Origin of the sequence: Parachitinimonas caeni, from assembly GCF_030129945.1 — a bacterium.
Classification (GTDB): domain Bacteria; phylum Pseudomonadota; class Gammaproteobacteria; order Burkholderiales; family Chitinimonadaceae; genus Parachitinimonas; species Parachitinimonas caeni.
In genome coordinates, this window is sequence record NZ_JARRAF010000007.1 from 57,672 (window position 1) to 115,018 (window position 57,347).

61 protein-coding genes and 1 tRNA gene (2 of these 62 cut by a window edge) are annotated in these 57,347 nt (G+C 53.6%); 22 read left to right on the forward strand and 40 right to left on the reverse strand.

Annotated elements, in window-relative coordinates; genetic code table 11:
- Together PZA18_RS07915 and clpB are read right to left on the reverse strand one after the other, a co-directional pair.
- A protein-coding gene (locus PZA18_RS07915) for a methyl-accepting chemotaxis protein (RefSeq protein ID WP_284100280.1) crosses the window boundary here: on the reverse strand, positions 1-1,024 show its 5' portion. The gene continues 599 nt to the left of window position 1, outside the view; 1,024 of the gene's 1,623 nt are visible here — the first part of the coding sequence; it begins with the start codon at positions 1,022-1,024; the stop codon falls past the left edge of the window.
- A gap of 234 nt (positions 1,025-1,258) precedes the next feature.
- Complete coding sequence (gene clpB, locus PZA18_RS07920; protein WP_284100281.1) at positions 1,259-3,847, reverse strand: ATP-dependent chaperone ClpB; 2,589 nt, start codon at positions 3,845-3,847, stop codon at positions 1,259-1,261.
- Between the two features lie 413 nt (positions 3,848-4,260).
- On the opposite strand from clpB, the gene PZA18_RS07925 reads away from it, so the two are divergent.
- The 5 genes from PZA18_RS07925 to PZA18_RS07945 all read left to right on the forward strand — a co-directional run bounded on the left by PZA18_RS07925 (position 4,261) and on the right by PZA18_RS07945 (position 7,451).
- Positions 4,261-4,470 carry a hypothetical protein gene (locus PZA18_RS07925; RefSeq protein ID WP_284100282.1) on the forward strand — a complete coding sequence of 70 codons (210 nt, stop codon included), beginning with the start codon at positions 4,261-4,263 and terminating at the stop codon, positions 4,468-4,470.
- Positions 4,467-4,751, forward strand: coding sequence for a (2Fe-2S) ferredoxin domain-containing protein (locus PZA18_RS07930; protein WP_284100283.1), 285 nt, complete (start codon positions 4,467-4,469; stop codon positions 4,749-4,751). The genes PZA18_RS07925 and PZA18_RS07930 overlap by 4 nt, the downstream gene beginning before the upstream one ends.
- A gap of 53 nt (positions 4,752-4,804) precedes the next feature.
- Positions 4,805-6,025, forward strand: a complete 1,221-nt coding sequence (locus tag PZA18_RS07935) for a sensor histidine kinase (RefSeq protein WP_284100284.1) — start codon at positions 4,805-4,807, stop codon at positions 6,023-6,025.
- A gap of 82 nt (positions 6,026-6,107) precedes the next feature.
- On the forward strand, positions 6,108-6,857 hold the full coding sequence (locus PZA18_RS07940) for a LytR/AlgR family response regulator transcription factor (protein ID WP_284100285.1): 750 nt from the start codon (positions 6,108-6,110) through the stop codon (positions 6,855-6,857).
- A 21-nt stretch (positions 6,858-6,878) separates the two neighbouring features.
- Entirely contained in the window at positions 6,879-7,451 is a 573-nt protein-coding gene (locus PZA18_RS07945; protein WP_284100286.1) for an acyl carrier protein phosphodiesterase, read from the forward strand.
- 614 nt (positions 7,452-8,065) lie between these two features.
- Here the strand turns inward: PZA18_RS07945 and PZA18_RS07955 are convergent.
- Complete coding sequence (locus PZA18_RS07955) at positions 8,066-9,139, reverse strand: Hpt domain-containing protein (protein ID WP_284100287.1); 1,074 nt, start codon at positions 9,137-9,139, stop codon at positions 8,066-8,068.
- Between the two features lie 104 nt (positions 9,140-9,243).
- On the reverse strand, positions 9,244-10,164 hold the full coding sequence (locus PZA18_RS07960; protein ID WP_284100288.1) for a LysR family transcriptional regulator: 921 nt from the start codon (positions 10,162-10,164) through the stop codon (positions 9,244-9,246).
- 104 nt (positions 10,165-10,268) lie between these two features.
- Between PZA18_RS07960 and PZA18_RS07965 the strand changes: the two genes are divergently transcribed.
- The 6 genes from PZA18_RS07965 to PZA18_RS07990 all read left to right on the forward strand — a co-directional run bounded on the left by PZA18_RS07965 (position 10,269) and on the right by PZA18_RS07990 (position 15,178).
- Positions 10,269-10,868 (forward strand): short chain dehydrogenase, encoded by a 600-nt coding sequence (locus PZA18_RS07965; protein ID WP_284100289.1) that lies wholly within the window; start codon positions 10,269-10,271, stop codon positions 10,866-10,868.
- Between the two features lie 349 nt (positions 10,869-11,217).
- Entirely contained in the window at positions 11,218-12,288 is a 1,071-nt protein-coding gene (gene rsgA / locus PZA18_RS07970; protein ID WP_284100290.1) for a ribosome small subunit-dependent GTPase A, read from the forward strand.
- Between the two features lie 425 nt (positions 12,289-12,713).
- A complete protein-coding gene (locus PZA18_RS07975) occupies positions 12,714-12,956 on the forward strand; it encodes a hypothetical protein (RefSeq protein WP_284100291.1) in 243 nt (80 codons plus the stop codon).
- A gap of 314 nt (positions 12,957-13,270) precedes the next feature.
- Complete coding sequence (locus PZA18_RS07980) at positions 13,271-13,714, forward strand: nitrogen fixation protein (RefSeq protein WP_284100292.1); 444 nt, start codon at positions 13,271-13,273, stop codon at positions 13,712-13,714.
- 327 nt (positions 13,715-14,041) lie between these two features.
- Positions 14,042-14,242, forward strand: a complete 201-nt coding sequence (locus tag PZA18_RS07985; protein WP_284100293.1) for a hypothetical protein — start codon at positions 14,042-14,044, stop codon at positions 14,240-14,242.
- A gap of 483 nt (positions 14,243-14,725) precedes the next feature.
- Positions 14,726-15,178: a nitrogen fixation protein gene (locus tag PZA18_RS07990; protein WP_284100294.1), complete on the forward strand. Its 453-nt coding sequence runs from the start codon at positions 14,726-14,728 to the stop codon at positions 15,176-15,178.
- Between the two features lie 321 nt (positions 15,179-15,499).
- Here the strand turns inward: PZA18_RS07990 and PZA18_RS07995 are convergent, their stop codons facing one another.
- The 5 genes from PZA18_RS07995 to PZA18_RS08015 all read right to left on the reverse strand — a co-directional run bounded on the left by PZA18_RS07995 (position 15,500) and on the right by PZA18_RS08015 (position 21,498).
- Positions 15,500-17,086: an ABC transporter substrate-binding protein gene (locus tag PZA18_RS07995; RefSeq protein ID WP_284100295.1), complete on the reverse strand. Its 1,587-nt coding sequence runs from the start codon at positions 17,084-17,086 to the stop codon at positions 15,500-15,502.
- 120 nt (positions 17,087-17,206) lie between these two features.
- A complete protein-coding gene (locus PZA18_RS08000) occupies positions 17,207-18,805 on the reverse strand; it encodes an ABC transporter substrate-binding protein (RefSeq protein ID WP_308447348.1) in 1,599 nt (532 codons plus the stop codon).
- 154 nt (positions 18,806-18,959) lie between these two features.
- Entirely contained in the window at positions 18,960-20,081 is a 1,122-nt protein-coding gene (locus PZA18_RS08005) for a beta-ketoacyl-ACP synthase III (RefSeq protein WP_284100296.1), read from the reverse strand.
- Between the two features lie 201 nt (positions 20,082-20,282).
- A tRNA-Thr gene (locus tag PZA18_RS08010) sits at positions 20,283-20,358 on the reverse strand.
- 120 nt (positions 20,359-20,478) lie between these two features.
- Positions 20,479-21,498 (reverse strand): CDP-6-deoxy-delta-3,4-glucoseen reductase, encoded by a 1,020-nt coding sequence (locus tag PZA18_RS08015; protein WP_284100297.1) that lies wholly within the window; start codon positions 21,496-21,498, stop codon positions 20,479-20,481.
- A 243-nt stretch (positions 21,499-21,741) separates the two neighbouring features.
- Between PZA18_RS08015 and PZA18_RS08020 the strand changes: the two genes are divergently transcribed.
- Complete coding sequence (locus PZA18_RS08020; protein WP_308447349.1) at positions 21,742-22,470, forward strand: NAD-dependent epimerase/dehydratase family protein; 729 nt, start codon at positions 21,742-21,744, stop codon at positions 22,468-22,470.
- Here the strand turns inward: PZA18_RS08020 and PZA18_RS08025 are convergent.
- The 6 genes from PZA18_RS08025 to PZA18_RS08050 are packed head-to-tail and all read right to left on the reverse strand — an operon-like array spanning position 22,424 to position 27,079.
- Complete coding sequence (locus PZA18_RS08025; RefSeq protein WP_284100299.1) at positions 22,424-23,188, reverse strand: flagellar brake protein; 765 nt, start codon at positions 23,186-23,188, stop codon at positions 22,424-22,426. The genes PZA18_RS08020 and PZA18_RS08025 overlap by 47 nt on opposite strands.
- Positions 23,189-23,232: 44 nt before the next feature.
- The gene (locus tag PZA18_RS08030) at positions 23,233-23,820 is read right to left on the reverse strand and encodes an SCO family protein (protein ID WP_284100300.1); all 588 of its coding nucleotides are present in this window, start codon (positions 23,818-23,820) and stop codon (positions 23,233-23,235) included.
- 52 nt (positions 23,821-23,872) lie between these two features.
- Positions 23,873-24,787: a heme o synthase gene (gene cyoE / locus PZA18_RS08035; RefSeq protein ID WP_284100301.1), complete on the reverse strand. Its 915-nt coding sequence runs from the start codon at positions 24,785-24,787 to the stop codon at positions 23,873-23,875.
- A gap of 13 nt (positions 24,788-24,800) precedes the next feature.
- Positions 24,801-25,796, reverse strand: a complete 996-nt coding sequence (locus PZA18_RS08040; RefSeq protein WP_284100302.1) for a COX15/CtaA family protein — start codon at positions 25,794-25,796, stop codon at positions 24,801-24,803.
- On the reverse strand, positions 25,796-26,380 hold the full coding sequence (locus tag PZA18_RS08045) for a cytochrome C oxidase subunit I (protein WP_284100303.1): 585 nt from the start codon (positions 26,378-26,380) through the stop codon (positions 25,796-25,798). Before PZA18_RS08045 ends, PZA18_RS08040 begins: the two co-directional genes overlap by 1 nt.
- A gap of 3 nt (positions 26,381-26,383) precedes the next feature.
- Positions 26,384-27,079 carry an SURF1 family protein gene (locus PZA18_RS08050; protein ID WP_284100304.1) on the reverse strand — a complete coding sequence of 232 codons (696 nt, stop codon included), beginning with the start codon at positions 27,077-27,079 and terminating at the stop codon, positions 26,384-26,386.
- 68 nt (positions 27,080-27,147) lie between these two features.
- Between PZA18_RS08050 and PZA18_RS08055 the strand changes: the two genes are divergently transcribed.
- On the forward strand, positions 27,148-27,351 hold the full coding sequence (locus PZA18_RS08055; protein ID WP_284100305.1) for a DUF2909 domain-containing protein: 204 nt from the start codon (positions 27,148-27,150) through the stop codon (positions 27,349-27,351).
- Positions 27,352-27,420: 69 nt separating this feature from the next.
- On the opposite strand, the gene PZA18_RS08060 is transcribed toward PZA18_RS08055, so the two are convergent.
- The 15 genes from PZA18_RS08060 to queA all read right to left on the reverse strand — a co-directional run bounded on the left by PZA18_RS08060 (position 27,421) and on the right by queA (position 41,200).
- The gene (locus tag PZA18_RS08060; RefSeq protein ID WP_308447350.1) at positions 27,421-28,275 is read right to left on the reverse strand and encodes a cytochrome c oxidase subunit 3; all 855 of its coding nucleotides are present in this window, start codon (positions 28,273-28,275) and stop codon (positions 27,421-27,423) included.
- 25 nt (positions 28,276-28,300) lie between these two features.
- Complete coding sequence (locus PZA18_RS24965; RefSeq protein ID WP_308447351.1) at positions 28,301-28,492, reverse strand: DUF2970 domain-containing protein; 192 nt, start codon at positions 28,490-28,492, stop codon at positions 28,301-28,303.
- Positions 28,493-29,032 carry a cytochrome c oxidase assembly protein gene (locus tag PZA18_RS08065; protein WP_284100306.1) on the reverse strand — a complete coding sequence of 180 codons (540 nt, stop codon included), beginning with the start codon at positions 29,030-29,032 and terminating at the stop codon, positions 28,493-28,495.
- A gap of 3 nt (positions 29,033-29,035) precedes the next feature.
- The gene (locus PZA18_RS25455; RefSeq protein WP_284100307.1) at positions 29,036-29,131 is read right to left on the reverse strand and encodes a cytochrome oxidase small assembly protein; all 96 of its coding nucleotides are present in this window, start codon (positions 29,129-29,131) and stop codon (positions 29,036-29,038) included.
- Positions 29,132-29,152: 21 nt separating this feature from the next.
- Positions 29,153-30,775, reverse strand: coding sequence for a cytochrome c oxidase subunit I (ctaD, locus tag PZA18_RS08075; RefSeq protein WP_284100308.1), 1,623 nt, complete (start codon positions 30,773-30,775; stop codon positions 29,153-29,155).
- 18 nt (positions 30,776-30,793) lie between these two features.
- Positions 30,794-32,014, reverse strand: a complete 1,221-nt coding sequence (gene coxB / locus PZA18_RS08080) for a cytochrome c oxidase subunit II (RefSeq protein WP_308447352.1) — start codon at positions 32,012-32,014, stop codon at positions 30,794-30,796.
- 215 nt (positions 32,015-32,229) lie between these two features.
- Complete coding sequence (gene bioD, locus PZA18_RS08085; RefSeq protein ID WP_284100309.1) at positions 32,230-32,910, reverse strand: dethiobiotin synthase; 681 nt, start codon at positions 32,908-32,910, stop codon at positions 32,230-32,232.
- Between the two features lie 10 nt (positions 32,911-32,920).
- Positions 32,921-33,814, reverse strand: coding sequence for a malonyl-ACP O-methyltransferase BioC (gene bioC, locus PZA18_RS08090; protein ID WP_284100310.1), 894 nt, complete (start codon positions 33,812-33,814; stop codon positions 32,921-32,923).
- A gap of 5 nt (positions 33,815-33,819) precedes the next feature.
- The gene (locus tag PZA18_RS08095) at positions 33,820-34,452 is read right to left on the reverse strand and encodes a DedA family protein (RefSeq protein WP_284100311.1); all 633 of its coding nucleotides are present in this window, start codon (positions 34,450-34,452) and stop codon (positions 33,820-33,822) included.
- A gap of 60 nt (positions 34,453-34,512) precedes the next feature.
- Positions 34,513-35,544, reverse strand: a complete 1,032-nt coding sequence (gene secF, locus PZA18_RS08100; protein WP_284100312.1) for a protein translocase subunit SecF — start codon at positions 35,542-35,544, stop codon at positions 34,513-34,515.
- An 18-nt stretch (positions 35,545-35,562) separates the two neighbouring features.
- Positions 35,563-37,389 (reverse strand): protein translocase subunit SecD, encoded by a 1,827-nt coding sequence (gene secD / locus PZA18_RS08105; protein ID WP_284100313.1) that lies wholly within the window; start codon positions 37,387-37,389, stop codon positions 35,563-35,565.
- A 62-nt stretch (positions 37,390-37,451) separates the two neighbouring features.
- On the reverse strand, positions 37,452-37,721 hold the full coding sequence (gene yajC, locus PZA18_RS08110; protein ID WP_308447353.1) for a preprotein translocase subunit YajC: 270 nt from the start codon (positions 37,719-37,721) through the stop codon (positions 37,452-37,454).
- Positions 37,722-38,049: 328 nt separating this feature from the next.
- The gene (gene tgt, locus PZA18_RS08115; protein WP_284100315.1) at positions 38,050-39,168 is read right to left on the reverse strand and encodes a tRNA guanosine(34) transglycosylase Tgt; all 1,119 of its coding nucleotides are present in this window, start codon (positions 39,166-39,168) and stop codon (positions 38,050-38,052) included.
- Positions 39,169-39,213: 45 nt separating this feature from the next.
- Positions 39,214-40,023, reverse strand: coding sequence for a metallophosphoesterase (locus PZA18_RS08120; protein WP_284100316.1), 810 nt, complete (start codon positions 40,021-40,023; stop codon positions 39,214-39,216).
- Positions 40,024-40,183: 160 nt separating this feature from the next.
- Positions 40,184-41,200 carry a tRNA preQ1(34) S-adenosylmethionine ribosyltransferase-isomerase QueA gene (gene queA, locus PZA18_RS08125; RefSeq protein ID WP_284100317.1) on the reverse strand — a complete coding sequence of 339 codons (1,017 nt, stop codon included), beginning with the start codon at positions 41,198-41,200 and terminating at the stop codon, positions 40,184-40,186.
- A gap of 415 nt (positions 41,201-41,615) precedes the next feature.
- Between queA and aroQ the strand changes: the two genes are divergently transcribed.
- From aroQ to tpx (PZA18_RS08160), 7 genes are all read left to right on the forward strand, one after another.
- On the forward strand, positions 41,616-42,104 hold the full coding sequence (gene aroQ, locus PZA18_RS08130; RefSeq protein WP_284100429.1) for a type II 3-dehydroquinate dehydratase: 489 nt from the start codon (positions 41,616-41,618) through the stop codon (positions 42,102-42,104).
- 29 nt (positions 42,105-42,133) lie between these two features.
- Positions 42,134-42,589 (forward strand): acetyl-CoA carboxylase biotin carboxyl carrier protein, encoded by a 456-nt coding sequence (accB, locus tag PZA18_RS08135; protein ID WP_284100318.1) that lies wholly within the window; start codon positions 42,134-42,136, stop codon positions 42,587-42,589.
- Positions 42,590-42,677: 88 nt separating this feature from the next.
- The gene (accC, locus tag PZA18_RS08140; RefSeq protein WP_284100319.1) at positions 42,678-44,033 is read left to right on the forward strand and encodes an acetyl-CoA carboxylase biotin carboxylase subunit; all 1,356 of its coding nucleotides are present in this window, start codon (positions 42,678-42,680) and stop codon (positions 44,031-44,033) included.
- Between the two features lie 144 nt (positions 44,034-44,177).
- Positions 44,178-45,065: a 50S ribosomal protein L11 methyltransferase gene (gene prmA / locus PZA18_RS08145; RefSeq protein ID WP_284100320.1), complete on the forward strand. Its 888-nt coding sequence runs from the start codon at positions 44,178-44,180 to the stop codon at positions 45,063-45,065.
- 422 nt (positions 45,066-45,487) lie between these two features.
- A complete protein-coding gene (locus PZA18_RS08150) occupies positions 45,488-46,663 on the forward strand; it encodes a DUF3426 domain-containing protein (RefSeq protein WP_284100321.1) in 1,176 nt (391 codons plus the stop codon).
- Between the two features lie 151 nt (positions 46,664-46,814).
- A complete protein-coding gene (gene tpx / locus PZA18_RS08155) occupies positions 46,815-47,330 on the forward strand; it encodes a thiol peroxidase (protein WP_284100322.1) in 516 nt (171 codons plus the stop codon).
- A 451-nt stretch (positions 47,331-47,781) separates the two neighbouring features.
- Positions 47,782-48,282: a thiol peroxidase gene (gene tpx, locus PZA18_RS08160; RefSeq protein ID WP_284100323.1), complete on the forward strand. Its 501-nt coding sequence runs from the start codon at positions 47,782-47,784 to the stop codon at positions 48,280-48,282.
- A gap of 90 nt (positions 48,283-48,372) precedes the next feature.
- Here tpx (PZA18_RS08160) and mnmA read toward each other — a convergent pair whose 3' ends face one another.
- From mnmA to PZA18_RS08180, 4 genes are all read right to left on the reverse strand, one after another.
- Positions 48,373-49,446 (reverse strand): tRNA 2-thiouridine(34) synthase MnmA, encoded by a 1,074-nt coding sequence (gene mnmA, locus PZA18_RS08165; protein ID WP_284100324.1) that lies wholly within the window; start codon positions 49,444-49,446, stop codon positions 48,373-48,375.
- A complete protein-coding gene (locus PZA18_RS08170; protein WP_284100325.1) occupies positions 49,439-49,945 on the reverse strand; it encodes an NUDIX hydrolase in 507 nt (168 codons plus the stop codon). Before PZA18_RS08170 ends, mnmA begins: the two co-directional genes overlap by 8 nt.
- Before the next feature lie 241 nt (positions 49,946-50,186).
- A complete protein-coding gene (locus PZA18_RS08175; protein WP_284100326.1) occupies positions 50,187-50,435 on the reverse strand; it encodes a hypothetical protein in 249 nt (82 codons plus the stop codon).
- A gap of 111 nt (positions 50,436-50,546) precedes the next feature.
- A complete protein-coding gene (locus PZA18_RS08180) occupies positions 50,547-51,107 on the reverse strand; it encodes an rRNA large subunit pseudouridine synthase E (protein WP_284100327.1) in 561 nt (186 codons plus the stop codon).
- A 181-nt stretch (positions 51,108-51,288) separates the two neighbouring features.
- Here PZA18_RS08180 and icd point away from each other — a divergent pair, with 181 nt between their 5' ends.
- Positions 51,289-52,518 (forward strand): NADP-dependent isocitrate dehydrogenase, encoded by a 1,230-nt coding sequence (gene icd, locus PZA18_RS08185; RefSeq protein WP_284100328.1) that lies wholly within the window; start codon positions 51,289-51,291, stop codon positions 52,516-52,518.
- Between the two features lie 93 nt (positions 52,519-52,611).
- The gene (locus tag PZA18_RS08190; RefSeq protein ID WP_284100329.1) at positions 52,612-53,433 is read left to right on the forward strand and encodes a symmetrical bis(5'-nucleosyl)-tetraphosphatase; all 822 of its coding nucleotides are present in this window, start codon (positions 52,612-52,614) and stop codon (positions 53,431-53,433) included.
- On the opposite strand, the gene PZA18_RS08195 is transcribed toward PZA18_RS08190, so the two are convergent.
- From PZA18_RS08195 to PZA18_RS08220, 6 genes are all read right to left on the reverse strand, one after another.
- Entirely contained in the window at positions 53,360-54,187 is an 828-nt protein-coding gene (locus tag PZA18_RS08195) for a lysophospholipid acyltransferase family protein (protein ID WP_284100330.1), read from the reverse strand. The two genes, PZA18_RS08190 and PZA18_RS08195, sit on opposite strands and share 74 nt — an antisense overlap.
- 78 nt (positions 54,188-54,265) lie before the next feature.
- Entirely contained in the window at positions 54,266-55,021 is a 756-nt protein-coding gene (locus tag PZA18_RS08200; protein WP_284100331.1) for a GNAT family N-acetyltransferase, read from the reverse strand.
- Between the two features lie 103 nt (positions 55,022-55,124).
- Entirely contained in the window at positions 55,125-55,298 is a 174-nt protein-coding gene (gene yacG / locus PZA18_RS08205; protein ID WP_284100430.1) for a DNA gyrase inhibitor YacG, read from the reverse strand.
- A 17-nt stretch (positions 55,299-55,315) separates the two neighbouring features.
- Positions 55,316-56,074, reverse strand: coding sequence for a cell division protein ZapD (gene zapD / locus PZA18_RS08210; RefSeq protein WP_284100332.1), 759 nt, complete (start codon positions 56,072-56,074; stop codon positions 55,316-55,318).
- A gap of 62 nt (positions 56,075-56,136) precedes the next feature.
- Positions 56,137-56,745, reverse strand: coding sequence for a dephospho-CoA kinase (coaE, locus tag PZA18_RS08215; RefSeq protein WP_284100333.1), 609 nt, complete (start codon positions 56,743-56,745; stop codon positions 56,137-56,139).
- Positions 56,742-57,347 carry the 3' portion of a prepilin peptidase gene (locus PZA18_RS08220; protein ID WP_284100334.1) on the reverse strand. Its footprint extends 264 nt past the window's final position, so only the last 606 of its 870 coding nucleotides appear in the window; the start codon falls outside the window, past its right edge — the gene reads right to left on this strand; it ends in the stop codon at positions 56,742-56,744. The genes coaE and PZA18_RS08220 overlap by 4 nt, the downstream gene beginning before the upstream one ends.

The following is a 57,347-nucleotide window of genomic DNA, read 5'->3' on the forward strand; positions in this document are numbered from 1 at the left end:
TCAACTGGCTGGCCTTGCCGGCACCGGCATTGCACGATCGCAAGCTCTCCTCCGACATCGCCGCCATCTCCCGCGCCGAATCGGTCATGGTGGAAATACTCTGCGCCAAGGAGCCCGCATCAGCAGTGGTCTGCGCGGCTTCGCTGGTCTGTTCACGAGAGGTGGAAGTTACCACCTGCGCGGCATGGGCCAAGCCCTTGGCCGACCCCAGCACGGCGTCCGCCCCTTCATGCACTTGCCGTACGGTTTGAGTCAGGCCCGATACCATTTCCTGCACCACCCGTTGCAAACGCCCGATCTCATTCTGCCGATCAACCTCGATCCGCACGCTGAGATTGCCGGCCGCAACCGCCTCCGCCACGTCCGTCACTTGCTTGAGGGGATGAGTAATGCTGCGGGCAATCAACACCCCCGCGACTACCGAGGCGCCAATCGCCACCACACTTACCAGCGAGACGACGACGGTAATCGCCGATACCGAATGCCAGATGGTGTCCGTTGCCTGCTTAATCTGGCTGCCATGAAACTTCACCAGTTTTTCCAGTTCGGTCTGGATAGCCTGCATATCCGCCGTACTCGCCAATACCGTATTGGATGCCTCCATCCGGTCGAACTTCAGCGCTAGATCAATGGCTTTCTCTACCACTGGTTTGATTTTGGCCGAAAGCGCCTTGATCGTGGTCACGCTAGCGCGCGTCTGCGCATCGTCAGCCGCTTTTTCGAGTGCTGCGATGCCCGATTCAAATTGCTGTTGCCGGCTTCGCAAAGCGGCAATCTCTGCTTCCAGCTGCTTTTGCTCATCAATCATCAGCAAATTGCGAACACCGATGCCAATAGCCATTCCATCCGCCTGCACTGCCACCACCCGCTGATTCTGGGGCACGACTTCATCCTTCAGCGCATCGACGCCACTTTTGATCCGCCCCCCGTTGGCAATGGCTGTCAACGCAACAATCAGCAGGCTGACAATGGCCGTGCCAAAGCCAATACCCAGACTAGTACCAATAGAAAATGACCTGAGCATTGAAGATTCCTCCGTATGACTACTTATATATAACGCAGTCCATTAGGTTCTGTTGGGTCTTGCGGACATGACATTCACCAATCCCCCGTAAATCCGCCCTAATTAGTCACAGAACGCTATCGGTTGCCCCCACGGCGAGTCACGGCAAGGGCATTGGCAAAAATAAAAAAGGACCGCCCTATCTGGGACAGTCCTTGCAAATTGGTATTGAACCGAGGTTCACGTAGCGGGTGGTTAGTCCCCGCTAGCCTTCCCAAACCGGATCACCCCTTCCTGGCTATCCACCTTGATGGTATCGCCCGGTGCATAGCGGCCTTCGAGGATGCACTTGGCCAGCGGGTTTTCGATTTCGGCCTGAATGGCGCGCTTGAGTGGGCGGGCCCCATACACCGGGTCGAAACCAGCTTCGGCGATCTGCGCCAACGCGGCTTCGGTCACTTCCAGCCCCATTTCCATACCACGCAGACGTTGCTCCAGCCGTTTGAGCTGGATACGGGCGATGCCGGCAATGTTCTTGTCGGACAGTGCATGGAACACCACCACATCGTCGATCCGGTTGATGAACTCGGGCCGGAAGTAGCTCTTGACCTCTGCCAATACCGCCAGCTTGACCACCTGATAGTCATCATCGGCCATGGTCTGGATATGCTGGCTGCCCAGATTGGAGGTCATCACCACCACGGTGTTTTTGAAATCCACCGTGCGCCCCTGCCCATCGGTCAGGCGGCCGTCGTCGAGCACCTGCAGCAGTACGTTGAAAACATCGGGGTGGGCTTTTTCCACTTCATCCAGCAGGATCACCGAGTAAGGCTTGCGGCGCACGGCTTCGGTCAGATAGCCGCCTTCTTCGTAACCCACATAGCCGGGTGGCGCACCAATCAGGCGGGCCACGCTGTGCTTCTCCATAAACTCACTCATGTCGATACGGATCAGGTGCTCTTCCGAGTCAAACAGGAAGTTGGCCAGCGCCTTGCACAGCTCGGTTTTACCCACGCCAGTCGGCCCCAGGAACAGGAAAGAACCATAAGGCTTGTTGGGGTCGGCCAGCCCGGAACGCGACCGACGGATGGCGTCGGAGACCAAGCGCACCGCTTCATCTTGGCCAATCACACGGCGGTGCAATTCGTCTTCCATCCGCAACAGCTTGTCGCGCTCACCTTGCATCATCTTGCTGACGGGGATACCTGTGGCGCGGCTGACAACTTCGGCAATTTCCTCGGCGCCCACCTGCGTCCGCAGCAGGCGGTTGGGTGATTTGCTGCCTTCAGTCGCTTCAGCCGCTTTCAGCTTGCTTTCCAGTTCAGGCAACTTGCCGTACTGCAGCTCACTCATCTTCTGCCAGTCACCCTTGCGACGGGCGTCTTCCATGGCCTGCTTGAGCTTGTCGATTTCTTCTTTGATGGCCTGCGACCCCAGCACAGCGGCTTTTTCGGCTTTCCAGACCTCTTCCAGATCGGCGTATTCGCGTTCGAGCTTGGCCATCTCCTCTTCCAGCAGCGCCAGCCGCTTCTGCGAGGCATCGTCCTTCTCACGCTTGACGGCTTCGCGCTCGATCTTGAGCTGGATCACCCGCCGTTCCAGCTTGTCCATGCTCTCGGGCTTGGAGTCGATTTCCATCTTGATGCGGGCGGCCGCCTCGTCGATCAGATCAATCGCCTTATCAGGCAGGAAGCGATCCGTGATGTAGCGGTGGCTCAGCTCGGCGGCAGCCACAATGGCCGGATCGGTAATTTCCACCCCGTGGTGGATTTCATATTTTTCCTGCAGGCCGCGCAGGATGGCGATGGTGTCTTCAACGCTCGGCTCATCAACCAGCACCTTCTGGAAGCGGCGTTCCAGCGCCGCATCTTTCTCAATGTATTTGCGGTACTCATCCAGCGTGGTGGCACCGATGCAATGCATTTCGCCCCGTGCCAGCGCCGGCTTGAGCATATTGCCGGCATCAATCGCGCCTTCGGCCTTGCCGGCGCCCACCAGCGTGTGGATTTCATCGATGAACACGATGATCTGGCCTTCATCCTTGGCGATTTCGTTCAGCACCGCCTTCAGCCGCTCTTCAAACTCGCCACGGTACTTGGCACCGGCCAGCAAGGCAGCCAAATCCAGCACCAGCAGACGCTTGGATTTGAGCGATTCGGGCACCTCGCCATTGACGATGCGCTGGGCCAGACCTTCGACGATGGCGGTCTTGCCAACACCCGGCTCGCCAATCAGCACCGGGTTATTCTTGGTGCGACGCTGCAGCACCTGAATCGCCCTGCGGATTTCATCATCGCGGCCGATTACCGGATCGAGCTTGCCTTGGCGCGCCCGCTCGGTCAGATCCAGGCAATACTTGGCCAGCGCTTCGCGCTTTTGCTCGACATCCTGCGAATTGACCGCCTCCCCCCCACGCACGGCCGTAATCGCTGCGTCTAGCGCGTCTTTCTTGCCGCCATATTCCTTGAGCAGACGGCCGGCCTCACCTTTGTCATCCGCCAACGCCAGCAGGAACAGATCAGACGAAATAAACTGGTCCCCCCGCTTGCTGGCGGCTTTGTCGGTAAGGTTGATCAGATTCGTCAGCTCTTTGGATAGGGTGATCTCGCCCCCGGTGCCTTGCACCTGCGGCAAGCGCTTGATGGCCTGATCGAGTGCTGTGCGCAACGGGTTGACGTTGACCCCGGCCCGCGCCAGCAACGAGGCGGTACCGGAGTCTGCATCGGCCAGCAAGGCCATCAGCAGATGAACCGGTTCGATATAGGGGTTGTCATTGGCCAGGGCCAGGGATTGCGCCTCGGCAAATGCCTGCTGGAATTTGGTAGTGAGTTTGTCGAATCGCATGGCGCGTCCTCCGCTAGATGTCGTGTATGCAGCTTAGTTGGGGCAACGATCCGGGCATTTCAAGCCGGGGAGACTTCGTGTTGAACAGTGTAGAGCGGTCATCTGCATGGTTTTTGAGCCAACGCAAATTCCGGCCAGCCTTCGGCCCGGTTAACCGTCTTTCGTCTCCTTCTTTTCGTCATTGGTCGCAACCGAACTGGGCAGACGGCATCTGCTGCGGCATGCTCACTTCAAGCACCACAAGGAAAGAGGCGCCGAAAGACAAACGCTGGCCGGGGTTATCCTGGCCAGATGGGGCAGATAGCACCCTGCGCCATACAATCGTTTGAAATCAAAACAAATACCGTCTGGGAGACGTCATGAAGCCATCGCAAAGCAGCGGGAATACCGCTTTCAGAATCCGGAGAGTCTGCTTGTCCTTTATGTTGGCCTTGGGGTCTGTCGGAATTTCCCGACACGTGCTGTCCTGGCTACAGGTAGCCGGTGCCTCGTTCGAGCTGGCGGCGGCGTTGTCGCTGTTGGTCCAGCTAGTAAGCGGCTTGCTGGTTGTAGGGTTACTGCGCCCATTATTGCAACGCCCAACCACCCGGCATCGGCACACCGACGAGAATACCCCAGCATGAAAATCTTGCTTGTGTGCACCAAACAGCGCTTTGGCAACAAGCCTTCCTGCGGAGGCCGTGGCAGTGAGGTACTGGCCGATACGCTGGCGCATCAGATCACCATGCGGGGACTGGCGGACCGGCTGGTTGTGCAGCGCTTTCCCTGCCTGGGTAGCTGCGAAGAGGGGCCGAATGTGCGGATTACAGGTGGTGCGCTGTTCCACCATGTCTGCACCGAGCAGCTTGAGCAGATCCTCCGATGCGCGCTCGACGATGCCGCATCAGAACAACAAGATGACTGATCCGCACTGATGAAGTTTGAAGAACACCCATTGCCCAGATCAAAAGGAGACCCATGATGTTAAGAAGATTGATCAACGGCTATCAGCGCTATGAACTGGAATTGCTGGCCGCCATTGAAGGGCGCGTGCCAGCCGGAGACTGGCAGCAGGTCGGCAACCGTACTCGCCATGCTTTCGCCGACCTCAGCCAGATTGAGCGACAACAGCTGTCATCTCTGGTCAGGCGTTATCAGGGCTGGCAAGGGGTATGGTTCCTGATCCGGCTGATCGCGGCTGCGAGCCTGATCGGCCTGTGTATTCACCTGGGATGGCCCCAGCTGTTTGGATTGCTGGAGGCGATTGCCATTGCCAACGCCTTTGCCCTGGTCACAGGCATGGCATTGCTGGTGGGCTGGGTGGACTATCGGCGGATCATGGCGTATCGCTCCCGTCGATTGGTGCTACTAGGCATTCTCTGGGCGGCCGGTGTGCTGGCTGGCGCCACCGGGGTTCTGCTGCTTCTGGGCAAATCGCCATCAATCCTGTTTGGATTGGTTGGCCGGGTTGTACTGATCGGCGGAACAATAGGCGGCCTGGCTTACATTGGCCTGACCATGCTGGTCAGCATGTTGCGCAACCGCGAGTATCAAGCCTTGAGCGAGCAGCTGCGTGCAGAAGCCGAACACGAGCGGCTGGAACGCCAGCTCAGCGACTCGCGCCTGAAGCTGTTACTGGCCCAGATTGAGCCGCACTTTCTGTTTAATACGCTGGGTGCCGTACAACAGCTGGCCGAGCACGGAGCGCCACGCGCTGCCGCGCTGACGGCAGACCTGATCGTATTCCTGCGCAGCAGCATGACCCAGCTACGCGCAGACAAAGTCAGCCTGGCCGACGACTTCAAGCAGGCCGAAGCCTACTTGCGAGTCATGCAGGTGCGGCTGGGTAACCGGCTACGGTTCGAACTCCACTTGCCTGAAACGCTGGCATCGCATCAGATTCCATCCATGCTATTACTGACACTGGTTGAAAATGCCATCAAACACGGCATTGAACCCGCCTTGCGTGGGGGAGCGGTGATCATCACAGCCAGCCAGCAGGATGCGTGCCTGATCCTGCGCGTTGAAGATACTGGCGTAGGCCTGAAGGACAAGATCAGCGAAAGCGGGGTTGGCCTTGCGAATATTCGCGAACGGCTCCATCTCGTATATGACAGCAGCGCCGACCTGACCTTGGCAGCAGGTGAAGAAGCAGGAGCCATTGCCACGCTGAGCCTGCCTCTCCATCACACAGCCTAGGTTCTGTTAGCGTTTAAACATGAAGCAAGGCGCCAATTAATCGAACCAGCCGAACTGAAACCAAGCGGCTAACGGAGTCTGCATGAACCCGAAAATTCTGATCGCAGAAGATGAACCGCTGATGCGCGAGCGATTGTCAGCGATGCTGCGCGAGCTGTGGCCGGAAGCGCAGATTGTGGTCGAGGCCGAAAACGGCAACGACGCCTGGGATGGCTTTCTGGAGCACGAGCCGGATGTGGTGTTTCTGGATATCCGCATGCCAGGGCTCTCCGGGCTGGAAGTGGCAGAGCGGATCGGCACCAACGCCCATCAGGTCTTTGTCACCGCTTATGACCAATATGCTGTCGATGCCTTTGATACCGGCGCCGTGGACTACCTGCTCAAACCCGTGCAGGTAGAGCGGCTGGAAAAAACCATTGAGCGCATCAAGCAGAAGCTGACAGCACCGCCGGATGATCTGGCGCAGATTCTCAGCCAGCTCAAGGCCGTTGTACCCCAGACCCGACCCGAGAAACTCACCTGGATCAAGGCCAGCGTCGGCAAGCAGATCAAGCTGATCCACGTTGATGACATCCTGTTCTTCCAGTCGGACACCAAATACACCCGCATCGTGCTGACCGACTTCGAAGCGCTGGTGCGCACACCCCTCAAAGACATGCTGGAGGGACTGGACCCGGATCTGTTCTGGCAGATTCATCGCGGCACGGTCGTCAATGCCCGGCAGATTGCGGCTGCCGAGCGACTGGATGCGGAGCGTATGCAGGTGTTGCTGAAAAACCACCCGGAAAAGCTGCCCGTCAGCCGGGCGTTTACGCATTTATTCAAAGACTGACGCCGCCACGAAACGGCCCGCATGAACTACCTCGCCCATCTGTATCTCTCCGAGCCGACACCGGCTTTCCGCGTCGGCAGCCTGCTGCCGGATGTACTCTCGCTGGCACAGTTGCAGCAGTTGCCTGATGCCTTTCATGCCGGCATTGCCCGCCATCGCCAGATTGATGCGTATACCGATGCCCACCCGCTGGTCAGGCAAAGCATCCGCCGCATCAGCCCTGACTATCGGCGGTTTGCGCCGGTACTCATCGATATTTACTACGACCATCTGCTCGCGCAGGCCTGGCAGCGTTATGCGCAACAACCGCTTGAGCAGTTTGCGACCGAGGTCTACGCCGCGTTCGAGCGGCATCTGCACGAACTACCGACATTCTTGCATGAACGATTTGAGGTCATGGCCGCAGAGGACTGGCTGTGCCATTACCGCGAGCCAGCCGGCATCCAGCAAACCCTGGTCCGCATTGGCAACCGGCTGCGCCGACCCGTTGATCTAGGCGGCGCCTTTACCGCGCTTGATCAGCAACGCGAGCGGCTTAGCAGCGACTTCGCCGAATTTTTCCCGCAGCTGGTCGCCCATATCCAGGCACGCTGAGCTGCCTGCACATCGAGGCAGGTCAGCGTCACGTCACACCCGATCGGTCATTGCATTATCAGAAGCGACTGGTGGGCGAGAGGGGGAAATAACGGGATGCGAAAGTACACTTGCCCCCTCAGCAGCGAAGCCCCCGAAGGCCAGGCATGCCGGACATTGCAGCGATTGGGAGATCGGGCGGTTGAGCTGAAACACGAGGAATCCCTCTCTGATATGTGACAGTACGTTGGGCAAAAAACGCTCTGTAACCATGGAAGAGGGTTGGCAGGGTGATTCCGCCGGAGAAGCATGCGGAGTTTGTGGCGTGCGTGGAAAAGGTACTGGATGTTTCACTCAATACGCACACGCCCGTTGCATTGTACGAAGCCTTCGAGCCCGCTACGACCAAGGCCTTATGGGGTGGATTTGAGTTTGTCTCGACGCCCAAGCATCGAAGTTGCAGAGACTGAGCTGAATGTACTGATTACACAGTGCCTGAACCGTCGTATTGGCGACTTCGAGACCCTGTGTAGCGAGGTCGCTGCTTGGCAACTTCATCATGACCGGCAACAGCGCCCGCTTGGAGTGTACGGGGTCGGCAGGAGAAATTCGATTCGTGTTGGGTGCCGGCAGGCTTACGGAGAGGTCAATTCCCTCGCCGTTGCTTCGAAGGCATTGATCAGCGCAGCATCGAAGCGAGTGTCGAGGCCGCCATTGACGTCGAAAACCGTACGCAGGACACCTCTTCGATAGGCATCGCCGGTCTGGCCCGCCACATGCTCGAATAGCAGGTCGGCACAGGCCAGCATCTGAGCACCGGGATGCGGCGGGAGGCTGTAGTCCGGCGCGGGAATCCCGGCGCCATTCGCCCAGAGATGATGCTGGCGAATAATCTGCGCCGCCTCGGCACAGTCGGGCGAGACCGCCAGCAGCCAGCTGGCGGCGGTTTGTGGATGCTCAGCCCAAACAGGCCAATCATCGGTCTTGGGCTTGGGAGGGGTGAGCAATAGCCGGTCTGGCAAAGCCAGCAGCCCGACATCATGCCAACTGACGGCAATCGACAGCAGGTCCGGGTTGCATGGCTGCAGGTAGCGCTGGTTCAAGGCCAGCACCAGCGCCCGCTGGCTGGCTAGCCGCCCCTGCCAGGCAGGCATGCGTCGCTCCAGGGCATCGGCCAGTTGATCACCCACCGACAGGGCACGGGCCAGACTGCCCGGATCAGCTTCCGGAGTATCAGCCCCCTCATCGCCCTGCCAGGCACTGTGCGCCGCCATCAGGATGTGCCGTGATAGCTCATCGGCCTGTTCCTGATCGTTGGCCTGCGATAGCTGCTGGATCAGCCGGGTCAGGGCATCGCGGGGTTTTGTATCGAACTGGTGGGTCTGTACCAGCACCATCATCATTTCCTGCACCTGATCCATGCTTTGCAGCAACGCTTCGGCAACCAGGGCCGAACACAGAAAGGTGCGGTCGCGCAGCTTCTGCATGACATCTTCGAGATGGTGAACAAACTGCATGATGGGGATGGCATTGCAGTAGCCAAAGTCCCCCTTGATGGTATGCATGCGCCGAAAGGCACTCGATAGCAGCTCGACCGAGTGCGGTGCCTGAACCAGGCGGTGCAGATCGCTTTCCAGCAGCGGCAGGTGGTCTTGTACCTCAACCACCACATCTGGCAGTAATCCGAAATCGACATCGGCAGCGTGCATGGTCCACCCAACTGAGTTGAAATCCGCCGCACCAGGCCAGCCAGCATCCATGGCTACCGGATAGGGTCAACCTTCAATATAGCTGACAGATGAAGGCACCGGTTTCATAACCGCACCTGCACACGCTCCTGCCCTGCAAACCACTCGCTGGCAAAATCGATCAGCGCCCGCACCTTGGCGGGTTGTGGCTGGCGATAGGGGTATACGAGGTAGATGGGGAAGTACGGCAGATCGTAGTCCGGCATCACCCGCTGCAGCCGTCCGGCCTGGACATCGGGCTCGACTCGATAACGCGGCAGGCAAGCAAAGCCGGCACCTTGCAGGCAGAGCTTCTGAATCAGCTGGTAATCGTTGATCTTCAACCAGCTACAGACCTCGACACTGGTGGACGCATCTGCCAGAAAAAACAACCAGCGCTCTGCATCACGAAAATGGCCATTGACGATACACGGCAAGGTCGCCAACTGCTCCGGCCGGGTGGGCGCCCCCACCTGCGCAATCAGTGCCGGCGATGCCACCAGCCAATCCCGCCGCACGCCTACCGGCTTGGCAATCAGCCGATCGCTCTGGCCTGGGCTTGAGCGTATTCCCAAGTCAAACCCATCGGCTTCGAGATCGCGAAAGTTGAGGCTCAGATCAACATCCACCTTGATCGCGGGGTAACGCTGCTTGAAGGCAAGCAGAAAGTCCGCCAGGAAGACTTCTCCGAACGTGGTTGGTGCAGTGATGCGCAGCAGACCACTCACTTCCTGCCGCACATTGGTCACCGCGCGACCAGCCGCTTCGAGCGTCTCGCGCAGCTGCTGGCAATAGCCAAGATAAATCTGCCCTGCTTCGGTTACCGTCAGCCGCCGGGTTGTTCTATAGAGGAGTTGCACCCCCAGCGCGCTTTCAAGCTGAGCAACCTGTTTGGACACATGCGCCTTGGAACAGCCCAGCTGTTCTGCCGCCCGCGTGAATCCTCCGGCTTCAGCCACGCACAGATAGGCCATGGCCCAGTCGATATGAGAAGCAATTGTTTCCATATAGTTGACGATAATTCCAGTTTCACCCCGATTATCCCAGCCGGGCAAAGCGCTAAGATGCATCCATCAACTGTTCACCATCACTCGACACCAAGGAGCAAGTCATGAAGATCATCGTTATCGGCGCTAACGGCACAATCGGCAAAAGCATTGTAAATGAACTCTCTTCCCGCCATGAGATTATCAAGGTTGGCAAATCCAGCGGCGACTTTCAGGTTGATATCACCGACATCAACAGCGTTCGTGCCTTGTTTGAAAAGGTCGGAAAAGTCGATGCGATTGTTTCTGCTGCAGGTAATGTTCACTTCGGACCACTATCCGATATCACTCCTGAGCAATACGGCATTGGTCTGCAGGACAAATTGATGGGCCAGGTAAATCTGGCGCTGGTCGGTCAGCACTTTTTGAACGATGGCGGCTCGATTACGCTGACTAGCGGGATTCTCACCCGCAACCCGATCCGCTACGGCAGCAGTGCCTCGATGGTCAACGGCGCGCTCGAAGCCTTTGCCGTCGCCGCAGCCATCGAACTGCCACGCGGCATACGCATCAATGTTGTCAGCCCGAACGTTTTGCAGGAGTCCATGGATGCCTACGGCCCCTACTTCCGTGGCTTTGAGGCCGTGCCTGCCGCCCGGGTGGCCCTGGCCTTCTCACGTAGCGTGGAAGGTGCGCAGACCGGCCAGGTTTACGAGGTTTTCTAAGTTCAGATTCAGTAATCTGCCCCATTTTCCTCGATGACTCCTGTTGCCAATCCGCCTCACCCATCTGGGGCGATTGGCAATTTTTCTTGCCAGCGACCGCTGTCGAGCGCGACACTGGCCGTCCTTTCAAACCCGATTGTGGAGGCTGCCATGCGTACATCTGATCTTGCCCCCCTTTCGGCCGCCTGAACCCAGGTTCATCAGCTCGCACCCATTTTCCCAGCATTTCAGGCTGTTCCGGTCTTTGACCGACGTGCATTGATTCGCCTTTTGGCGGCCGATTTCGTTCCTCGCGCGCTACTGCGCCGTGGTTCTACTCGAACTCATTGCATTCGGACATTTCAAGACCATGATCCATTTCGATTTCGCTCGCCTCGCGAGCATCGGCCTGACTCAAACTTTCGTACAACAGCTCTACACCCAGACTTACCCAGACAACACTCAGCTGTATCGCGTGGTAGATGTCCAGCGCGAACACCTCATGCTGCACGATGGCTGCGATAGCCATTTTGCGCGCCCCCACCCTAGCCTGATCCGCAGCCTGCTTGATGAATTCACAGTCTTGGCAGTGGGCGATTGGGTACTGGCTGAGCGCCGGGACCACCAGGAACTCTGGGTCACCCGGCGTCTGGACCCAATCAACCACCTGTCTCGCCGAAATGCAGACGGCATCAGTCAGGCGGTTGCCAGCAATATCGACACCGCGCTGATCGTCATGGGGCTGGATCTGGACTATAACCTGCGACGGCTGGAGCGCTTTCTGGCCATCGCTATCACGGCACGCATCAACCCGGTTGTGGTACTAACCAAGGCGGACCTCGCTACAAACCTGGCCAGTCAGGTCGAGGCGGTCCGCCAGCGAGTCCCGCCCCACATTGAGGTGCTGGCCATCAATGGCCTTTCCACAACAACGCGGCAACAACTCGTGCCCTGGCTGACGCCCGGCCAGACCCTGGTATTGATTGGCTCAAGCGGTGCCGGCAAATCCACGCTGACCAACACGCTGACCGAATCCAATCAGCAAAATACCGGCAGCGTCAGAGAGGACGATGGGCGCGGCCGCCATACCACCACCAGCCGCTCGTTGCACCGTTGCCCCGGTGGCGCTTGCATCATTGACACACCCGGCATCCGCACTCTGCGCCCAGATGCTGACGAAGCGACCGTCGGCGCTTCATTTGAGGACATCACCAGCCTGGCCGAGCAATGCCGTTTCAAGGACTGCAAGCATCTCGAAGAACCCGGTTGCGCCGTGCGGGATGCGATTCCGCCAGACCGGCTGCGCAATTACCACAAGCTTTTGCGGGAAGTCCGGCGCGATCAGATGACCGCACTCGAATATAAAGAGCAGGTCGCCAAGTGGAAGGCACGCTCGCGCGCCAGTCGCGCCACGATTCGCGCCAAAGGACGCATCGTCTAACCCAAGCCGGGGCGGTCTGACCGCCCCGGCGCAGAAACCACACCTGCCACGGCCACAACAGAACCGACGCACGTCTCCCTCTAAACAATCTTCATGCCATCAAGCCTGGCTCCGCTAACCCATTTTTTTGTTTTCGGAAAATGCCCGATTTAATTCCCGCCAACCGGGACATTCATCCTGTTATTCAAATAATAAAAATGTGAAATTTTACCGAAATAGCTTCTGGTCATTTCCAACCCAGCCATACAAGCGCTTTATTTTTCAAGATATTTCCGCAAATAGTCCATTCGGCCATACTCCAAATGGCTAACCGCACAATTACCAGCGCAATTGCGCAATGCATTTCATGCAGATAAATTCAATAGCGATGGATGCGATAAATCCATCAACCCATTCAAACCGCAGGTAATCAATTTGGAGCCGTCATGAGCAATACCATCAAAACCATGCCAACAGCCTTGAATGTCGAAGAACTGGATGCCGTACTTGGCAAGGCGACCGCCCGCGCCAAGCAGGTGCGTGAACTAAGCGAAACTGAGCTTGCGGACATCTCAGGAGGCGCAACGCTGGCTGTCCTCAAGCCTATCGACATTATTGGACGCCTGGAGCGTCCTGGCGTCATTGATCAGATCAATAACGGCGGCATCATCATTATCGGCCGCCCCTGATCTTTATTTGGCCTTCGCCAGAGCAAGCTGATCCTGGACATCGCTGCCGGTATGGAAATGGGACATCCATCCCATACCGGCAGTGATTTTCCATACAAATGATTCATACAAACCGGAATGCACACAGACGTTCGCTTTTTAATCAACCAATCCACCCAATAAGTATCCAGAAAACCAACTTATCCATTCGATTTTGATTTACCCAATGGCTATTTATGCTGGCATTCCGTTTTCAGGGTAATTACCCCCAGCCATTTGGCAGCTTTCCCATCGGCAGTCTGGTATTCAATACATTCTGATTTGAGGTGATATAAATGAGCGACAAGCCCTTGATGTGCCCAAGCAGCCCCTGGGAAACACCTAACGCCAAGGTATTTGGTGTCGTAGCCGGCACGGTGGAAACACCGGAAGTTCATTATCTGAAAGAAACACTGGATGCGACGCCCGAGCTGGCCGCCAAACTCAACGGCGAAAACCCTGGGGAGGTATTTCGCGTTGCCGCCCCATGCGGCAAAAGCTCTTGCCAGCATCACGACGGGACAGCGCACAAATGCACGCTGGTCAGCCGCATTGTCGGCACAGTGCCAATCATGTTCGTTGGGCGGGCACCGTGTGCCATCCGTTCAACCTGTCTCTGGTGGGCACAAGAGGGCGCCGAAGCCTGCAAGCGCTGCCCCAAAGTCATTACCAACCCTCGCGTGATAACCGAACGCGAGCTGGCCATGGCTGCCCAGCCACCAGAAGCCCCCCATGACTGAGATGCCCCCCTTACCGCCATCATCAAGGGGCCTGCCGTCTTTGGCCCCGCCAGGTGAAGACCTCGAACAAGCCATTAAGCGCTCGCCGCAACCAATAACCATTTTCATAACCGGTATTTAAGCCAAAATCCCCTCCAATTTTGAATCAATTACTACAAATATACCCGCAGAAATATTGCAGGTTTTACTCTTGGCCTTCTGCTCACCAGCCACACACAAAACCCCGTCGCAATTGCACAGATCCATTTCAACGGATAAATTAGGGGCTGATGGGGTAGGTCATTCCATCAATCCATCAAAATTTTAAACAATCAAATCGGAGCAAAAATGAATACAACTAGCAAAATCACCCCGACCAGCCTGAATCTTGCTGAGCTGGATGCGACACTGGCTCAAGCCACCTTCCGTGCCAAGCAAGTCCGTGAACTGGGTGCCGCCGAGCTCAACGCCATTGCTGGCGGCTTAAGCGACGCTTTGGAGGGTGATCGTCGTGTTGGACGTATTGCCGTTGAAGAAAATCAGTTCTGAGCGGAATGCGATTACCCAGGACACTCTTCCGATTTGGTCGAATTCTGCAGCCAGATTAAATGAGTAATGCCTACCAGTATGGAATGCAGATTTCATACTGGTTACAAGCCACTGATTATTTGATCAAAATTTAATCAAGAAACCCACCATTTATTCGATCTCAAACCAGCAGACTCCCCTCCATATACTGATCTATAGCCTGCATTAAAATCCTCAGCAATCCATGATCAGGATCGCAAAAGTCTATTCTGGGCTTCTGTTGACATTTCGTTTCCAGGCAGGCCGGACGAATATGGAGATATCGCCTTACCCATGAGAGGAAAATCGTTGCCGGCAAGGAGCTGAATTGGCTACCTCTACTGACGCCACACCCCAGAATTGACACAACCTTGTCATGGCTGCAGGGGCATGGCACACCGCCACGACATATCACCATCCGGGCCGGGTAGCGCTTCCCATTCGTAATTTCGAGGAAAAACAAAAATGAACGACACCCCCTTGATGTGCCCAAGCAGCCCTTGGGATACGCCAGATGGCAAGGTATTTGGCATAGTCGCTGGCACCGTGGAAAAACCGGAAGTTCACTATTTAAAGGAAACACTGGATGCCACGCCGGAACTCGTAGCCAAACTGAATGGTGAGGATCCTGGTGAGGTGCTGCGTGTCGCCGCGCCTTGCGCCAAAACCGCCTGCAAGCATCACGATGGCGAAGCACATCAGTGCACGCTCGTCAGCCGTATCGTCAGCACAGTACCCATTATGTTCGTAGGCCGCGCACCATGCGCCATCCGTTCCACCTGCCTCTGGTGGGCGCAGGAGGGCGCCGAAGCCTGCAAACGTTGCCCCAAAGTCGTTACACATCCTCGGGTGATTGCCGATACAGATCTGGCATTGGCGGCCGCGCCTCCAAAGCAGGTAACGGATCTGTCAGCCTGAGCGCCGAGCCAGCCACGATGGCGTGTAGCCATCATCAGAAGCCAAAAAAAAAGCCAACCACAGGGGTTGGCCAAGGAGAGGTTCTGCTTGATTGCACACAGATCTTTCAGTTGAGCTGCAGGCAATACGGGAATATCGGAACCGATCACCGGCGCTATTACGCAAAGTGTCGGAAAGACGACAATCCTACCAAGCAAAAGCGGTTTTGAGCACAAGAAAAATGACAAACAGTTTTAAGAAAAACTTAAAGCTGAATGTAGCGTAGATGAGGAAAAGGCAAAACCCCTATCAGAGGCAGCCCTCTGATAGGGGGTATGACGCTTACTTGACGTTCACGCCGGTGAAGTTATTGTTGGTAAACGGCGAGGGCACGAAGCCTGTGACGTTCTTTTGCGATACCACAGTCATCATCGGATGAGCCAACGCCGACCATGGCGCCTCTTCGGCAAAGATCTTCTGGGCTTCTTCGTACATCTTGGTGCGCTCTGCCACCTTGGTCACCAAGCGGGCACGCTCCAGTAGCTCATCGAACTTCTTGTTACACCATCGAGCGCGGTTTTCACCACTCTCTGCTGCCTTGCAGCTCAGGTTAGGGGTCAGGAAGTTGTCCGGATCGCCATTGTCGCCAGCCCAGCCATTAATGGTGACTTCATGCTCGCCAGCCTTGGAGCGCTTGAGCAATTCCGCCCACTCCATCACAACAATCTTGGCCTCAACGCCAACCTTCTTCCAGTCAGCCTGGATCAGCTCGGCCGTCAACTTGGAGTTAGGGTTCGACCCGCCGCCGCCAACACGCACCCAGATGGTGGTCTCGAAACCATTTGGAAAACCTGCCTGCTTGAGCAAGTCCTTAGCTTTGGCATAGTCGTGCGCCAATGGCTTGATCGACTTGTTATAACCCCACATTGACGGCGGGAAAGGCAGGTGCGCCTTGGCCGCACGGCCTTCGTAGACGGTCTTGATAATCGCATCCTTGTCGATCGCCATCGACAGGGCCTGGCGCACGCGCTTATCAGCAAGCGGCTTCTTCTGGGTGTTAAACGCCAAGTAGGAAGTCACCAGCGCTTCGGTAGTCTGGACATGCAACTTGCTGTCAGCCTGCAAGCCCGGTACATCAGCAGGTTTCGGGTAGGTCATGAAATTGCACTCACCCGCCTTGATTTTCTGGGCACGAACAGCGGGATCAGCCGTGATGGCAAATACCAGCTTGTCGATAGGTTGCTTGCCGCCCCAGTAGCTTGGGTTCGCCTCATAGCGGACAAACTCCCCCTTCTGATACTTTTTGAACACAAAGGGGCCAGTACCGACTGGCTGGGTATTGATCAGTTCTGGCTTGCCGTCTTTGACCAGTTTTTCGCCATACTCAGCCGAAACGATAGACGTGAAGCCCATACCCAGATCCGCGAGAAACGGGGCATCCGGGCGGCTCAAGACGAACTTGACCTTGTACGGATCGATTTTCTCGATACTCTTGATCAGATCAGGAAAGGACATATCGTTGGCATACGGCCAACCTTGCTTGCTGGCGGTATGGCCAGGGTGATCCTTATCCAACTGGCGCTTGAAGCTGAACAGCACGTCGTCTGCATTGAATTCACGGCTTGGAGTAAACCATTCCGTGGTGTGGAATTTGACGCCACGGCGCAGGTGAAAGATATAGGTCAGGCCATCGTCACTGATCTCCCACTTTACAGCGAGGCCAGGCACAACCTTGGTGGACCCCTTCTGGAAATCGACCAGGCGGTTATAAATGGCTTCCGATGAGGCATCGTTGGTTGTCGCCGCTGTAAACATGGCGGAGTCAAAACCTTCCGGCTCACCGTCCGAGCAGAAGATCAGCGGCTTAGCCAAAACTGGTGTCGTGGCCAATGCCAGTGCCAACGCACTCAAATGGAAAACAGATCGCATACCTTGTTTCATTTTTTCACCCACAATGATTGACTGTGCTGGCTTCGCCAGCTTTCTCACTCCGCAAACACGTAAAAAAGGACAGGCATGCCTGTCCTTTTCCCGGAACGATCCATCCGTTTACTTCAGGCTGACTCCGTAGAAGGAGAACAGGCCGAACGGACTTACCTTGAAGCCATCCACTTCCTTGCGCATCGGCACATGAACGGTCGAGTGTGCAACGGTAGTAAACGGTACTTCCTTCTTGAACACTTCCTGCGCCTTCATGTAGAGCTTGGTGCGCTCCTTGATGTCGGTAACCTGCTTGCCCTTCATCACGGCGTCGTTGAACTCCTTGTTGCACCAGCGCGAGTAGTTGTTACCGCCAATTGCATCGCAGGACAGCAAGGTGCCCAGCCAGTTGTCCGGATCTCCGTTGTCACCGGTCCAGCCCAGCAGAATCACATCATGCTCACCAGCCTTGCCGCGCTTCAGGTACTCACCCCACTCATAAGTGGTGATCTTGCCGTTGATACCGATCTTCTTCCAGTCAGCCTGGATCATTTCAGCCATCAGCTTGCCATTGGGGTTGTAGGGGCGTTGAACTGGCAACGCCCACAGCGTCACTTCAGTGCCCTCGGCAACACCTGCCTTCTTCAGCAACTCCTTGGCCTTTTCCGGGCTGTAAGCAGCATCTTTGAGCGTGGTGTTGTATGACCACTGGGTCGGTGGCATCGGGTTGGTTGCAGCCTGGCCTGCACCTTGGTAAACCGCATCCAGAATGGCCTTCTTGTTGATCGCCATATCCAGCGCCTGACGTACCATCAGATTATCCAGAGGCTTCTTGGTGGTGTTGTAGGACACATAGCCAAGGTTAAAGCCAGACTGGGACATGATCTTGAGTTTGGCGTCTTCCTTCAGACCTGCCAGATCAGCAGGCTTGGGATGCGCAACCACATCGCACTCGCCAGCTTTCAGCTTTTGAGCACGAACCGCTGCATCGGAGGTAATCGAGAACACCAGGCCATCAAGCTTCAGGTCGGCTTTCTTCCAGTAGTTCTTGTTGGCAACGTAGCGGATGACCGAGTCTTTCTGGTAGCTCTTGAAGATGAAAGGACCGGTACCGATCGGCGCAGTGTTGATTTCGGTGGGCTTGCCTGCCTTCAGCAGCTTGTCAGCGTACTCAGCAGAAAGAATCGAGGCAAAGGACATTGCCATGTTCTGAAGGAAAGGCGCATCAACCTTCTTCAAAGTGAACTTGACGGTGTAGTCGTCCACTTTCTCAACCTTGGCCAGGTTGTCATCCATGCCCATATCGGTTGCATATGGGAATTCTGTCGCGTAGGCCTTACGGAAAGGGTTCTCCTTATTGACCATCCGGTCAAAGGTGAACACCACGTCATCGGCATTGAAGTCACGCGATGGCTTGAAGAAATCGGTGGTGTGGAACTTCACACCCTTGCGCAGCTTGAACGTATAGACCAAGCCATCCGTGGAGACTTCCCACTTTTCCGCCAGGCCGGGCTCAACATGCGTGCCACCCCGCTCGAACTGTACCAGTCGGTTGTAGATGGTCTCGGCCGATGCATCAAACGTAGTACCGGATGTGAACTGACCCGGGTCAAAACCTTCAGGACTACCCTCAGAGCAAAAGCGGAGGGTCTTCGCAGCATGTGCATTCATGCCAACAGCCGCAACCGCAACAGCCACAGCAACCTTCAGCAGCTTGAAATCCTTCATCGTCATCCTCTCAACGTTGTAGAGCAATTACCCCGATCTGGGACTGGTTGACTATACGTCTTGCACGTATGGCGCGGAACGGTAGCACAAGCGCTGGCGGCAGGGCTAGCCGCGTTGCAACATCTGGATGCATTCATCCAGATGTCATGCAATCTCAGCGTTTTCGCACGATGACGCTACCTACCGAATACCCCGCGCCAAACGAACATATCACCCCTACTTCCCCAGCGGTCAGATCAGCGCGATGGAGGTGGAAAGCAATGATCGAACCAGCTGAGCTGGTATTGGCAAACTGGTCGAGAATAACCGGGGCTTCAGCAGGCTCAGGATCACGTCCCAACAGCTTGCGAGCGATCAGCTGGTTCATATTGAGATTGGCCTGATGCAACCAGAAACGACTGACAGATTCCGGATTCTTATCAATACCTTGCAAATGACCGGCAATGTGTTCGGCCACCATCGGACAGACCTCTTTGAACACCTTACGGCCTTCCTGTACAAACAGCTTATCCCGCTTACCAATACCCGCCTCATCCCCCCGATTGAGGAAGCCAAAGTTGTTGCGGATATTGTTGGAAAACTGCGTGGCCAGCTTGGTACCAAGCACCTCGAAGCCCGGTCTACGCGCCAAGTCGGCACGCTCCAGCACCAGAGCCGTGCAGACATCACCGAAGATGAAATGGCAATCACGATCTCGCCAGTCCAAATGTCCGGAACAAATTTCTGGATTGATCACCAGCACCCGTCGCGCAGTGCCCGCCTTGATGGCGTTAGCGGCCTGCTCAATGCCAAAAGTCGCCGATGAGCACGCGACGTTCATATCGAACGCGTAGCCACCAATACCCAGCGCCTTCTGTATCTCAATCGAAATGGCGGGGTAGGGTCGCTGCATATTGGACGCCGCACAGATCACCGCATCAATCTCTTCCGGGCTGCACCCCGCGTTGTCGAGCGCCTGCCGAGCGGCTGCTACCGCCATTTCTGCCATTAATGACAGCTCATCATTGGTCCGCTCAGGAATGGAGGGCGCCATGCGTTTGGGGTCAAGTACGCCAGCCTTATCTACCACATGCCGCTGCTTGATGCCTGACGCTTTCTCGATGAATTCAACCGAAGACTCCTGCAGCGGCTCAAGGGAACCACTCGCAATGTCTGCAGCGCGCATAAGGTTGAAATCCGCCACGTAGCGGTTGTAAGACTCAACCAGTTCCTGGTTGGTAATGGTACAGGGAGGGGTATACAAGCCTGTACCAGAAATGACAACGATAGGGAGCATACGGAGAACCATCCATGAAGGCGCCACGCCCAAGGCGCGAATGAAGGCGGATAATAGCCCAGCGCGCTTTCAGGGCGAAAGTAGAGTGCATACTCTCGCCGAAAAGCCTTGCGAGCCAAAACCTCTTGGCGGCGGCAAAACAGCGAAACCGGCGCACCAATGCAAAACGGCTCGCACAAGGCGAGCCGTTTTGTTTATTTCTGGTGCCGGCGAGAGGAATCGAACCCCCGACCTTCTGATTACAAGTCAGCTGCTCTACCTACTGAGCTACACCGGCGAAGAGCGCGCATTATATCTAACTTTTACCGAAACACCACGCTTTTTTTCATATTTTTCTCGATCAGCAAGTAAATTTTTCGCAAATTTCCTTAAAAATCCTTACCAATCAATGCAATATCTACTTCAGATCTTTAGCCAGAAAGAATGCGTCAGAGAAAAACTCTTCCTGCGGCAACCCTCTTGCAGTGAACGTGGTATGAGCAGCTTCGACCATAACCGGCGCTCCGCAGGCATAGACCTGAAAGCCCGATAGATCGGCAAAATCATTCAAAACCGCTTCATGCACCAAGCCCACACGCCCTGGCCATGACTCCTCAGGCTTAGGCTCCGATAAAACAGGAATAAAGGTAAAGTTGGAATGCGCCTGCTGCCATTGTGATGGCAGAGATGGCATATACAGGTCCGCCATGGAGCGACACCCCCAGTACAAGATCATTTGGCGCTGCATGCCTTTGTGCAAGGCATGCTCGACCATGCTCTTGATAGGTGCAAAACCCGTACCGGACGCAATAAAGATAATCGGCTTGTCCGAATCTTCACGTAAAAAGAAACTACCTAACGGCCCGTTAAATCGCAGGATCTCTCTTTCCTTCATGGTAGAGAAAACATGCTCCGAAAATTCACCACCAGCAACATGGCGAATATGCAGCTGCAGAAATTCATCATCATGCTGTGCATTCGCCAGAGAAAAGCTTCTTTTCTTACCATCCTTCATCAAGATATCGATATATTGACCGGCAAGAAATTGCAGGCGCTCATTGGTTGGTAATTTCAAAGACAATACCGCTACATCGTGAGAGACAATCTCAATTTTTTGGACACGACATGGCAGCGTTTTAATTTGAATATCCTTGGTTGCGACAATTTCGCGGCACTCAATCGTGATATCCGCTTGCGGATAAGCACAACAGAATAACGCCAACCCAGACTCGGCATCAGCCGCACTCAAGGCAGTAGCCTGATTGGGCTTGTAACTCACTTCTCCGCACAGCAATTTACCTTTGCACGCCCCACAAGCGCCATTGCGGCAGCCGTAAGGCATATTGAAGCCTTCTCGGAGCGCCGCCTGCAGGATGGTCTCGTCATCCTGCATGGTGATCAGCTGCTTGCTGGGTTCAATGGTAAGTTGTTTCGGCATGATGGATTCTTTCAAGTACAAACGTAAAACGTATAAATTTCGCTACAATCGCAAATTATGCGAAGAATTCTAATTGTAGGTAGCGGGGATATCGCCAAGCGGGCCATTCCATGGCTATGTCGGCGGTTTAAAGTATTTGCGCTGATTCGGAGCCAGGAAAATGCTGCAGATATACGCAAACTCGGCGCCATTCCGATATTGGGCGATCTAGACCGATTCTCAAGCCTGAAGCGTCTTAGCGGTTTGGCGGAAATCGTTCTGCATTGCGCTCCGCCCAGCAATACCAGTCTAATCGACCATCGAACCAGACGGCTTTTGGCGTGTCTGTCGGCGGGCGGCAGTTTACCATGCAGAGTGGTGTATATCAGCACATCCGGGGTGTACGGCAACTGTGGCGGCGCGCTAATCCCCGAGACACGCCCAACCCACCCGGAATCGGACCGTGCCGCACGGCGGGTTGCCGCAGAACAGCAACTTCGTAGCTGGTCGAAGCATTCCAAGGCTGCGCTGTGTATTCTGCGGGCCCCAGGCATCTACGCGGCAGACCGCTTGCCGCTTGCCAGGTTAGCTGCGCGCACACCAGCCCCGATCGCTGAGCAAGACAACTACAGCAATCATATCCATGCTCAGGATCTGGCCACGGCACTGTGTTTGGCGAGCTTTCGCGGACGCGGCGGGCGGTCGTTCAATGTCAACGATGACAGCAAATTGAAAATGGCCGAATGGTTCGATCTAGTCGCCGATGCCTTCGACCAACCCAAGCCCCCCAGAATGCCCCTGACGCAGTTGCGCGAGGCATTGAACCCAATTCAGTGGAGCTTCATCCGGGAATCACGAAGGCTGGACAACCGCCGGGTAAAAAAAGAACTCGGCCTGAGGCTGGCCTACCGCACGCCTATTGATTTATTGAAGGAAATCCAGGCGACTATTTCTTCAAAAGTTGATGACGTTCACGCTCCAACTGAGCAATGAAGCGCTGCAGAACATTTTCATACTGCCTTGGCAAGTCAATAAACTGGAAGCCGACCAAACGTTGCACCGTGCCATTCTTCTGAGTGATGGTGCGCTTGCCACGCACCTCCAGTTTGACTTCAAGCAGACCAAATGCGCCCAAGTCGAGCTTGCAGCCAGGAAAAACGTCCATAACATCAAGCCCATCCACGCCCACTGGTAGCCAAGCGCCAAGCCCGCCCAAGCTGATGTCGTGTAAGGACAGTTCAAGCACCTTGCCTCCGGCCAGCGGAATCTTGCACTTGAAGGGTTTGCCCATCGGCGTATCAAGTCGAAAATACTCTCTTCTCTGCAGCTTGATTAAATCTGCAGGAAAATCCGACTCCAAGGCAGTCAAGCCCTGATAGCTTGCTTTGCGAACGCCGCGCACCGAAAACTGAATTTTGACGCCATCGGGTGCCGCCACGAATACGCAACGATCACTGGCAAGCAAGGCACGGTTGGTTGACTCAACTGCGCTGTTATCAAAAATAAAAGTCCCTTGCTTGGCATCAACATCCAGCACCGTGGTCAGCATGAATTGCTGACCATTGGCAAAATAAACCGACACAAATTCGTTACTGGCAGAAAGGCTGCGCAGCACGTAGCCAATCTCCAAAGGAGAGCGCAACAGATAAGGGCCGACATCGACCCCATCTGGTATCAAGGTAACTGTATTTTTTAAATCTTGTTCAGCCACAGCAGCAGAGCCCCAGAAAAGACAGCGAAGGGTGTCGCCACCTATTATTGGTTCAACAATAGAGAAATATCATGACTAAAAACAGCGTCACCTGCACCATGACTGACATACAAACGCAGACGACCTGTCTTATCAAACACATAGCTGCCGGTGCTGTGATCGACGGTGTACTCGCCAACCTGTGCGCCGGGTGACTTCTGGAACACCACCTTGAATGCCGAAGCTTCGCGCTGAATTTCTTCCAAACTGCCAGTCAACCCAAGAAACGACGGGTGAAATGCTGGCACGTATTGCGAAAGAATCGCAGGACTATCACGCTCCGGATCAAGCGACACAAACAGCACCTGTACATTTGCGGCTGCAGTACCCAGCTGTTTCATCGTTCGGCCTAAATCTGCCATGGTGGTCGGGCAAATATCCGGGCAATGGGTATAACCAAAAAAAACCACCACGACCTTGCCCTTGAATGACTCAATACTGACAGCACGACCATTGTGATCTTTAAGCTTCAACGCCCCGCCAATAGCACTGCCCGTTACATCAGTAGCCTTAAATTGCAGTGGCTGGGCACCGCATGCAGCAAGAAATAAAACCAGCATACATGCCCAGAACCTTAGCAGCGACGATTTCATGAATTTTGGTTACCTCAACCGAATACCACAAGCTATTCAGCACCCATACCAGCTACCACCGCACGCCAATCGGCAAGTAATGATCCACCAGCAAAGCTGCGAACAATAACGATAAATACAGAATGGAATAGCGAAAAGCACTCCTCGCCAGCTGGTCGCTATAACTGCGCATCAACGACACTGCATACCAGATGAACACACCATCCAGAATCAAAGTGGAACTGAGGTAGACCCAACCGGACATCTGTGTCGCGACGGGCAGAATGGTAATCGCACAGAGGATGAATGTGTACAACAACACATGCAGACGAGTAAACCACTCCCCATGTGTAACCGGTAGCATCGGCAAACCCGCCCTGGCGTAGTCATCACGCCGATACAGCGCAAGCGCCCAAAAATGCGGGGGCGTCCAGGCAAATATTATTAGAAACAGAATGATGGCCTCGTGGCTCAACTGACCGGTCATTGCCGCCCAACCCAGCACTGGCGGCATGGCACCGGAAGCCCCCCCAATTACAATATTCTGTGGTGTCGCCGGTTTCAGAAATACCGTGTAAACAATGGCATAACCAACAAAGGTTGCCAGCGTCAACCACATGGTCAAAGGATTCACCCAGACATACAACATCCACAATCCCATACCGCCCAAAGCAGCTGCCAATACCAGAGTCGAGCCATTGCTGACCTGACCTCTTGGCAAAGGCCGGGCACGGGTTCGCGCCATGCGGGCATCAATATGCTGCTCGACCAAGCAGTTAATGGCTGCAGCTGCTCCAGCCACCAAGCCAATGCCAACTGTTGCAGCGAGCACCAGCCCCGCAGGCGGCAAACCCGGAACCGCAAGAAACATCCCGATCACCGCACAAAACACGATCAAGGACACCACTCGCGGCTTGGTCAGCGCCAGAAATTCCTTGAGCAGAGCCAAGCTGAAATAACCATCACGCTGGATATTGCTGGTCGCCATCTATCATCCCCAATCAAACTCGAACCCTGAAATTGATCGTCAACATAACAATCAACAAAAATGCAGCACCGGCATTATGCGCAACAGCCAATAAAAGCGGTAACTGCAGCACTACATTTCCAACTCCCATCGCAATTTGCAGTGCCAGCGCGCCAAGCAGCAAATAGCCCAAAACCCGGAAAAAGCCTGTCGAAACCAATCGAAAAGCGAGCCAAACGCCATAAGCCAATACGCAGCCAGCCATTAGGCGATGCAAATAATGAATAGCCGTCACATTCTCCATGGTCAGATTTGCACCATTTGGCTTCATTCCCAATTCACGGAAAATATGGAATGCGTCACCAAATTCCATTGCCGGCCAAAATGACCCCTGGCAAGTTGGAAAATCGGTACAAGCCAGCGCCGCATAATTCGTACTCACCCATCCACCAAGCGCAATTTGAATCAAAACCAATATCAAACCAACCAAACTAGCCGTGCGCAAATTACCCGCATCACGCCCACCAGATGGGAAAGACATCTGGCGTAACGCCAACCAATACAGCAAGCCTAGTGTGGTCAGCCCACCAAGCAAATGCGCTGTCACAATTGCCGGCTTTAATAGCAAAGTAACGGTCCACATCCCCAATGCTGCTTGAAGCAATAAAACGCCAATTAAAGAAGTTGCAAGAACGGGAGATTGACCGATATAACGTTGCTTGGTAATCGCCAGAAAAACAATGGCGAGAATCAAAAAACCCAGGCCTCCGGCAACGTAGCGATGGATCATCTCCTTCCAAGCCTTGGCTGACTCTACAGGGCTATCAGGATGTAACTGCTGGGCCCTGGCTAATTCATCAGGGCTATCCGGCACACCAATATGACCATAACAACCCGGCCAGTCCGGACAACCAAGCCCTGCGTCCGACAGCCGGACGTATGCCCCCAAAACAATCAGACAAAATGTCCAGAAAACGGCTATCAAGGTCAGCCGTTTAAAAATTCGCCGAAAATTATTTGAATTATTCATTAGCCAATTGCCTCATTATATTTAAGCAATTTTGTTAGCTCGCGGATAATCTTCATTTTATCGGCATCTCTTGCGTAGCGCATGACCTGATTACCCAATGGGTCAATAAGGTAAATATATTGACTGGCAGCCTCCCCATCCTTCACGGGCAATGTATTCTCACCAGACAAAGAGAGAATCTTGGCACCGTGGCTAAAATTTTTCATAGCCGGAGATATCTGACCTCCGTCAGTTATCAGCCATACCCTTTCAACCCTCTCCATTTCTTTACCTTGGGCCAGCCTTAATTGGCGGATTGCAAATAGCGCATCCTGACATTTCTCCTTACACGCAGCTCCATCCGCTACCAGTAATAGCCACTTACCGCGCAAGCCAACCAGCGAAGCAGAATTGCCGTATTCATCCTTCAATGGCATGGGCTTTAATGGTTGAGTCGGTAACAGCTCTCCATAAGACAGGCCTGTTTTCGGCTTCCAGAAATAGTAAGAAAAATAGGAGAGCGCGACCGGCGCTGCACTGATCAGTGCCAGCATCAAAAAAAAACGACGCCCCCGCTTTATCGCATCACCTTGCATTTGTTCCATGATTTATCTATCCAGCTTTACATGAAATTTCATAAAAATAATCAATGCGACACAGCCCAGAAAAAACCACTGCAATGCATATCCAAGATGTTTAGCCTCATCGGATTTAGGATCTTCCCATTGTCTTGTCAGCCCATCATGTTCTTCAGCAACCTCCTGCATAAATACGTGTTCGAGATCGCTGCCAATTTTTTGCCTATATTGATCAAATTCAAAATGTTGCCAAATATCACCATTTCTATTTTCCGGTGTCAGCATATATGGCTTATTCTCAGCCCCTATCAAACGGGTCTGAATCGCTACATTGCCCACCACGTCCCGCCCACGCCACTCAGGCTTGCCACTTTGGCGAGGAAGCCACCCTCGCACTATTGGAACGAGCCGGCCATTACCCGTGAGCTGAAATGGCTGCACCACCCAATAACCGGCCGTACCACGAAAAATCTTGTTATCTAAATAAATGGTTTGATCGCGAATCCAATGGCCATTCAAAACAAACCGCCGGAACTGATATTCGGAACCACGCTCACCATGCCAGACAGACGGCGGAATGCTACGGGCGACCACCTGCGCCTGAAATAACTGCTGCTTATAACTGGCTCGACTAAACTGCCATTTTGACAGCCAAGCCGTTACCGCCACCACACACACCAATGCCAAGACCATGATTGGTCGAGGCCGAATCACACTGAGTTTCAATTCTTCGTCCTGCGGTCATTTGGTCCGCCCATGTTAAGATTGCTGCATTCAGATTTCACGAGGCAACAATGAAACCGATTGCAATTATATTGCTGATTTTAATTTGCGTGTTGCTCGGCAGCGCAATGAAACAACTCATACATAAAAAGAATGACAACAAAGCCGTTGTCCGGGCACTCAGCATACGGGTGGCATTATCTATAGGCCTATTTATTTTGCTTCTGCTTGCCAATTACTTGGGTTGGATTACCCCCCACGGCGCCACCCCATAAATTTGCTCCTTACAAAAGAAAAAAGTGCAGCTGCGCTTCCGCAGTCTGCACTTTTCATACAGCGATTTTTTACAGCCAGTAAACAAATACGAACAAAATCAGCCACACCACATCCACAAAATGCCAATACCAGGCAGCTGCTTCAAAAGCAAAATGGTGGTCCGGTTTGAAATGACCTTTAACCGAGCGTAGCAATACGACGGTCAACATGATCGCGCCAATCATGACATGCAGGCCATGAAAACCCGTCATTAAATAAAAGGTTGCGCCATATACACCAGAAGCCAGGGTGAGATTCATCTCTGTCCAGCCATGGTGATATTCATATGCTTGCAGACCCAGAAAAGTAAACCCTAACGCAACCGTCAACAAAAGGAATAATTTAAGTTGACCACGATTATTATTGACTAATCCCCAATGTGCGACAGTTAAGGTCAAACCTGAAGTCAGCAGCAGGATGGTGTTAATCAGAGGCAAGCCAATCGGCCCCATGGCGCTATATGGCTCCGTGCCATTTGGTGCAACAGCTGTTGGCCAAACCGGATTGAAGTCAGGCCAGAGCATTTTATGAATCATGTCGCCAAGCTCAGGAACCGAAACAGCACGCAAATAGAATAAAGCGCCAAAAAAAGCGCCAAAGAACATTACTTCTGAAAAAATAAACCAGCCCATTCCCCAGCGGAAGGATAGATCAACATTGGCACCATATCGTCCACCTTCTGATTCGCCAATAACATCACCAAACCAGCCAAATAGCATATACAACAAAATGGCGGCACCGACCGCAATCGACCAATAGCCGAGTGAGTGCTGATTAACGGCAAAGGCAGCACCCAAACCAATAAAGAAAAGGGCCACAGCTCCAACCAAGGGCCACTTGGATGGCTGGGGAACAAAATACCCAGTCTGGCTTGATGACATCATCTACTCCTTTTGATTTTTATAAAACTTAATGGGTAACTGAACGTACCAGCGTGATCAGCAAAAAAATGAAAACTGCAGCGCAGAATATCGCTGCAAATATAATCTGCCATATGGTCAGTTTTGACACATCGTTCTTAGAATCTTTGCCTCTGCGCACACCAAAAAACGCAGACAAAACTGCCAGAATGGCTCGGAAAGGATTAATCGGATTACCCATTTACCCTCCCTTGGTAGCCCCTTCAACCATGAAGAATGTATAAGAAAGAGTGATTGTATTTACATCTTTGGGCAGTGAAGGCTCAATTGCAAACACAACAGGCATTACCCTGCTCTCTTGGCCACCCATGGTCTGTTTTGCAAAACAGAAGCATTCGAGCTTTTTAAAATACTGCGCAGCCAAGGCCGGGCTATAACTGGGAATAGCCTGACCAGCCACTTTATCTGCAGATTTGTTGGTAACCCTATATTGCACATGAACCAACTCGCCAGGGTGGACCATGACCTTCTTTTTCTCAGGGATAAAATCCCATGGCAAGTCATGACGAGTATTGGAGTCAAACTCGACGGTAATCCAGCGCGTTTTATCAATCTGGGTATTGCCCATTACATCGGGCTTCATCATGTTATTGATGCCGGTTACGCTGCAGATCTTTTCGTAAAAGGGAACCAGCGCGTAACCAAAACCGAACATCATGACTGCCACTATAAGTAACCGCCGTAGTATTTGGCGGTTACCCGGATCGGACGTTTGACTCATTGATCAACGCCCGATAATTGCAATTTTAATAATCAGGCCGAAAAAGAACGCCAAGGCAATGGATGCCAAGATAAGTCCTAGCCGTAAATTCTTGTTCATTACTTTTTCGCCCCGATTTAATTAGTGCAATTTCTGTTCTGCACTCAGTTTATCCACTAGCTCGCGTGCAGGCGGCTCTTCCCAGGTGTGGAACGGCGCAGGCGACGGAACTTCCCACTCCAGCGTCTGCCCACCTTCCCATGGACGTTGTGGTGCCTTCTGACCACCTTTTATCGTCGGCAACAGCACAAAGAACAGGAAGTAAACCTGAGCGATACCGAAGGCAAACGCACCAACCGTCGCCATGGTGTTGAACTCGGTAAATTGGGTTGCATAGTCAGGAATGCGGCGTGGCATGCCAGCCAAGCCCAAGAAGTGCATTGGGAAGAAGGTGACGTTGAAGGCGATCATCGACCACCAGAAATGAACCTTGCCGCGCCCCTCGGGATACATATGGCCAGTCCACTTCGGCAGCCAGTAGTACACCGCTGCAAACAGCGAGAACAGTGCGCCGGCCACCAGAACATAATGGAAGTGGGCTACAACGTAATAGGTATCCTGTAATTGAATATCGACCGCAGCGATCGACAAAACAACCCCAGAGAACCCACCCATTGTAAATAGACATACAAAGCCAATTGCAAACAGCATCGGCGTTTCGAATGTCATGGCTCCTTTCCACATGGTGGCAATCCAGTTAAATACCTTCACACCTGTGGGCACCGCAATCAAAGCCGTTGCGTACATGAAAAACAGTTGTGCAGTTACAGGCATGCCCACCGCAAACATATGGTGCGCCCAAACCATGAATGACAAAATCGCAATGGAGGCGGTTGCATAGACCATTGAGTGATAGCCAAACAACGGTTTACGAGAAAATGTGGGAATAACCTGAGAAACTACACCAAAAGCAGGCAATGCCATGATGTAAACTTCTGGGTGACCAAAGAACCAGAAAATATGCTGATATAAAACCGGATCACCACCACCAGCTGCATTAAAGAAATTGGTACCAAAATGACGATCTGTCAGCACCATGGTTACTGCCCCGGCCAGAACAGGCATCACGGCAATTAACAAATAAGCGGTAATCAGGGATGTCCATGCAAACATCGGCATTTTCATTAATGTCATGCCGGGTGCGCGCATATTTAAAATGGTCACGATGATATTTATCGCGCCCATAATCGAAGAAATCCCCATGATGTGAATGGCGAAGATCGTCAGATCCATGCCAACACCCATTTGCGTGGCCAGGGGCGCATAGAGCGTCCAACCTGCAGCCGCCGCACCGCCAGGTACGACAAAGGAGATCATCAACAACGCAGCAGCCGGTGGCAGCAGCCAGAACGACCAGTTGTTCATCCGGGCAAACGCCATATCCGGTGCGCCAAGCATCAACGGCAGCATCCAGTTAGCCAAACCTGTAAAGGCCGGCATGATCGCGCCAAAAACCATCACCAGCCCATGCAGGGTGGTGAATTGATTGAAAAGCTCCGGCCGGAAGTACTGAAGGCCCGGCTGAAACAGCTCAAGCCGGATACACAAGGCCATAACGCCGCCGGACAGGAACATGATGAAGGCAAACCAAAGATAGAGCGTACCGATGTCTTTATGGTTGGTTGCCGTTACCCAACGCATGATGCCGCTTGGATGATCGTGGTGATCATGCGCGTGGTCTGTAACGTGTGTTGCAGTGGTCATAACTACTCTCCCTATTCCTTACTTGCGGGCTGCTTTGATGTCTGATGGCTGCACGACGTCACCAGTCTTGTTACCCCAAGCGTTACGCTCGTAAGTAATTACGGCAGCAATCTCAGTGTCCGACAGCGTCTTCGACCAGCCGGGCATTGCATTCTTACCTGCCAGTACGATGCCTACGTGCGCGCTTCGATCACCCTTGGCAATCTTCGAGCCGTCCAGTGCAGGGAAGGCGCCCATGCCCTTGCCGTCAGGCTTGTGGCAGACCGCACAGTTATCCTGGTAGACCTTTTCGCCACGCTTCATCAAATCAGCGAGTTCCCATTTCTTGTTCGGATCGTCGGCACTTTCCGCAGCCTTTTTCTTTTGCTCGGAGACCCATTTTTTATAATCTTCGTCACTCACCACATTTACCACGATGGGCATGAATCCGTGGTCTTTCCCACACAATTCAGCACATTGCCCGCGATAAACACCGACTCGGTCAGCCTTGAACCAGGTATCACGAATAAAGCCGGGAATAGCATCTTGTTTGGTACTGAAAGCCGGCACCCACCAGGAGTGAATTACATCGTTTGCGGTTAAAAGCAAACGGACTTTCTTGCCGACCGGAACCACCATTGCATTATCAACTTCAAGCAGGTAATTCTCGTTTTTCTTTTCAACCTGCTGAGAATCTTTTCCAAAATTCTCGTATTGTGTCTGTGGAGTTGCCAATTTGCTATGAAAGCCAAATCCCTCATCAAGGTAGTCGTAACCCCATTTCCACTGGTAACCAGTAACTTTTACTGTTACATCGGCACCCTTGGTATTTTTCTGGTTAATGACGACTTTAGTTGCTTGCCAGGCCATTGCTACGACAATCAACAGAGGAATAACTGTCCAAACGACTTCGACTGTCACGCTTTCATGAAAATCGGCAGGTTTATGGCCTGTTGATTTGCGATGTTTAAATATCGAATAAAACATCACGCCAAAAACAATTACGAATATCACCAAGCATATCCACAAAAGTGTCATATGCAGGCTGTAAACGTCTTGAGCGATGCTTGTAGCGGGTTGCTGGAAATTAAGCTGATACTCAGCGTGGCTTAAGGATGCCCCGAAAAGCGCCAATGTCGCCAAAAGCTTGTTTCTGTGATTTTTCATGTTCTCCCCAACAACAATACGCCCACCGGCGGCGGCGGGCGTCGAATTCGTCTGCGCAACAGTTCCGGCATCACGAAATTGAAATGCCTGCATTGATACGAATCAAACAGCAGGCGCGGCAATTTGTCGCACGAGATGGTAGCAGACCCTAGAGGGTTTGCTCAAGAAACTCTGGAGGGGGAAAAGCAGAAGCTCACTATAGACAGCGACTATCTAAGTCGCAAGGCTGATAATCAGTACAGATAATGATGTCGCTTGATCACCTTAACCGGCTTTGCGCCGGCAAACTTCAAGCAAAGACTTGCTAATCAGAACAGCAACTTGAGTCTTTCCGTATCAAAGACTGTCTCGGCACCTTCAACTTGCTCATTCCAGTGAAGGGTGCCGAGCCTGGGTGCCGCTATGGCGCTGGATAAATAGGCAACATTTTCGTCCTGACACGGCATAACCGGATCAATGCAATTAGCCACCCATCCAGCAAGCGGCACATTGCGGGCAAGAATGGACTCAACCGTCAGCATGGCATGATTCAGGCAACCCAGCCTCACCCCCACAACCAAAATTACAGGCAGATTGAGCGCGATTGCCAGATCAGACATGGTCTGATTTTCAGAAACTGGGGCAAGCCATCCTCCAGCCCCTTCCACCAGAACCACTTCAGCCAAGGCTGCCAGATGCTGATATGCCTGGGAGACTACAGAAAATTGGACATGAGTATTTGCCCTTGCCGCAGCAAGGTGCGGCGACACTGGATCGGAAAACGCATAGGGGTTGCGCCACTCAAGGGGCGCAGCAACGTTCGCGGCATTCGCGTGTTGCAACACATCTTCGTTGACGGGTCGTCCGTCCTGACCAGACAGACCACCAGAAGCAATGGGCTTCATGCCCACAGTGCGATACCCATTGGCGACCAAGCTGCGGATCAATTGAACTGTCACATAAGTCTTACCAACTTCGGTGTCAGTCCCTGTTACGAAGAAGCCGGCCATGTCTTCCTCGTCAGCCCTGCTTTGGAAAGAAATCAATGACCTGTCGGCCATCCTGCAACACTTTCTTCGAGGCTGATTCCGGCTTCCAGGCATGGCCGTAGATCACTTCATAACTGGCAGGCAGCTTGCCATTACAACGAAACTGCTCATACGACCCAACCACTTTTTGCCAGGCTTGCTTGCCCAATAATCCTCGCCGACGTCCGCTGGCAACGTTATGTGCGCCAATACCTTTTAAATCGAGCATGACATCCTTCACCGTGTCGTATTGCATGGTGATTCGCTCCATATCAATTACCGGGGCACCAAAGCCAGCTTTTACCAAGGCATCGCCAATATCATGCATATCAATAAACCGATTTACATGCGGTTGATCATCTACTGTTTGAAATGCAGAACGCAATTCCATCAGCGTATCGGGGCCCAATGTGCTGAAGGTAAACAGCCCGCCAGGTTTAAGTACTCGCCAAGCATCGGCAAAAGCGCTATCCGGTGTGTTACACCACTGTATGGTCAAATTCGACCAGACCACATCAAATACAGCGCCCGCAAAAGGCAAATTCTCTGCATCTGCACAAACCTGAGTCCGTTGCACTCCACGCAAGACAGACCACCCTTTTGCCCAGAATGAAGCCTTGCTCTTCGCAACCTGAAGCATGGAAAGCGCGAGGTCTAACTCAATAACTTGAACATCGGGAAAACGTTTACTCAACAAGTCGCGGCCATAACCTGTACCCGACCCAAGATCCAGCAAACGGGTCGGCTGAAGTTTCACATAATCAAAGCGCTCATCCAGACGATTGGCGACTTCACGTTGCAAAACAGCAGATTGGTCATAGTGGTGCGCTGCAGCATCAAATGACTGCCGCACAGCAACCTTCTCGCTAAAAAATGGCTCATCCACCACACTTATCCCCTGGCCAAATTACGTTGCCGGAAGAACTCGATAATGGCAGGCAATAATGAAACGACAATAATCAAAACCACCAGTATTGATAAATTCTCTTTAACAATGGGGAAATTACCCAGGAAATACCCACCATAAACCAGACTAATAACCCAAATTAATGCGCCAGCAATGTTAAACAACTGAAATCTAGCAAATGGCATTGCACCAATACCGGCTACAAAGGGGGCGAAAGTTCGAAGGATGGGCATGAATCGAGTCAAAATGACAGCCTTGCCACCGTGCTTCTCAAAAAATCCATGAGTCCTATCGAGATGTTCCTGTTTGATAAACCACGCCCCAGGCTTTGCCGCCAATTTTTTTCCCAGGGTTCTTCCAACCGCATAATTCACCGTATTACCCAGGATTGCAGCAACACATAGCATGAGCACCAACAAATTCACATCAATACCGCCAGTTGCCGCCACCGCACCGGCAACAAATAACAGGGAGTCTCCCGGCAAAAATGGCATAACCACCAAGCCCGTTTCGCAAAAAACCACAAGGAACAATAGTAGATATATCCAGGCACCATATTCTGCTGAAAAGCTGCCCAAATATTGATCAAGATGGAGAAAAATATCCAGAATTTGCATCACTAACCTGCCTGTATTTCAGAAAAGACAAAGGCGGGCATTGCCCGCCTTTTTACTGCATCAAGGCACCGCCTCTTCTTTTGCCTTAACCGTTGGAATCATATTCTCCCGAGTAACACCAAATAGCAGCAGCAATGGGCTAGCTACCAATACCGAGGAATAAATCCCAAACAAAATGCCAATGGTTAATGCCAAAGCAAAGTAGTGCAAGCTAGGGCCGCCGAGAAACAACATTGCCAGTACCATCATTTCTGTGCTGCCGTGGGTAATGATGGTTCGGCTCATTGTTGTGGTAATCGCGTTATCGATAATTTCGCTAACAGTGCGACCACGCATACTGCCTTTCCTGAAGTTCTCACGAATCCGGTCAAACACCACCACAGACTCATTCACCGAGTAGCCGAGTACCGCCAGAACGGCAGCCAGGACCGTAAGAGAGAACTCCCACTGAAAAAATGCAAAGAAGCCAAGAATGATCACCACATCATGCATGTTCGCCAGAATGGCGGACAGCGCAAAACGCCACTCAAAGCGGATGGCCAGGTAGATGATGATGCCGACACAGACCAGTAATAGCGCCAACAAGCCATGCTCGACCAGCTCGGCACCAACAGAGGGGCCAACAAATTCGACCTTACGTTGCACCAAGCATTTATCTTCAAGCGCTTTGTGCTTCACTTCATCTGTCTTAGCGGAGACATCAGAACGCAGCTGCTTACACTCCTGAGTGTCGTTATTCGCGACAAGTAGTGCATTGAAGGCCTGATCGCTGATCTTGGCACTACTGGTCCCTTCAACGTTGGGCAAGCGAATCAATACATCTCGTGCGGTACCCAGTGGCTGCACAATGATGTCGCGCTTCTTGCCACCCAATTCGAGCTTCTCAATAGAAGTGCGGACCAGCTCAAAATTTGCAGCTTGGGGGTAACGCACCTCCATCACAGTCCCCCCCGTAAACTCAATACTGAAATTGAGAGGGCGAGTGATCAGAAAAAATACAGACAGCAAAAATGTGACCAGAGATATCGTCGTCGTCAATTTCCCGTAACTCATGAACGGGATATCTCGTTTGAAATGGAATATTTCGAACATGCCAGTGTTTCCTTCGCTTTAAACGGCGAGCGTTTGAACGCGACGTCGGTAGCCGTAAACCAGGTTTACAACCCCTCTCGACACAAATACCGCGCTGAACATTGAAGTCAGAATGCCCAAACAGTGTACGACCGCAAAGCCACGCACCGCGCCAGACCCGAAGATCAGCAAGGCAAGACCCGCAATCAGCGTCGTGATGTTTGAATCCAGAATGGTCGCCCAAGCATGATCGTATCCCCCCTTGATTGCCGCTTGGGGTGACATGCCGTTGCGTATCTCCTCACGAATCCGCTCGTTGATCAGCACGTTTGAGTCAATCGCCATACCCAGAGTCAGGGCAATCGCCGCAATGCCTGGCAAGGTCAGCGTTGCCTGTAGCATCGACAACAAGCTAACCAGAAACACCAGATTCGATGCCAAAGCAAACGTGGAGATCAAGCCAAAGACGCGGTAGTAAATCACCATGAAGACCGCGATAGCGGCAAAGCCATACATGGTGGAATGGAAACCTTTCTCAATGTTCTCCTTACCCAGGCTTGGGCCGACCGTGCGTTCTTCGATAATGTTCATCGGAGCAGCCAAAGCGCCCGCACGCAACAGCAAAGCGACATCCTTGGCATCTGCCGTGGTCATGGCTCCGCTGATCTGAACCTGACCACCACCAATCTCGCCGCGGATAACCGGAGCGGTAACAACCTGGCCCTTGCCCTTCTCCACCAGAATCATCGCCATACGACGGCCGATGTTATCGTGCGTGACTTGGCGGAAAATGGAGGCACCATTCGAGTCAAGACGGATGTGAACAGCGGGCGAATTGTGGTCATCGAAGCCAGCTTGCGCGTCACTGATATTTTCACCAGTCAGCTCAACTTCTTTCTTAACCAGAATCTTGTTGCCACGTCCACGCTCTTCTGCCTCTTCCAGCAATTCATAACCAGCAGGCACATTACCAGCAAGCGCTTCTTGCAGTTTGCCCTGATCATCTTCAACGAGACGTACCTCAAGTGTGGCGGTTCGGCCGATGATATCCTTGGCCTTGGTCGTGTCCTGCACACCAGGCAACTCAACCACGATACGCTCGGCGCCCTGCTGTTGAATCGTGGGCTCCGACACCCCTAGTTCGTTCACCCGGTTATGCAAGGTGCTGATGTTCTGCTTTACCGCATCGCCTTGAATGCGACGAATTTCCTCAGGATTGAGGGTAATCACCAACTTGTAGTCATTGTCCCCGCGGCGTTCATCGACCTTCAGACTGGTGAAAGTCTTCTCAATCGCACGCTTGGCTGCCAAGAGTGTTTCCGCATCGCGAAGCTGGACTTCCAGGGTTTGGCCGTTACGGCGCACACTACCATAGCGGACCTTCTTGTCCTTGAGCTCACGACGGATATCGCCTGCGGTTCGCTCAAAGGCCTTATCCATCGCCGCCTTCATATCCACTTCCAGCAAGAAGTGCACTCCCCCACGCAGATCCAGGCCCAAAAACATCGGGTGCGCACCCAATTTGGACATCCAGGCAGGTGAGTCCGACAGCAAATTCAAGGCAACTGAGTAGTTCTCACCCAAAGCCTCTTGGATGACAGACTTGGCGTGCAGCTGAACTTCCGTATCTTTAAACCGGACTTTCAAGCTGTTGTTCTCCAGCAATAGACCGGCGGTCTGAATCTTTTGCGCAGCCAATGCCTGTTCAACCTTGGCCATGACGGCCTGGTCTACATTGATTGTGGAACGTGCGCCGGAAACCTGGACTGCAGGACTTTCACCAAAGAAGTTAGGCAAGGTGAATATCGAAGCCACCACTAGGCAAACGACAATGACCAAGTACTTCCAAATTGGGTAGCGATTCATGATGGCTTTGCTTACCTCGCCAAACTGTGGATCAAACGGGTCTTGGTACAATCTGCCAGCAGTTATCTGGCAGCCTTGACCGCGCCCTTCTCAAGCTTCTGAGCAATTGCACCGCGCTGAACAACCACTTCTACGCCATCGGCAATTTCAACGGTCAGATGTTGGTCACCAGCTTTGACGACCCGCCCCAAAACGCCACCATTTGTTACCACTTCGTCGCCTTTGGCGATGGCGTCTAGCATGGCTTTGCGCTCTTTCAGCTGTTTCTGCTGGGGTCTAATCAGAAGGAAATAGAACAAACCAAAGATGATCAGAATCGGCAAGAAGGACACGAGGTCCAGGCCCCCTGGCGTTGTTGAGGCAGGTGCTGCATAAGCTGGGCTGATAAGCATCCAGAACTCCGAAAATCAAAATATAACGTTGGAAAAACCAAAATCCTCACCACACCGGGAAGACTGGCAGACATTGACAGTAAATGACCGCACAAGTGCCACAATTCAAGCGGAAGGCGCCGAATAATTGCTGCTTTACGGGGCATCCTGCCTAAATTGGAAGCCGGGCATTCTAGCCGGTCCCCCCTGCAAAATCCACCGAGGCTGGCTGAACTATGTGCGTCAAACCAGCCATCACGAGGGCGAATATCACTTGCAGCGAGGGAGGTTAAAGACTGTCGGCGCCAGTAGCACGATCTGCTGCAAACTGCGCAACGAAGGAGGCGTAAGCGGAGGCTTCAATCGAACATCTAAGCTCAGCCATCAACCACTGGTAGTAATGCAGGTTATGAATGGTATTCAACCGCGCCCCAAGAATCTCCCCCGTGCGGAACAGGTGATGCAGATAAGCCCGGCTGAAATTACGGCAGGTATAGCAGGAGCAGGAGGGATCAAGCGGGCGGACATCGTTCTTGTACCGGGCATTCTTGATTTTTACATCGCCAAACCGGGTAAACAGCCAGCCATTACGGGCGTTTCGTGTTGGCATTACGCAATCAAACATATCAACACCCTTACCCACCGCGAAAACCAGATCTTCAGGCGTGCCCACTCCCATCAGATAGCGCGGACGATTGGTTGGCAGCTGCGGAGCGGTATGCGCAAGAATGCGATGAAAATCCTCCTTTGGCTCACCAACAGAAAGGCCACCAATTGCATAGCCGTCAAACCCGATTTCCTGAAGACCCGCCAACGATTCGTTGCGCAGATGCTCGTACATCCCGCCCTGCACGATGCCAAATAACGCATTGGGGTTATTTCGTGAATCGAAAGCATCACGTGAGCGTCTCGCCCAGCGCATCGACATGCGCATAGACTTGGCAGCCTCTTCAACTGTTGCTGGATAGGGCGTGCATTCATCAAAGATCATTACGATGTCAGAGTTCAGCACCGTCTGGATGCGCATCGACTCCTCCGGGGTAAGGAATAACTTGTCGCCATTAATAGGAGACTGAAAACGCACCCCCTCTTCCGTAATCTTTCGCAACGCCCCCAGGCTGAAAACCTGAAAGCCACCCGAATCCGTCAGGATAGGCTTATCCCACCCCATGAATTTATGCAGCCCATGATGCGCTTCAATGACCTCAAGGCCGGGCCGCAACCATAAATGAAAGGTATTACCCAAAACGATCTGGGCACCAATTTCATTGAGTTCGAGCGGAGACATGGCCTTGACGGAACCATAAGTACCCACCGGCATGAAGACCGGCGTCTGCACGGTGCCATGATTCAGAACGAGCGTTGCCCGACGGGCTGCGCCGTCTGTCTTGATAAGCTGGAATTGCATGAGAGAAAGTCCTTTGCCACCGGAAAACAGTCCGGCGCGGGTGAATCAACGGGTGTAAAAAACAGGATTACCTTTATTGTGGTCAGCCAGAGTCAGGCGCATTGGCGCACCGCTATCCGCGTCGCCAACATAGACATTGCCCTCATAACCAGAACCCGTATCGAGATGGCAATGCGACTCATAAATTACCGGATATGGCACCGGATTATGACCACAATAGGTAATAGAAAGACCAGGGTGCCAGCTTGGCCCCTTACGATCGACCGCACGAATACTTGCTTCATCAGCGATAGTCCGGCTCCAGATCAGGCGCTCAGGGGTATGTTCATCCGCCCCACGCAGACCATCATCAATATCCGCATTGGTAAAAAAGCGTCCGCTGGTAGGATTAATTTGCAGCGAGGCATGTACAACATTAAAGCGCTCCGGTGTGCCCGGTCCAACAACTAGCACATGAGGCAATTTACCAATAATCTGCGCTAGCGCAGTCAGTTCCGGGTCGCGCTTGAGCAATAGTCCCAGGGCCCACGAACCGCCATTTGCCATGCACAACGCCACATCGTTGTCGTTGCCGCTTTCCAGTGCATTGAAAAGCATCTGCTCGTGGTTTCCCAATACGGCATAGAACCATGGCTGCCGCAGCAACTTCAGACAGGCGAATGAGTCAGCACCGCGATCTATCAGATCCCCCGTGGAAAACAGCCGATCACCACGCGCCGGGTTAAATCCGGAAGCCACAAGCAGTATCTCCAGATCACGCCGGCAGCCATGAACATCCCCCACCACGAAATCACGCCCTCGCGTGTTATGGGGAACAAATGCAACTCTGGCGCGTGAAGAAGTACCCATGTTCATGTATCTAATTATCGTGCCAAGGTCAGCAATTTATAAAGGTGACCCGACCTCAAGACGGAAAAACTTGTGACTACAAGGAAGCGAAAAGTGCCTGGCCATCACTGGGTTTGTCCTTACAGAGAAACCGGCAATCGCCAGCGGCCCAGTACAACTTGGCCTCCTACGCTGGAGCCCGTTCCAGCAACATGGCATCGCCATAACTGAAAAACCGATACTGACACGCCACCGCATGCGCATAGGCATGTTGCATCACGTCATGACCAGCAAAAGCAGCGACCAACATCAGCAGGGTAGACTTTGGCAGATGAAAGTTGGTAATCAGTCTATCCACCACCTTGAACTGAAACCCGGGGGTGATAAAAATATCGGTATCACCAACTGGCTCGGCAAAATCGCCTTGCAAGCAACTGGCCTCCAGCGCCCGCAAAGAAGTCGTGCCCACTGCGATCACGCGGCCGCCATTGGCTTTAGCCTGGCGGATTGCGTTGATCGTTGCCTCGGGCAACCAATAGCGCTCACGATGCATACGATGCTGGGCAATCTCTTCAGTTCGAACGGGTTGAAAAGTGCCGGCACCAACATGCAAGGTCAGGAAATGCAGCCCCACCCCTTGCTTTGACAGCTGATCCAGCATCGCCTGATCAAAATGCAATCCAGCCGTCGGCGCCGCCACAGCCCCCGACTCATTCGCGTACACGGTCTGATAACGCTCTGCGTCATCACCGGTCGGATTGTGGCTGATGTAAGGAGGCAGAGGCAGCTTACCAATCGCCTCAAGAACCTGTTCGACTGGCGCATTGAAGCGCAGCAAATAAAACTCACCGTCCCGTTGGACGACCTCAGCACCATATCCTGCAAAAACCAGCGCTGAACCCGGCTTGGGCGACTTGCTGGCCTTGATCTGGGCGAGCGCCTCGAACTCGCCAACCATCCGCTCAACCAGCACTTCAATCTGCCCGCCGGTCTGCTTCTGCCCATGCAATCTCGCCTTGACGACGCGCGTATCGTTGAATACCAGCACATCACCCGTGCGCAACAGCGTGGGCAACTCAACAAACATACGATCTGCCAGATTCTTGTTTTCAACATGCAACAAGCGACTGGCTCCGCGCCGCTCGGGCGGGAACTGCGCAATCAGATGCTCTGGTAAGTGGTAATCAAAATCAGCAAGACGCATTATTGCCTTCACAAATATTTCTAATTATAAGCGCTAAGCCGCAGTACCGTAGCCTTCCAGGCAAGTTCCGGGGGAATTTCTTCGATTTGCGTCGAAAATCACGCTTCATGAAAAAGAGTGACCCGCCCAGCCGACATGATCGTCAGCAGACCTGGATCTTTTTGAAAGCACCTTGCAGCGAACTGGCCAAGCGCTATTTTGATACCGGGCATGCCCTAAGCTCTCGTCATAAGGCTTGATCCAGCGCGGGTAAGCGGCAGTTTGCGACCACCCTTCGACGGAATCCACACTATTCTGACCATCAGTCTAATGTCGGACACACATGCAATAAAACGGTCAAATCAAAACGATCGTTTGACCGAAATTGTGGTGAATTGTAGACAAATTGCAGGAAATTGCGGCAAACTGCGTCGCTATGACTCAGTCGCCTTCAACTCAACACGGGCTTCCGCCGCGCCAGATTCTGGTTCTTCATGGCCCCAACCTGAATCTGTTGGGCGTGCGGGAACCACAACATTATGGCGCCACCACGCTGGCAGAAATCAACCAGCGTCTGGTTGAACAGGCCTGTCTTCACGGCGTCACTTGTGACACGTTTCAGAGCAATGCCGAAGCTGCATTGATTGAGCGTGTTCACGCCACGCTGCATGATGGCACCGATTTCATCATCATCAATCCGGCGGCCTACACCCATACCAGCATTGCACTCAGGGACGCAATCAGCGCCGTCAAGATTCCGTTTATTGAAGTACATCTTTCGAACGTGCATGCACGCGAACCCTTCCGCCACCACTCCTACTTTTCAGATCTGGCCGTTGGCGTGATCTGTGGTCTGGGGCCCTTGGGTTACGAGCTGGCTCTCGAATATGCACTCCATCACAACCAAACCATTGCTGCGCGCTAAATCAGCAGCCGTCATTCCAAGGAAGCAGAATGGATCTTCGCAAGCTAAAGAAGCTCATTGATCTGGTCGAGGAATCTGGTATTGCAGAGCTTGAAGTTACTGAAGGTGAAGAGCGAGTACGGATTACTCGTGTCACTGCAAACAATCAGATGATTTACGCCCACCCGGCCCCCACTCAGGTTCAAGTGCCGGCCGCAGCCCCTACAGCCCCCGCTGGCACAGCCGCCCCCGCAGTACCGGCCATACCGGAAGGTGAGCCGGTCAAATCTCCCATGGTCGGGACTTTCTATCGCTCACCCTCCCCTGGCGCCAAAGCCTTCGTGGAAGTGGGCAGTCAGGTCAATGCCGGCGACACCCTTTGCATTATCGAAGCCATGAAGCTGCTTAACGAGATTGAGGCAGAACGTTCTGGTGTTATCAAAGCCATCCTCATCGAAAATGGCCAGCCGGTCGAATATGGCGAGACACTATTTGTAATCGGTTAATACCAAGACCACCCGTTCAAGCCGCAGCCAGCCTGATCACGGTAGGCTGCGCATCGCCCCACCTACCTCCTGCTCACTGGAAAAGCCGATGTTCGAAAAGATCCTGATCGCCAATCGTGGTGAGATCGCGCTACGCATACAGCGCGCCTGCCGCGAAATGGGTATTAAGACTGTGGTCGTCCATTCCGAAGCTGACCGCGAAGCCAAGTACGTCAAACTCGCCGATGAGTCGGTGTGTATTGGCCCCGCCCCGTCCAGTCAAAGCTATCTCAACATCCCCGCCATCATTTCTGCAGCAGAAGTGACCGACTCTCAAGCCATTCACCCTGGCTACGGCTTCCTGTCCGAAAACGCAGACTTTGCCGAGCGGGTCGAACAATCCGGGTTTGTATTCATCGGGCCAAGACCAGAGTCGATCCGCTTGATGGGTGACAAGGTTTCGGCCAAAGACGCCATGAAGGCGGCTGGGGTTCCATGCGTACCCGGCTCGAATGGTGCCCTGCCAGACGACCACAAGGAAATCGTCAAAACAGCCAAGCAGATCGGATTTCCCATCATCATCAAGGCCGCTGGCGGCGGCGGCGGTCGAGGCATGCGGGTTGTTCATACCGAAGGTGCCTTAATCCAGTCCGTCGAAATGACCCGGGCGGAAGCACAGACCGCTTTCGGCAACCCGACTGTCTACATGGAAAAGTTTCTGGAGCACCCCCGCCACATCGAGATACAGATACTGGCCGACGAATACGGCAATGCCATTTATCTGGGAGAGCGGGATTGCTCCATGCAACGCCGGCACCAGAAAATTATTGAGGAAGCCCCTGCTGTCGGCATCACCCAGAAGCAGCGCCAGAAGATTGGCGAAGCTTGTGCGGAAGCCTGTCGCAAGATGGGCTACCGCGGAGCAGGAACCTTTGAATTCCTGTTTGAGGACAATGAGTTCTACTTCATCGAGATGAACACGCGAGTGCAGGTAGAGCACCCGGTCACAGAGATGATTACCGGCATTGATATCGTTCAGGAACAGATCCGTATTGCAGCCGGTGAGAAGCTGCGCTACTCGCAAAAGCAGGTAGAACTGCGCGGCCATGCCATTGAATGCCGAGTCAACGCCGAAGACCCATTCAAGTTCACCCCAAGCCCCGGCCGGATTGCGACTTACCATACACCTGGCGGCCCAGGCATTCGTATCGACTCGCATATTTACCAGGGTTATTTCGTGCCGCCCAACTACGACTCGATGATCGCCAAGGTCATAGCCTATGGCGACACCCGCCAGCAAGCGATCGCTCGGATGCGGGTCGCCTTGTCAGAAATGGTGGTCGAAGGCATTCAAACCAACATCCCGTTGCATCAGGAGCTCTTTGCCGACCCATCCTTCGTGAAAGGCGGGACGTCGATCCATTATCTGGAGAAACGACTGGCTGATCGTAAAACCAGCAATTGATACTGGGTTACGGCCCATCCACATTGCTCAAGACGCCACTGAGGCTATTTGGCCGCAGTGGCGTTTTTCATCGCCATGCAACACCGCCGGACTGCCATAGACCAACTGCCGTCGTACAATGATGCTTTTTGAACGGTATCCGCAATGCCTTGGCATGAACTTCGCATCCAGGCCGACTCCAAGTTGGCCGAACAACTCTCCGATATCCTGTTTGATCTAGGCGCGCTCAGTGTCAGCATTGAAGATGCCACCGCCGGCACCGAGCAGGAAAAGCCGATTTTCGGCGAACCCGGCATGCCTCTGGAACAACTGTGGGAGCACAGCATTGTGGTCGCATTGCTGGCAGAAGAAGCGGACCCACACCTGTTTGCGGCAGGAGCCGCCCAACAGGCAGGCATCCCACTCCCTACCTACGATATTAAGCACATTGAAGAGCAGGATTGGGTACGTGCCACCCAGGCACAATTCGACCCGATTCAAGTCTCCAACCGGCTCTGGATTACCCCCACCTGGCATCAACAGACACCCGACGCCATCAATATTGCCCTCGACCCCGGCCTGGCATTTGGCACCGGTAGCCATCCCACCACCTGGCTCTGCCTGCAGTGGCTGGATGAGCAGATTGCAGGCGGAGAAACTGTACTCGACTACGGCTGTGGTTCCGGCATTCTGGCAATCGCCGCCAAGCTGCTTGGAGCCACCAAAGTTGACGGCGTGGATATTGATCCACAAGCCATGATCGCCAGCCGACAAAACGCCGAGCAGAATCAGGTCAGCATGGATTTCTTTCTGCCGGATGCTGCGCCAGATGCTCAATACGATATTGTCGTCGCCAATATACTTACCAACCCGCTGAAACTACTGGCCGCACTCTTTGCAAGCCGCTGCCGAGCCGACGGTCAGCTGGTGCTATCGGGGATTCTGGTGGAGCAGGCGGAAGAGGTCATCGAGATTTATCGGCCTTGGTTTAACCTCGAAGTCAGCGCGGAGCGAGAAGGTTGGGTCCGCCTTGCCGGGCTGCGTAAGCAGTGACGGGTGCAGGCACGATATTGCCAAATAGCCATACCAAGCGGGCTTCGGGAACCAGGCGATAAGTTCCAGAAGCCCGGCAGAGCCGCGATTTCCGCAAACACAGGTCTCCGGGGCGGCACATAACAACCCCCGCGAGCCCCCTTGGCTAGTGGCCGTTTGGCCTCATCGTCAATCGCTTCTCTGCCTGAGCTCAGCTCATCAGCCCACCCCGGCAGACGTTGCCAAGTACGCAACAATGCGCTAAACACACCGGGGACCCCATCTACTCGCGCCAGAACTACCGATCTGGCTTGGTTGTACACAAAAACGTGGCAAACTAGGCTCTGTTGGTATGTATATTGCGGGACCGACAGGCTATGCAGCCCCCTGCCGGTGCTGCTATTTCTGCAAACCGTTTCAGAGAAAACCGAAAACACCAAACAATGTTCCATGTCACTCGCTGCCCAAACTGCCGTACCAGCTTCAAGCTGACCGATGCGCATTTGACCGCGTATGGTGGAAAAGTCCGCTGTGGCCGCTGTGCCTTTGTGTTTGACGCCAGAGACCACATGCTCAGCCATGGCGAAAATCAATCGCCGACGACTCCGGCCCCGGCTCAGACGGCCAGCACGCCGCCAGAAACCGCTACCGCAACTCAGGCAGCCACACCCATAAAGGCGCCTCCCGCGCCCATCACCAAACCTGCAGAGGAAGACAACCTGTACGGGCTCAATGACATCTCGATCCAGTTGAAAGCAACTGCCGAGACAGAGTCTTCAGATGGCAGTCTCACCGACAAGTCACTGCGAGAACTGGCTGATGCGCTCAAGACGCCGGCGCCAGCCGAAGTCCAGATACCACCCCCTCCCCCTCCCGCACCAGAGAAGGCTGAAGAGCCTGGCAAGACCTTGCTGGAGCTGAATTTCGACATCGCCGCTCAGCTGGAGAAAGCGATTGAAGCCGCTTCCGATTTCAGCAATCTGCCACCCGTAGAGGCCACAAGTCCGGGCAATGCCGCTGCAGATGCCTTTAGCCGCAGCAGCTTTGATGACCACAAAGCAGGCGAGTATCGTCCGATCCTTACCTCAGAGGACGAAGCGTTGCTCAGCCTGCCACCGGAGCCCTCGCCTTGGCGTTGGCTATGGTTGATACCGGCTTTTATCGCTTGCGTTGCCCTGGTCGCCCAGGCTGCGTACTTCTTCCGGTCCGAGCTGGTCGTCCAGATGCCAGGACTGAAGTCCCGCTTTGAAAATCTCTGCGCACGAGCCGGCTGCGAAATTGCCCTGCCCGCCAAGCAAGATTTTCTGAGAACAGAGTGGTCGGAGCTGACCTATCTGCCAGATCAGCCCAACCAGATGCAGGTCAACGCCACCTTGCGCAATCATGCTCCGTTTGATCAGGCCCTACCGTTGCTCGAACTGACTCTGACCGATGATCATGACCGGGTCGTGGCAAAGAAGGTGTTCACGCCGACCCAATACCTACCCGATAACGGCGGCAAGCGCCCCAAGGCACTGGCTGCGAATGTGGATCAACGTGTTTTCCTTCAGTTGCAGCTTGATGGTGCCAAGTCCACAGGCTATTCGATTTATTGGTTCTACCCGAAACCTGATCGCTGAGCCTCTCAAGCGTTCACGGTTTATCGTGGCTAGGCATGCACAGCCACATCCGCAGCATCACGCAGCAGGCATGGCTTGGCCGCAGCTTGAATTCGTGCACCGGGCCATCAATACTGAAATGAGCCACCCTACGTAGCCAGGAGGAATCGAGATGGCAACCATTATGCTGAACGGCGAACCGATTGGGGTCGGCGGTCGTTTTCCCCAAGTCGGAGACACCGCTCACAGCTTCATGCTGGTTGACAACAATCTGGGAGATGTATCGCTCAGCAAGTTTTCCGGCAAGCGCAAGATTATTGCCGTCGTGCCGAGCGTTGACGCAGAGATCGGCCTGAAGATCGCTCGCCGGCTAGAAGCAATTGCCGACAACTTCGCCAATACCAAGATGATTCTGGTATCGGTTGATACTCCTTACGCCCAAGCCCGTGTTACCGCCGTTGAAGGTTTCCGCAAGCTGCTGATGCTGTCCACCTTGCGCGGCCGGGACTTTCACAAGGACTACGGTGTCATGATCACCGATGTCCCACTTTCCGGCATGATGGCAACCGCCCTGATCGCAATGGATGAGGCAGATACCGTCCAGTATTCGGAATTGGTTCAAGACGTCAACTCGGAGCCCAACTACGAAAAAATGGCAGATGCCATGCTGCCGCCGGAAGAGGGCTGAGTCAGGCTGGAGTGACGCGATTGCCGACGCAATCAGCCTGCCACTTCAAATTCGCGCATCAAGCCCCAAAATACATAACGGCCCAGCCATTGGCGGCCGTATTTTTTTGTACAGGCCGGTTTTTTGAGCATGCCCATTTGTGCTGAACCAATGCCTTAGGCTCCGTTGACGTTTTGTTTTGGGATCGCGCTTTGCCCCCGCAAGGAGGATGCGTTGCCAGTAAGCCGCTTGGCAGCAGCCACGCAAGGCCAGGTCGAGTTTTAGAGTATGGTGTCATTAGGGTCCGCTTATTGCGCTGACTAAACCGCTCTCACCCTGCCTCGTCCCGCCCTTAAACTCGGCCCGGCGCGACCGGAAACAAAACGTCAACAGAGCCTACGGCTAGTGCAGCACATGCGGAAATTGCATACCAACAAAGCCTGAACTACCACTTCCCACTGGAGAACACACAATGACAACCGTAACACTTGGTGGCAATCCGATTCCGGTCAACGGCAAATTCCCAACCAAGGGTGATAGCGCCCCAGCGTTCAGCCTGGTCGGAAAAGATTTGAAGGATGTCACGCTGGCGGACTTTGCCGGCAAGCGCAAAGTGTTGAATATTTTTCCGAGCATCGACACCCCAACCTGCGCCATGTCCACACGGAAGTTCAACGCTACAGCCAACGACATCGCCAACACCGTCGTACTGTGCATCTCTTCCGACCTGCCGTTTGCACAAGCTCGCTTCTGCGGCGCGGAAGGGCTGGATAAGGTCATTACCCTCTCGACCATGCGTGGACGGGACTTCCTGCTCAACTATGGCGTGGAAATTGCCGGCGGCCCCTTGGCTGGCGTTACCGCCCGCGCAGTCGTTGTGCTGGATGAGCAGGACAAAGTGATCCACTCCGAAATGGTCGCCGAAATCAAGGATGAGCCTAACTACGACGCAGCATTGGCTGTATTGAAGTAAGCTCACGCAGCCCTAAAAAAAGACCCTGCCGCTCACCGTACAAAATGCCTTGGTGAGCGGCAGGGTCTTTTTTTGGGGCACTGAAAGTGGCTATTCGATAATGATGCCGCCGCCCAAGCAAACTTCGCCATCGTAGAGCACCATGGACTGCCCCGGTGTTACAGCCCATTGCGGGTCATCAAACCGAATCAGGCAGCGGCCATCAACGATCTCAAGCAACTCACACGGCGCATCTGGCTGACGATAGCGCGTCTTGGCCGCATAGCGCCCCGGTGCGGGAGGATGGTCGGCCACCCAGCTCAGATCAATCGCTTCCAGCTGCGGCTTGAGCAGCAGCGGGTGATCATGCCCCTGCACCACGATCAGGGCATTGCCCGGAATGTCTTTCCCGGCGACAAACCAAGGCTCCCCCGGCCCACCGATTCCAAGCCCCTGCCGCTGGCCGATCGTGTAGTACATCAATCCCATATGCTCGCCGACCCGTTTGCCTTCCGGTGTCACCATCAGCCCTGGCGCTTTGGGTAAATAGCGATTCAGAAACTCACGGAAAGGCCGCTCACCAATGAAGCAAATCCCCGTCGAATCCTTTTTGTCATGATTGGGCAAGCCAATCTCGGCAGCAATGCGCCGCACTTCCGGCTTGGTGAGTTCGCCCAGCGGAAAACGCGCGTGGCTGACCTGGTGCTGATTCAGACGGTACAGAAAATAGCTCTGATCTTTGGCCGTATCCGCTGCTTTGATCAGCTGCGCTTGCCCCTCTGGGGTATCCCGCCGCGCTACGTAGTGACCAGTCGCCATCTCACTCGCGCCAAGAGACAAGGCATGATCGAGAAACGCCTTGAATTTGATCTCCGAGTTACACAATACGTCGGGGTTCGGGGTACGGCCAGCTGAATACTCTGCCAGAAAATAACTGAACACCCGGTCCTTGTATTCCCGTGCAAAGTTGACGATCTCGATGTCAATGCCAATCAGATCAGCCACCGCAATCGCGTCGAGCGAATCCTGCTTGATCGAGCAATATTCATCGTCGTTGTCGTCTTCCCAGTTCTGCATGAAGACGCCGACAACGTCATACCCCTGCTGCTTCAACAGCCAGGCTGATACGGAGGAATCTACCCCTCCAGACAGGCCAACAACGATTCGGGAAGCGGTATCAGTCATAGTGATGAATCAAATCAATAGGGAAGCGCCGGCCAGCCAGATAGTCATCGACGCATTGCAAAGTGAGGGGGCTGCGGTGTGCGGCTTGGCAAGTCAATAGTTCTTCTCGACTCATCCAGATGGCGCGAACGATGCCGTCATCCAGATGGCACAGTAAAGCATGTGGATATTGCCCAGCGAAAGCCAGATTGACACGATCACGGGTTGGATCACCCTCTGCGCCCAGCAGCTCCGCAGCAAACGCAAATCGCAGATAGGTGAGCCCGGTTTGCCCTGGCGGTGACCATTGATAGATACCAACCAGAGCCGTCGGCCGAATCTGAAAGCCTGTCTCTTCGGCAGCCTCTCGAATGCAGGCGTTCAGCAAGGACTCACCATCATCCAGATGCCCCGCTGGCTGATTGAGGCGCAAGCCCTGATCCGTCTGCTCCTCTACCAGCAGGAATCGTCCCTGCAGTTCGACAATTGCAGCGACAGTGACATTCGGTTTCCATCTCATGATGTTTTTAGTCTGGAAAGGACAAAGGTTTCTCAATCCCGGGCTTGCGGCCCATTCAAATCTGGAATTAACAGTTTAATTTCAAATACTTAATTAATTTTACAGCTGCGGATAACCAGGAAAATATTTAATACCAGAATACGAAGATATTGTGGCACAAGCCACTGTTTCAATTGGCATTACCAAATAAAAAAGGGCGGTCGCCGCCGCCCTTTTTATAACTCTGCAAGAAAAGCAGAAATTACTGCTTCTTGGCTTCTTCTTTCTTAGCTTCTTCTTTCTTCTCTTCTTTCTTGTCGGCCTTCTTGTCAGCCTTCTTGTCGGCCTTCTTCTCTTCCTTCTTCACTTCTTCTTTCTTCTCTGCAGTAGCAGCAGGCTTGGCTTCAGCAGCGGCAGCAGGCTTAGCAGCTTCTGCAGTCTTTGCAGGCTCAGCAGCGATAGCAACAGTGGCGAACAGGGTAGCGATCAGGGCAGCGAACAGCTTCGTCATTTTAATTTCCTCGAATCTTAACTGGTTGAAACGACTTAAATTCTTCCGTTACAGCGGTAATCTAACGCCAATAACGGCCGGCATTGTAGCGTGAGTGCATTAATTTCGGAATTATTTCTTATTGCGGTGCAGTACATTTGCGGCGACTTGTCGCCAATTCCCAACAGCTAAATCATCAATCGTCCAATCACCGACTCGATAGCGAACCAGCCGCAATGTCGGCAAACCAACTTTTGCGGTCATACGGCGCACCTGGCGGTTCTTGCCCTCACGAATGGTCAGCTCCAGCCACGAAGTCGGGATCGACTTGCGCTCCCGTATTGGCGGATTGCGCGGCCACAGGATCGTCGGCTCGTCGATCTGACGCACGATTGCCGGCAACGTACGAAAATCGCCAAGATCCACTCCCTGGCGCAATTGCTGCAGCTGTTCGGACATGGGCCGACCTTCCACCTGCACCCAATAGGTCTTTGCCAGCTTATGGCGAGGATCGGCAATACGACTCTGCAACACGCCATCATCGGTCAATACCAGTAGCCCTTCGCTATCCGTATCAAGGCGCCCCGCTGCGTAAACCCCCGGTACACTGATGAAATCAGCAAGACACCGGTGTGGCGCCTGTGGGGTGAACTGGCAAATTACGCCATAAGGTTTATTAAAAAGGATCAGCACGGTGAGATCTTGCCCTGCGCCAACTGGCGCGGCTTTAGCGGAAGGCGGATAATACGCGATTCTACAGCCGCGCCGCGCCTCTGCGGTCGCCGGCGTCTGATGTATCCATCGCGTGCGCCAGACTCAAGTGCGAACGCTGTAGCAAGAATAATCGTACCCCACACGTAACCAAGGTGATGCAATGAGCAAATCGCATATTGTCGTTCCGCAAAGCGGCACCAAAATCGTCGCAGGCCAACCTACGCCTGATAATCCAATCATTCCGTTCATCGAAGGTGATGGTATCGGTGCCGATATCACTCCAGTAATGAAGGATGTGGTTGATGCGGCTGTCAAGAAGGCTTATGGCGGCAGCAAGCAGATCAGCTGGATGGAAATCTATTGCGGCGAGAAAGCGACCCGCATTTATGGCGAAAACAACTATCTGCCGGAAGAAACCGTAGCCGCGCTGAAGGACTATGTTGTTTCGATCAAAGGCCCTCTGGCCACCCCGGTTGGCGGCGGTATCCGCTCGCTGAACGTCGCTCTGCGCCAGCAGCTGGATTTGTATGTCTGCTTGCGCCCGGTTCGCTACTTCAAGGGCGTGCCTTCTGTGCTCAAGAGTCCAGAAAAGACCGATATGGTGATCTTCCGTGAAAACTCGGAAGACATTTATGCGGGCGTTGAGTGGGCCGCCGGCAGTGCTGAAGCCAATAAGGTTGTCCAGTTCCTGTTGAACGATATGGGTGTCAAGAAGATCCGGTTCCCTGAAACTTCCGGCATTGGCATCAAGCCCGTTTCAAAAGATGGTACCGAGCGTCTGGTTCGCAAGGCGATCGAGTACGCAATTGCCAACAATCGCAAGTCGGTAACCTTGGTCCACAAGGGCAACATCATGAAGTTCACCGAAGGCGCATTCCGTGACTGGGGCTATGCTCTGGCCAAGAATGAATTCGGTGCAGTGGAGATTGATGGCGGTCCATGGATGAAGTTGCCTAACGGCATCATCATCAAGGACGCGATTGCCGATGCCTTCCTGCAGCAGATTCTGCTGCGTCCGGAAGAATACGACGTTATCGCCACGCTGAACCTGAACGGCGACTATATCTCTGACGCGCTGGCAGCTCAGGTAGGCGGAATTGGTATCGCTCCCGGTGCCAACCTCTCCGATACCGTTGCCATGTTCGAGGCGACTCACGGCACTGCGCCCAAGTACGCAGGCCAGGACAAGGTCAACCCAGGCTCAATCATTCTGTCTGCAGAGATGATGCTGCGCCATATGGGCTGGACCGAAGCGGCAGACCTGATCGTTCGCAGCACTGAGGCCGCCATCAAGGACAAGCTGGTCACTTATGACTTCGCTCGTCTACTGGAAGGCGCCACCGAAGTGTCCTGCTCAGGCTTTGGCAAGGCAATGATCGAGCGGATGTAATCCCGCGCATCATTGTTGGTCAGTTGACCGTCAGGAAAACGCCCCAATACGCTTATTGGGGCGTTTTTTTGTGACTTATAGGGAAGTACGCAGATGGCAACCTACGCAATTGGAGATATTCAAGGCTGTTTCAGAGAATTGCAGGCCCTGGTCCAGCAGATAAACTTCCGCCCTGATCAAGACCGCCTTTACCTGGTGGGGGATCTGATCAATCGTGGCGATGACTCCCTGAGTGTTTTACGCTGGGTCAAACAACATCAGGGTAGCGTGTTCACTGTGTTGGGCAACCATGATCTGCACTTGATTGCAGTGCATGCCGGGGTTGGCAAACTACATAAAAGCGATACGCTCAGCGAGATTCTGGAGGCACCAGACTGCACGCTATTGATTGACTGGTTACGCCACCAACCACTGGTGATTCACACCTCCGACTTCCTGATGGTACACGCCGGGTTGTTGCCGTGCTGGAGCGTTACAGTAGCCTCCGAGTTGGCCTGCGAAGTGGAACATGCCCTGAAAGCCGAAGACTATCGGGTCTTCCTGCAGCAGATGTACGGCAACAAGCCAACGCACTGGAGCAATGCACTGAAAGGCGAGGAGCGCTTGCGGCTGATCGTCAATGCCATGACCCGCATGCGACTGACCACCCGCAACGGGGGGCTGGACCTGTCTTTCAAAGGGGAATTGGACGACGCACCGAAAGATCTTTGCGCCTGGTTTGATGCCCCAGGCAGACAGAATCGCGAACACACTATCATCTGCGGCCATTGGTCGGCGCTGGGTCTGAAGCTGCGTCAAGACTTGATTGCACTTGATACTGGTTGCGTTTGGGGTGGGCCACTTACTGCGATTCGACTGGAGGATCGTCAGGTTTTTCAGGTCCCGTCTTATCAGCCAAAAGCAAACTGGGAATAGCCCCTTCAGAGCGCACCACCGGCCGGATCCTTTCCTCGGTTTGTTTGGCCAACTCCCTGCGGCTCAGGCCTGATGCGCTGACACCTTCCGGAAAATGCAGTTCGACCACTAATTGCTTGTGCCGCAGCATGCTGCGAATTGACTCGACCAAGCTCATATCATTGATATAGGCAGCCGCCAAAGTCCTACTGCCAGAAGCATCAAAATACCGCAGCGCAACGGGCGCCACTTGGGCCTGGGCCTCAACCGCCGGTTGCAGCAGCGACGCATTGAATGGCTTGACGTCCAGCCCATCCGTCGTCCCCCCCTCGGGAAAGATCGCAATGCAATCGCCATTGCGTAACGCCTCGGCAATCTGCTGATTAACCCGATGGGTATCAGTGCGCTTTTCCCGCACCACAAATAAGGTACCCGTACGATCACACAACCAGCCTATCACCGGCCAGCGCCGAACTTCCGCTTTAGCAACAAAGCGCGAAACCGTAACCGAATTCATGACGAATATATCCAGCCATGAAACATGATTGGCCACCAGAACGGTATTGGCTGGCAGCGTCTCAGGCACAGTCCCCGATACTTTGACTTTGACGCCCAGAACATTCACCAGTCGCCGCGACCACCGCTGGATTGAGGCGGCGCGGCTGGCTTGGCTCCGCCATCGAAAAGTCAGCCCAACCTCCGCCACACCCCACACTAAATGAAGGGCCAACCGGGACAGGCGGTAAGCACGGACAACGCGACGGGTGGACTGCATGGCATCTCTACTGACACGGGAAAGCTTGAATCTTACCCCCAAGCCACGCCGCTCAACCACCAAACCTCGCACACGCACTCACCTGCCAATCCCAAAATGCCGCGCATACCGTGCATTCAGACGAGACATCGGCAACAGCACGAAGATATCAGCCGTGTTGAAATCAGGATCCCACGCAGGCGCCCCACAAACCAGAGCCCCCACTTGCAGGTAACCACGAATCAGCGCGGGCATTTCAACTTCCTGCCTATTATTCAGAGCATCGATTGGCAGCGGGTTACGCGGAAATACCTTCCACTCAACCGGACCAAGGTGCTTAGCCTCAATGCGCTTGAACACACTGGCCGCTGCATGCCCTCCGTCCGCCATGCTGATGCTGGCGCAGCCCGCCAGATAGCGATATCCGTGGCGAATCATGTACTGAGACAAACCCGCCCACAGTCGCCCGATTACGCCACCGGTGCGGTAATCGGGGTGGATACAGGAACGGCCCACCTCAACCATTTCGGCCCGAATATGCTGCAGTCGGGTCAAGTCGAACTCGGTCTCTGAGTAATAGCCACCAATGCGGCGAGACTGCGCAGGCGAGAGAATGCGGTAGGTTCCTACAACTTCACCAGTACTCTCGTCACGGACGACCAAGTGTTCACAATAAGGATCGAAGATATCTACATCCAGACCTGCATGGCGGGTTTGCAAGCGTGCACCCATTTCTTCAGCAAATACTTTGTAACGTAATGCTTGGGCAGCCTGCACTTCCTCTTCGGTTCTGGCTAAACCGACAAAGAATCTGCTGGTTGCAGATGGCGTGGATTTAAGTTGTAGATCTAACACGGGAGCCCCTGTCTATCTCGGAAACAGGGACAAAGTTAGTGCTATTGGATGACTGGAGGATGACCGAAGGGTGACAGTTTTCTAACCGACACTCATGGAAAAACTACTCTTCGACTCCAGTATCAGAAGAGGTAAGTGGGACCCGGTACTGCTCATCTGCCCACAGCCCCAAATCAATCATTTTGCAGCGCTCACTACAAAACGGGCGATAGGGACTGGATGCCGACCACTCAACATCCTGCTTGCAGTGCGGGCAGGGCACAATTCTTGGCTTCATGACTGGCAGAAAATCACTCACAGATTGCAAAACGCCAAGGAAAAATCCACATCGCTTTCACATACTTTGGGCCGGTCACTATTCGACACGGCAGACACAAAGCGGATATTGATTGCGTACTTATTGGCCGACAACTCGGGGACATATGGCAAATCACTTGGCACGGAAATTTTCAGTAACTGGACCGTTTTCCCACCAGCCGTCTGCTGAAAAACCCCTTGCTTGGCCGTATAGCGGTGCACCTTGGCACTATCACGCAGCAGGCGCAATACGATATCAATCCCAAGTTTGATTGGCATCATCGGTGCCATCCAGTGGCCGAGCTGGGCACGACGCGCTTCGGCCGACTGCTGTTGCCAGTAGTGGTAGGAAGGGAGGTCAAACTCACACACACCGCCAGGGATATTGACGCGCTGCTTGATCGACATCAGCCACTCATTTTCCCGTAAGTGCTGGCCAAACTTACCCGTGGATTCAAGTAGCTTGGCATGAGTCAGCTCAATTTCCGACAACACATGCTCAAGAGCAGCTTCAGAAATCTGTGGATTATCCCGTAGCGCCTCTAGCGACTGCCGCTGACGTTCCAACTCCTGCAACAGGTCGGACTTCAAATCCGCGCGCGTAGCCACATCCATGATTTCAAACAAAACCAAGAGCGCAGAATGATGATCAAGCGGATGATCATTCTGAATAAAATGCTCCGCCCGGTAATAAAGATCCTCAAGACGCAACAAAATGCGAATGCGCTCATTGATCGGAAATTCGTAACTGGTCACTGTGGCCGCTACCTAATGGACTAGACCAAATTGTGCAAGATTCACACCCATTTGACAAACCATTAGCGAGAGCCCATCCGTGTGTAATGGTCATGCAAGGCCAGCACCTGCTGCCTGGCATGCTCTAAGGATCTGCCATTATCAATCAAGTCCGTTGCACGATTGACTCTCTCACTGCGCGACATTTGACTGGCGATAATGGCACGCACTTGCGCCTCGGTCATCGAACTTCTATCCATAACCCTCTGAATTTGCGTCTCTTCCGAGCAATCGACAACCAAAGACCGAGCAACTACGTCAGCATAAGCATTCGACTCGAACAACAGCGGCACCGCCAGCAGAATATATGGTGCGTCATTCGACACCTGCTGAATCCTCCGCATTACCTCCGCTCGGATTCGAGGGTGAAATATACTTTCCAGTTGTTTCCTTTTCTCGGAATCAGCGAAAACCAGCTGTCGCATCTTTACCCTATCCAGTGCCCCGTCGCCGGTCAAAAACTCAGGTCCGAACACACTCGCAACATCCTGCATGGCCGGAGAGCCCGATCGCGACATCTCATGCGCAATCACATCTGTGTCGATCAATGCGGCTCCAAGCTCTACGAACCACTCAGCAACCGTCGATTTTCCGCAGCCAATTCCACCAGTCAGACCGATAATCGGCTTCACATGCGCATCCAGTAACTAAGCGCTTGGTTTCCCCAAAGCATTGTCGCGTAGCCTGCAACAACCAGATATGGGCCATATGGCAACTTGGTCCCCCACCAACCACGTTTTGCTAGCAAGGTTGCTCCGCCGCCAATGATTACCCCAGCCAAGGACGAAAACAGAATAATGAAGGGGATCGACATCCAACCGAACCATGCGCCCAATGCGGCAAGCAGTTTAAAGTCCCCATACCCCATACCTTCTCTTTTTAAAAGAAGTTTGAAAATCCAGTATACCGACCAAAGAATCAAATAACCTACCACCGCACCAACAACAGCACTTTCAATAGAGGTATAAGATGAGCGCAAATTAAACAGCAGCCCAAGCCATATAAGCGGGTAAGTTAAATCATCCGGCAAATACATGGTATCTGCGTCAATGCAAAATAACGCCACCAAAATCCAGGTAAATAAAAACCCACCCAAAGCTTGAACACCCCAACCGAAATGCCAAGCGATAACACCCGTTAATACACCCGTAACCAGCTCAACAATTGGGTATCGAATAGAAATCCTATTACCGCAATTTCGGCACTTGCCTCGCAACAACAACCACGAGACAAC

Bases quoted from the DNA above. Each gene is read 5' to 3' on its own strand.
- clpB (WP_284100281.1), bottom strand. From the start codon at position 3,847: ATGCGATTCGACAAACTCACTACCAAATTCCAGCAGGCATTTGCCGAG.
- secF (WP_284100312.1), bottom strand. From the start codon at position 35,544: ATGTTCGAAATATTCCATTTCAAACGAGATATCCCGTTCATGAGTTAC.
- PZA18_RS07945 (WP_284100286.1), top strand. From the start codon at position 6,879: ATGAACTACCTCGCCCATCTGTATCTCTCCGAGCCGACACCGGCTTTC.
- PZA18_RS08055 (WP_284100305.1), top strand. From the start codon at position 27,148: ATGAAACCGATTGCAATTATATTGCTGATTTTAATTTGCGTGTTGCTC.
- PZA18_RS08170 (WP_284100325.1), bottom strand. From the start codon at position 49,945: ATGAGATGGAAACCGAATGTCACTGTCGCTGCAATTGTCGAACTGCAG.
- bioD (WP_284100309.1), bottom strand. From the start codon at position 32,910: ATGGCCGGCTTCTTCGTAACAGGGACTGACACCGAAGTTGGTAAGACT.
- PZA18_RS07975 (WP_284100291.1), top strand. From the start codon at position 12,714: ATGAGCAATACCATCAAAACCATGCCAACAGCCTTGAATGTCGAAGAA.
- PZA18_RS08030 (WP_284100300.1), bottom strand. From the start codon at position 23,820: ATGAAATCGTCGCTGCTAAGGTTCTGGGCATGTATGCTGGTTTTATTT.
- PZA18_RS08015 (WP_284100297.1), bottom strand. From the start codon at position 21,498: ATGCCGAAACAACTTACCATTGAACCCAGCAAGCAGCTGATCACCATG.
- cyoE (WP_284100301.1), bottom strand. From the start codon at position 24,787: ATGGCGACCAGCAATATCCAGCGTGATGGTTATTTCAGCTTGGCTCTG.
- queA (WP_284100317.1), bottom strand. From the start codon at position 41,200: ATGCGTCTTGCTGATTTTGATTACCACTTACCAGAGCATCTGATTGCG.
- PZA18_RS07980 (WP_284100292.1), top strand. From the start codon at position 13,271: ATGAGCGACAAGCCCTTGATGTGCCCAAGCAGCCCCTGGGAAACACCT.
- PZA18_RS08195 (WP_284100330.1), bottom strand. From the start codon at position 54,187: ATGCAGTCCACCCGTCGCGTTGTCCGTGCTTACCGCCTGTCCCGGTTG.
- secD (WP_284100313.1), bottom strand. From the start codon at position 37,389: ATGAATCGCTACCCAATTTGGAAGTACTTGGTCATTGTCGTTTGCCTA.
- PZA18_RS08040 (WP_284100302.1), bottom strand. From the start codon at position 25,796: ATGAATAATTCAAATAATTTTCGGCGAATTTTTAAACGGCTGACCTTG.
- PZA18_RS07930 (WP_284100283.1), top strand. From the start codon at position 4,467: ATGAAAATCTTGCTTGTGTGCACCAAACAGCGCTTTGGCAACAAGCCT.
- PZA18_RS07955 (WP_284100287.1), bottom strand. From the start codon at position 9,139: ATGCACGCTGCCGATGTCGATTTCGGATTACTGCCAGATGTGGTGGTT.
- accC (WP_284100319.1), top strand. From the start codon at position 42,678: ATGTTCGAAAAGATCCTGATCGCCAATCGTGGTGAGATCGCGCTACGC.
- PZA18_RS25455 (WP_284100307.1), bottom strand. From the start codon at position 29,131: ATGAACAAGAATTTACGGCTAGGACTTATCTTGGCATCCATTGCCTTG.
- PZA18_RS08095 (WP_284100311.1), bottom strand. From the start codon at position 34,452: ATGCAAATTCTGGATATTTTTCTCCATCTTGATCAATATTTGGGCAGC.
- ctaD (WP_284100308.1), bottom strand. From the start codon at position 30,775: ATGACCACTGCAACACACGTTACAGACCACGCGCATGATCACCACGAT.
- coxB (WP_308447352.1), bottom strand. From the start codon at position 32,014: ATGCAGGCATTTCAATTTCGTGATGCCGGAACTGTTGCGCAGACGAAT.
- PZA18_RS07940 (WP_284100285.1), top strand. From the start codon at position 6,108: ATGAACCCGAAAATTCTGATCGCAGAAGATGAACCGCTGATGCGCGAG.
- PZA18_RS07990 (WP_284100294.1), top strand. From the start codon at position 14,726: ATGAACGACACCCCCTTGATGTGCCCAAGCAGCCCTTGGGATACGCCA.
- PZA18_RS07985 (WP_284100293.1), top strand. From the start codon at position 14,042: ATGAATACAACTAGCAAAATCACCCCGACCAGCCTGAATCTTGCTGAG.
- rsgA (WP_284100290.1), top strand. From the start codon at position 11,218: ATGATCCATTTCGATTTCGCTCGCCTCGCGAGCATCGGCCTGACTCAA.
- accB (WP_284100318.1), top strand. From the start codon at position 42,134: ATGGATCTTCGCAAGCTAAAGAAGCTCATTGATCTGGTCGAGGAATCT.
- PZA18_RS08190 (WP_284100329.1), top strand. From the start codon at position 52,612: ATGGCAACCTACGCAATTGGAGATATTCAAGGCTGTTTCAGAGAATTG.
- aroQ (WP_284100429.1), top strand. From the start codon at position 41,616: ATGACTCAGTCGCCTTCAACTCAACACGGGCTTCCGCCGCGCCAGATT.
- tpx (WP_284100322.1), top strand. From the start codon at position 46,815: ATGGCAACCATTATGCTGAACGGCGAACCGATTGGGGTCGGCGGTCGT.
- PZA18_RS08005 (WP_284100296.1), bottom strand. From the start codon at position 20,081: ATGCTCCCTATCGTTGTCATTTCTGGTACAGGCTTGTATACCCCTCCC.
- yacG (WP_284100430.1), bottom strand. From the start codon at position 55,298: ATGAAGCCAAGAATTGTGCCCTGCCCGCACTGCAAGCAGGATGTTGAG.
- PZA18_RS08045 (WP_284100303.1), bottom strand. From the start codon at position 26,380: ATGGAACAAATGCAAGGTGATGCGATAAAGCGGGGGCGTCGTTTTTTT.
- prmA (WP_284100320.1), top strand. From the start codon at position 44,178: ATGCCTTGGCATGAACTTCGCATCCAGGCCGACTCCAAGTTGGCCGAA.
- PZA18_RS08120 (WP_284100316.1), bottom strand. From the start codon at position 40,023: ATGAACATGGGTACTTCTTCACGCGCCAGAGTTGCATTTGTTCCCCAT.
- icd (WP_284100328.1), top strand. From the start codon at position 51,289: ATGAGCAAATCGCATATTGTCGTTCCGCAAAGCGGCACCAAAATCGTC.
- PZA18_RS08175 (WP_284100326.1), bottom strand. From the start codon at position 50,435: ATGACGAAGCTGTTCGCTGCCCTGATCGCTACCCTGTTCGCCACTGTT.
- tpx (WP_284100323.1), top strand. From the start codon at position 47,782: ATGACAACCGTAACACTTGGTGGCAATCCGATTCCGGTCAACGGCAAA.
- PZA18_RS08150 (WP_284100321.1), top strand. From the start codon at position 45,488: ATGTTCCATGTCACTCGCTGCCCAAACTGCCGTACCAGCTTCAAGCTG.
- PZA18_RS07995 (WP_284100295.1), bottom strand. From the start codon at position 17,086: ATGCGATCTGTTTTCCATTTGAGTGCGTTGGCACTGGCATTGGCCACG.
- PZA18_RS08060 (WP_308447350.1), bottom strand. From the start codon at position 28,275: ATGATGTCATCAAGCCAGACTGGGTATTTTGTTCCCCAGCCATCCAAG.
- tgt (WP_284100315.1), bottom strand. From the start codon at position 39,168: ATGCAATTCCAGCTTATCAAGACAGACGGCGCAGCCCGTCGGGCAACG.
- mnmA (WP_284100324.1), bottom strand. From the start codon at position 49,446: ATGACTGATACCGCTTCCCGAATCGTTGTTGGCCTGTCTGGAGGGGTA.
- PZA18_RS08065 (WP_284100306.1), bottom strand. From the start codon at position 29,032: ATGAGTCAAACGTCCGATCCGGGTAACCGCCAAATACTACGGCGGTTA.
- PZA18_RS08000 (WP_308447348.1), bottom strand. From the start codon at position 18,805: ATGAAGGATTTCAAGCTGCTGAAGGTTGCTGTGGCTGTTGCGGTTGCG.
- PZA18_RS07935 (WP_284100284.1), top strand. From the start codon at position 4,805: ATGATGTTAAGAAGATTGATCAACGGCTATCAGCGCTATGAACTGGAA.
- PZA18_RS24965 (WP_308447351.1), bottom strand. From the start codon at position 28,492: ATGGGTAATCCGATTAATCCTTTCCGAGCCATTCTGGCAGTTTTGTCT.
- PZA18_RS07960 (WP_284100288.1), bottom strand. From the start codon at position 10,164: ATGGAAACAATTGCTTCTCATATCGACTGGGCCATGGCCTATCTGTGC.
- PZA18_RS07965 (WP_284100289.1), top strand. From the start codon at position 10,269: ATGAAGATCATCGTTATCGGCGCTAACGGCACAATCGGCAAAAGCATT.